At 72.6% G+C, this 55,760-nt stretch carries 53 protein-coding genes, 2 pseudogenes and 1 riboswitch (2 of these 56 cut by a window edge); of the genes and pseudogenes, 30 read left to right on the plus strand and 25 right to left on the minus strand.

What is annotated here, in order from left to right:
• The 6 genes and pseudogenes from cobO to IG02_RS0126675 form a co-directional block, all read right to left on the minus strand.
• A protein-coding gene (cobO, locus tag IG02_RS0126650) for a cob(I)yrinic acid a,c-diamide adenosyltransferase (RefSeq protein WP_030753275.1) crosses the window boundary here: on the minus strand, positions 1–29 show its beginning. Its footprint begins 571 nt before the window's first position; 29 of the gene's 600 nt are visible here — the first part of the coding sequence; it begins with the start codon at positions 27–29; its stop codon lies beyond the left edge, outside the window.
• A gap of 226 nt (positions 30–255) precedes the next feature.
• Positions 256–2,395 (minus strand): annotated as a pseudogene (locus IG02_RS0126655) (putative cobaltochelatase); the annotation flags it as partial.
• A gap of 112 nt (positions 2,396–2,507) precedes the next feature.
• Positions 2,508–4,061, minus strand: coding sequence for a cobyric acid synthase (locus tag IG02_RS0126660; RefSeq protein WP_030753281.1), 1,554 nt, complete (start codon positions 4,059–4,061; stop codon positions 2,508–2,510).
• Positions 4,058–5,254 carry a cobalamin biosynthesis protein gene (locus IG02_RS39855; RefSeq protein WP_037804308.1) on the minus strand — a complete coding sequence of 399 codons (1,197 nt, stop codon included), beginning with the start codon at positions 5,252–5,254 and terminating at the stop codon, positions 4,058–4,060. Before IG02_RS39855 ends, IG02_RS0126660 begins: the two co-directional genes overlap by 4 nt.
• Positions 5,255–5,309: 55 nt before the next feature.
• A riboswitch (cobalamin riboswitch) is annotated at positions 5,310–5,400 on the minus strand.
• Positions 5,401–5,663: 263 nt separating this feature from the next.
• The gene (locus IG02_RS0126670) at positions 5,664–5,891 is read right to left on the minus strand and encodes a hypothetical protein (RefSeq protein WP_030753287.1); all 228 of its coding nucleotides are present in this window, start codon (positions 5,889–5,891) and stop codon (positions 5,664–5,666) included.
• Between the two features lie 91 nt (positions 5,892–5,982).
• Positions 5,983–7,263: an inorganic phosphate transporter gene (locus IG02_RS0126675; protein WP_030753290.1), complete on the minus strand. Its 1,281-nt coding sequence runs from the start codon at positions 7,261–7,263 to the stop codon at positions 5,983–5,985.
• 180 nt (positions 7,264–7,443) lie between these two features.
• Here IG02_RS0126675 and IG02_RS0126680 point away from each other — a divergent pair, with 180 nt between their 5' ends.
• The 6 genes from IG02_RS0126680 to IG02_RS0126705 all read left to right on the plus strand — a co-directional run bounded on the left by IG02_RS0126680 (position 7,444) and on the right by IG02_RS0126705 (position 14,539).
• The gene (locus IG02_RS0126680; protein ID WP_078854853.1) at positions 7,444–8,184 is read left to right on the plus strand and encodes a class II aldolase/adducin family protein; all 741 of its coding nucleotides are present in this window, start codon (positions 7,444–7,446) and stop codon (positions 8,182–8,184) included.
• Between the two features lie 137 nt (positions 8,185–8,321).
• Positions 8,322–9,449: an alpha/beta hydrolase gene (locus tag IG02_RS0126685; protein ID WP_030753296.1), complete on the plus strand. Its 1,128-nt coding sequence runs from the start codon at positions 8,322–8,324 to the stop codon at positions 9,447–9,449.
• 155 nt (positions 9,450–9,604) lie between these two features.
• A complete protein-coding gene (locus IG02_RS0126690; protein WP_078854854.1) occupies positions 9,605–11,005 on the plus strand; it encodes a hypothetical protein in 1,401 nt (466 codons plus the stop codon).
• A gap of 350 nt (positions 11,006–11,355) precedes the next feature.
• Positions 11,356–12,954, plus strand: coding sequence for a ribosomal protection-like ABC-F family protein (gene abc-f, locus IG02_RS0126695; protein WP_030753301.1), 1,599 nt, complete (start codon positions 11,356–11,358; stop codon positions 12,952–12,954).
• 322 nt (positions 12,955–13,276) lie between these two features.
• Positions 13,277–13,498: a helix-turn-helix domain-containing protein gene (locus IG02_RS0126700; RefSeq protein WP_030753304.1), complete on the plus strand. Its 222-nt coding sequence runs from the start codon at positions 13,277–13,279 to the stop codon at positions 13,496–13,498.
• A gap of 249 nt (positions 13,499–13,747) precedes the next feature.
• The gene (locus tag IG02_RS0126705) at positions 13,748–14,539 is read left to right on the plus strand and encodes an enoyl-CoA hydratase/isomerase family protein (RefSeq protein ID WP_030753307.1); all 792 of its coding nucleotides are present in this window, start codon (positions 13,748–13,750) and stop codon (positions 14,537–14,539) included.
• Positions 14,540–14,674: 135 nt separating this feature from the next.
• On the opposite strand, the gene IG02_RS0126710 is transcribed toward IG02_RS0126705, so the two are convergent.
• A complete protein-coding gene (locus IG02_RS0126710; RefSeq protein WP_030753311.1) occupies positions 14,675–15,466 on the minus strand; it encodes a hypothetical protein in 792 nt (263 codons plus the stop codon).
• Between the two features lie 105 nt (positions 15,467–15,571).
• On the opposite strand from IG02_RS0126710, the gene IG02_RS0126715 reads away from it, so the two are divergent.
• The 5 genes from IG02_RS0126715 (at position 15,572) to amaP (ending at position 18,195) form a co-directional block, all read left to right on the plus strand.
• Positions 15,572–16,063: an Asp23/Gls24 family envelope stress response protein gene (locus IG02_RS0126715; RefSeq protein WP_030753315.1), complete on the plus strand. Its 492-nt coding sequence runs from the start codon at positions 15,572–15,574 to the stop codon at positions 16,061–16,063.
• Positions 16,064–16,170: 107 nt separating this feature from the next.
• A complete protein-coding gene (locus IG02_RS0126720; RefSeq protein ID WP_030753318.1) occupies positions 16,171–16,362 on the plus strand; it encodes a hypothetical protein in 192 nt (63 codons plus the stop codon).
• 84 nt (positions 16,363–16,446) lie between these two features.
• Entirely contained in the window at positions 16,447–16,791 is a 345-nt protein-coding gene (locus tag IG02_RS0126725; protein WP_030753321.1) for a hypothetical protein, read from the plus strand.
• Positions 16,788–17,609, plus strand: a complete 822-nt coding sequence (locus tag IG02_RS0126730) for a DUF6286 domain-containing protein (protein WP_324604753.1) — start codon at positions 16,788–16,790, stop codon at positions 17,607–17,609. Before IG02_RS0126725 ends, IG02_RS0126730 begins: the two co-directional genes overlap by 4 nt.
• A gap of 4 nt (positions 17,610–17,613) precedes the next feature.
• A complete protein-coding gene (gene amaP, locus IG02_RS0126735) occupies positions 17,614–18,195 on the plus strand; it encodes an alkaline shock response membrane anchor protein AmaP (RefSeq protein WP_030753325.1) in 582 nt (193 codons plus the stop codon).
• A gap of 109 nt (positions 18,196–18,304) precedes the next feature.
• Here amaP and IG02_RS0126740 read toward each other — a convergent pair whose 3' ends face one another.
• From IG02_RS0126740 to IG02_RS0126750, 3 genes are all read right to left on the minus strand, one after another.
• Positions 18,305–19,060, minus strand: coding sequence for an SDR family oxidoreductase (locus tag IG02_RS0126740; protein ID WP_030753327.1), 756 nt, complete (start codon positions 19,058–19,060; stop codon positions 18,305–18,307).
• A 5-nt stretch (positions 19,061–19,065) separates the two neighbouring features.
• Positions 19,066–20,850, minus strand: a complete 1,785-nt coding sequence (locus IG02_RS0126745; protein WP_030753329.1) for a glycoside hydrolase family 15 protein — start codon at positions 20,848–20,850, stop codon at positions 19,066–19,068.
• A 92-nt stretch (positions 20,851–20,942) separates the two neighbouring features.
• Positions 20,943–21,806 (minus strand): SURF1 family protein, encoded by an 864-nt coding sequence (locus tag IG02_RS0126750; RefSeq protein ID WP_078854855.1) that lies wholly within the window; start codon positions 21,804–21,806, stop codon positions 20,943–20,945.
• Positions 21,807–22,033: 227 nt separating this feature from the next.
• On the opposite strand from IG02_RS0126750, the gene IG02_RS0126755 reads away from it, so the two are divergent.
• On the plus strand, positions 22,034–22,282 hold the full coding sequence (locus tag IG02_RS0126755) for a hypothetical protein (protein WP_030753333.1): 249 nt from the start codon (positions 22,034–22,036) through the stop codon (positions 22,280–22,282).
• 11 nt (positions 22,283–22,293) lie between these two features.
• Here IG02_RS0126755 and IG02_RS0126760 read toward each other — a convergent pair whose 3' ends face one another.
• Positions 22,294–23,286, minus strand: a complete 993-nt coding sequence (locus tag IG02_RS0126760) for a DEDDh family exonuclease (protein WP_030753335.1) — start codon at positions 23,284–23,286, stop codon at positions 22,294–22,296.
• A 180-nt stretch (positions 23,287–23,466) separates the two neighbouring features.
• Between IG02_RS0126760 and IG02_RS0126765 the strand changes: the two genes are divergently transcribed.
• Positions 23,467–24,198 carry a VIT1/CCC1 transporter family protein gene (locus tag IG02_RS0126765; protein WP_030753337.1) on the plus strand — a complete coding sequence of 244 codons (732 nt, stop codon included), beginning with the start codon at positions 23,467–23,469 and terminating at the stop codon, positions 24,196–24,198.
• Between the two features lie 194 nt (positions 24,199–24,392).
• Here the strand turns inward: IG02_RS0126765 and IG02_RS0126770 are convergent, their stop codons facing one another.
• Entirely contained in the window at positions 24,393–25,961 is a 1,569-nt protein-coding gene (locus IG02_RS0126770; protein ID WP_030753340.1) for a S8 family peptidase, read from the minus strand.
• A 248-nt stretch (positions 25,962–26,209) separates the two neighbouring features.
• Here IG02_RS0126770 and IG02_RS0126775 point away from each other — a divergent pair, with 248 nt between their 5' ends.
• The 3 genes from IG02_RS0126775 to moaA all read left to right on the plus strand — a co-directional run bounded on the left by IG02_RS0126775 (position 26,210) and on the right by moaA (position 29,466).
• The gene (locus IG02_RS0126775) at positions 26,210–26,626 is read left to right on the plus strand and encodes a DUF485 domain-containing protein (protein WP_030753342.1); all 417 of its coding nucleotides are present in this window, start codon (positions 26,210–26,212) and stop codon (positions 26,624–26,626) included.
• Positions 26,623–28,302, plus strand: a complete 1,680-nt coding sequence (locus IG02_RS0126780; protein WP_234314921.1) for a cation acetate symporter — start codon at positions 26,623–26,625, stop codon at positions 28,300–28,302. The genes IG02_RS0126775 and IG02_RS0126780 overlap by 4 nt, the downstream gene beginning before the upstream one ends.
• A 174-nt stretch (positions 28,303–28,476) precedes the next feature.
• Complete coding sequence (gene moaA, locus IG02_RS0126785) at positions 28,477–29,466, plus strand: GTP 3',8-cyclase MoaA (protein WP_030753348.1); 990 nt, start codon at positions 28,477–28,479, stop codon at positions 29,464–29,466.
• Between the two features lie 50 nt (positions 29,467–29,516).
• On the opposite strand, the gene IG02_RS0126790 is transcribed toward moaA, so the two are convergent.
• Positions 29,517–29,795: a hypothetical protein gene (locus IG02_RS0126790; RefSeq protein ID WP_030753351.1), complete on the minus strand. Its 279-nt coding sequence runs from the start codon at positions 29,793–29,795 to the stop codon at positions 29,517–29,519.
• A 270-nt stretch (positions 29,796–30,065) separates the two neighbouring features.
• The gene (locus tag IG02_RS0126795; RefSeq protein WP_030753354.1) at positions 30,066–30,443 is read right to left on the minus strand and encodes a DUF3099 domain-containing protein; all 378 of its coding nucleotides are present in this window, start codon (positions 30,441–30,443) and stop codon (positions 30,066–30,068) included.
• Positions 30,444–30,680: 237 nt separating this feature from the next.
• Between IG02_RS0126795 and IG02_RS0126800 the strand changes: the two genes are divergently transcribed.
• Entirely contained in the window at positions 30,681–30,962 is a 282-nt protein-coding gene (locus IG02_RS0126800; RefSeq protein ID WP_030753357.1) for a GlsB/YeaQ/YmgE family stress response membrane protein, read from the plus strand.
• An 86-nt stretch (positions 30,963–31,048) separates the two neighbouring features.
• Here IG02_RS0126800 and tyrS read toward each other — a convergent pair whose 3' ends face one another.
• The 5 genes from tyrS to IG02_RS0126825 form a co-directional block, all read right to left on the minus strand.
• The gene (tyrS, locus tag IG02_RS0126805; protein WP_030753360.1) at positions 31,049–32,320 is read right to left on the minus strand and encodes a tyrosine--tRNA ligase; all 1,272 of its coding nucleotides are present in this window, start codon (positions 32,318–32,320) and stop codon (positions 31,049–31,051) included.
• Between the two features lie 103 nt (positions 32,321–32,423).
• Positions 32,424–33,821 carry a metallopeptidase TldD-related protein gene (locus IG02_RS0126810; protein WP_030753363.1) on the minus strand — a complete coding sequence of 466 codons (1,398 nt, stop codon included), beginning with the start codon at positions 33,819–33,821 and terminating at the stop codon, positions 32,424–32,426.
• A 319-nt stretch (positions 33,822–34,140) separates the two neighbouring features.
• Positions 34,141–35,094, minus strand: a complete 954-nt coding sequence (gene hemC / locus IG02_RS0126815) for a hydroxymethylbilane synthase (protein WP_030753366.1) — start codon at positions 35,092–35,094, stop codon at positions 34,141–34,143.
• A gap of 140 nt (positions 35,095–35,234) precedes the next feature.
• Positions 35,235–35,744, minus strand: a complete 510-nt coding sequence (locus IG02_RS0126820) for a DinB family protein (RefSeq protein ID WP_107055710.1) — start codon at positions 35,742–35,744, stop codon at positions 35,235–35,237.
• 115 nt (positions 35,745–35,859) lie between these two features.
• Positions 35,860–37,386 carry a TldD/PmbA family protein gene (locus IG02_RS0126825; protein WP_030753372.1) on the minus strand — a complete coding sequence of 509 codons (1,527 nt, stop codon included), beginning with the start codon at positions 37,384–37,386 and terminating at the stop codon, positions 35,860–35,862.
• A gap of 361 nt (positions 37,387–37,747) precedes the next feature.
• Here IG02_RS0126825 and fabG point away from each other — a divergent pair, with 361 nt between their 5' ends.
• From fabG to IG02_RS0126840, 3 genes are all read left to right on the plus strand, one after another.
• Complete coding sequence (gene fabG, locus IG02_RS0126830) at positions 37,748–38,467, plus strand: 3-oxoacyl-[acyl-carrier-protein] reductase (RefSeq protein WP_030753375.1); 720 nt, start codon at positions 37,748–37,750, stop codon at positions 38,465–38,467.
• Between the two features lie 4 nt (positions 38,468–38,471).
• Positions 38,472–39,242 (plus strand): enoyl-ACP reductase FabI, encoded by a 771-nt coding sequence (gene fabI, locus IG02_RS0126835; RefSeq protein ID WP_030753378.1) that lies wholly within the window; start codon positions 38,472–38,474, stop codon positions 39,240–39,242.
• 146 nt (positions 39,243–39,388) lie between these two features.
• A complete protein-coding gene (locus IG02_RS0126840; protein ID WP_030753381.1) occupies positions 39,389–39,790 on the plus strand; it encodes a hypothetical protein in 402 nt (133 codons plus the stop codon).
• Between the two features lie 107 nt (positions 39,791–39,897).
• Here the strand turns inward: IG02_RS0126840 and IG02_RS0126845 are convergent, their stop codons facing one another.
• Positions 39,898–40,575, minus strand: a complete 678-nt coding sequence (locus tag IG02_RS0126845) for a FadR/GntR family transcriptional regulator (protein ID WP_030753383.1) — start codon at positions 40,573–40,575, stop codon at positions 39,898–39,900.
• A gap of 220 nt (positions 40,576–40,795) precedes the next feature.
• On the opposite strand from IG02_RS0126845, the gene IG02_RS0126850 reads away from it, so the two are divergent.
• The 4 genes from IG02_RS0126850 (at position 40,796) to IG02_RS0126865 (ending at position 43,403) form a co-directional block, all read left to right on the plus strand.
• On the plus strand, positions 40,796–42,217 hold the full coding sequence (locus tag IG02_RS0126850; RefSeq protein WP_030753385.1) for a CynX/NimT family MFS transporter: 1,422 nt from the start codon (positions 40,796–40,798) through the stop codon (positions 42,215–42,217).
• A gap of 4 nt (positions 42,218–42,221) precedes the next feature.
• Positions 42,222–42,338 (plus strand): SGM_5486 family transporter-associated protein, encoded by a 117-nt coding sequence (locus tag IG02_RS43525; protein WP_267958538.1) that lies wholly within the window; start codon positions 42,222–42,224, stop codon positions 42,336–42,338.
• 166 nt (positions 42,339–42,504) lie between these two features.
• Positions 42,505–42,693 carry a hypothetical protein gene (locus IG02_RS0126860; protein WP_030753387.1) on the plus strand — a complete coding sequence of 63 codons (189 nt, stop codon included), beginning with the start codon at positions 42,505–42,507 and terminating at the stop codon, positions 42,691–42,693.
• A 188-nt stretch (positions 42,694–42,881) separates the two neighbouring features.
• Positions 42,882–43,403, plus strand: coding sequence for a SixA phosphatase family protein (locus tag IG02_RS0126865; protein ID WP_030753390.1), 522 nt, complete (start codon positions 42,882–42,884; stop codon positions 43,401–43,403).
• A 109-nt stretch (positions 43,404–43,512) separates the two neighbouring features.
• Here IG02_RS0126865 and serB read toward each other — a convergent pair whose 3' ends face one another.
• Positions 43,513–44,889, minus strand: a complete 1,377-nt coding sequence (gene serB, locus IG02_RS0126870) for a phosphoserine phosphatase SerB (RefSeq protein WP_234314922.1) — start codon at positions 44,887–44,889, stop codon at positions 43,513–43,515.
• A 607-nt stretch (positions 44,890–45,496) separates the two neighbouring features.
• On the opposite strand from serB, the gene IG02_RS0126875 reads away from it, so the two are divergent.
• Positions 45,497–48,118, plus strand: a complete 2,622-nt coding sequence (locus IG02_RS0126875) for an FHA domain-containing protein (protein WP_078854858.1) — start codon at positions 45,497–45,499, stop codon at positions 48,116–48,118.
• 140 nt (positions 48,119–48,258) lie between these two features.
• On the opposite strand, the gene IG02_RS0126880 is transcribed toward IG02_RS0126875, so the two are convergent.
• The 3 genes and pseudogenes from IG02_RS0126880 to IG02_RS0126890 all read right to left on the minus strand — a co-directional run.
• Positions 48,259–48,957, minus strand: a complete 699-nt coding sequence (locus IG02_RS0126880; RefSeq protein WP_030753399.1) for a transglycosylase SLT domain-containing protein — start codon at positions 48,955–48,957, stop codon at positions 48,259–48,261.
• Positions 48,958–49,311: 354 nt separating this feature from the next.
• The gene (locus tag IG02_RS0126885) at positions 49,312–50,445 is read right to left on the minus strand and encodes an S-adenosylmethionine:tRNA ribosyltransferase-isomerase (RefSeq protein ID WP_030753402.1); all 1,134 of its coding nucleotides are present in this window, start codon (positions 50,443–50,445) and stop codon (positions 49,312–49,314) included.
• Positions 50,446–50,558: 113 nt separating this feature from the next.
• Positions 50,559–51,263: pseudogene (locus tag IG02_RS0126890) on the minus strand (SDR family NAD(P)-dependent oxidoreductase); the annotation flags it as partial.
• A gap of 240 nt (positions 51,264–51,503) precedes the next feature.
• Here IG02_RS0126890 and IG02_RS0126895 point away from each other — a divergent pair.
• The 3 genes from IG02_RS0126895 to IG02_RS0126905 all read left to right on the plus strand — a co-directional run bounded on the left by IG02_RS0126895 (position 51,504) and on the right by IG02_RS0126905 (position 53,679).
• Positions 51,504–52,649 (plus strand): GAF domain-containing sensor histidine kinase, encoded by a 1,146-nt coding sequence (locus tag IG02_RS0126895; protein WP_030753408.1) that lies wholly within the window; start codon positions 51,504–51,506, stop codon positions 52,647–52,649.
• Entirely contained in the window at positions 52,642–53,280 is a 639-nt protein-coding gene (locus tag IG02_RS0126900) for a response regulator (RefSeq protein ID WP_030753411.1), read from the plus strand. The genes IG02_RS0126895 and IG02_RS0126900 overlap by 8 nt, the downstream gene beginning before the upstream one ends.
• Before the next feature lie 150 nt (positions 53,281–53,430).
• Positions 53,431–53,679, plus strand: a complete 249-nt coding sequence (locus IG02_RS0126905) for a chaplin (protein WP_030753414.1) — start codon at positions 53,431–53,433, stop codon at positions 53,677–53,679.
• A gap of 77 nt (positions 53,680–53,756) precedes the next feature.
• Here the strand turns inward: IG02_RS0126905 and IG02_RS0126910 are convergent, their stop codons facing one another.
• Positions 53,757–54,536: a hypothetical protein gene (locus tag IG02_RS0126910; protein ID WP_078854860.1), complete on the minus strand. Its 780-nt coding sequence runs from the start codon at positions 54,534–54,536 to the stop codon at positions 53,757–53,759.
• A gap of 127 nt (positions 54,537–54,663) precedes the next feature.
• On the opposite strand from IG02_RS0126910, the gene IG02_RS0126915 reads away from it, so the two are divergent.
• On the plus strand, positions 54,664–55,455 hold the full coding sequence (locus IG02_RS0126915; protein WP_030753418.1) for an ABC transporter ATP-binding protein: 792 nt from the start codon (positions 54,664–54,666) through the stop codon (positions 55,453–55,455).
• A 50-nt stretch (positions 55,456–55,505) separates the two neighbouring features.
• Positions 55,506–55,760 carry the 5' portion of an NfeD family protein gene (locus IG02_RS0126920; protein ID WP_030753421.1) on the plus strand. It continues 174 nt past the right edge of the window, so 255 of the gene's 429 nt are visible here — the first part of the coding sequence; the start codon lies at positions 55,506–55,508; its stop codon lies beyond the right edge, outside the window.

Genomic DNA, 55,760 nt, shown 5'->3' on the forward strand with positions numbered 1-55,760 from the left:
GGGACGGTCTCCGGTTGTCCTTTCGGCATTACGCGGCCCTCCTGTTCGTGTTCTTGACGGCCTTACCGGTCCCACCGGTCCTGCCGGTCTTCTCGGTCCGGTCGGTTGTCCTGGTCCCGCCCGTCGCGGCGGCGGTGGACACGGAAGCCGCCCCGGGCGCCCGTACGCCGGCCCTCTGGCCGTCGGCTCCCCGGCGCCCGGCACCCTGGGCTCCGGCCCCTCGCGTTCCGCCGGCCCCTCGCTTTCCGAATTCGCCCTGGACGTCCCTGACCAGCCCGGCGATGCTGTCGGCCCGCAGTTCGTCCAGGGTGACGGCCGTACCGCCCAGCGCGCCCGCGAGTGTTCCGGCCAGCCCGAGCCGTACCGGCCCCGACTCGCAGTCCACGACCACCGCCGCCGTCCCCTCCGCCGCGTGCAGCCGCGCCGCTCGCGTCGCCAGCCCCAGCGGGTCCCCGCCGCCCGTCGCCCGCCCGTCCGTCACGACCACCAGCAGCGGGCGCCGCACGGGATCCCGCAGCCGCTCCACCCGCAGGACGTCATGGGCCTTCAGCAACCCGGCGGCGAGCGGTGTCCGCCCGCCCGTCGGCAGCGTGTCCAGCCGGGCCGCCGCCGCGTCGACCGACGACGTCGGCGGCAGCGCGAGCGCCGCTTCCTTCCCGCGGAAGGTGACCAGGCCGACCTTGTCGCGCCGCTGGTAGGCGTCCAGCAGCAGTGAGAGCACCGCCCCCTTCACCGCGCTCATGCGCTGCCGGGCCGCCATCGACCCGGACGCGTCGACCAGGAACAGCACCAGGTTCCCCTCGCGGCCCTCCCGGGTCGCCTGCCGCAGGTCGTCCCGGCGGACCACCAGCCCGGGGCCGGAGCGCCCGCGCGCCCGCTGGTGCGGCGCCGCCGCCCTGACCGTGGCCGACAGGTGAAGCTTGGTCAGGACGCTCCGGGGGCGCCGGGAGCCCGTCGTCCTGCCGTGCTCCGTACGGGCCCGGGAGCGGCGTCCTGCCGCGCCCTCGCCGAGCCCCGGCACGCTGAGCGTCTTCGTACGGAACGGTTCCCCGGCCCGTACGGCGGACCGTTCCCCGGCTCCGGGCCCGGCCGCCGGGCCCGAGCCGTCCGGGGCCCGGGGCCGTTCCTGACCGGGCCGCTGCTCCGCGGCGTCGGGCGCGGTACCGTCCTCGCCGGGTGCCTCGTCCCGTCCGGGCGCGGCCGGCTCTCGCGGACCGGCCTGCGGCGGCGGGCCGTCCTCGTCCGCGGGACCGCCGTTCCCGTTCCCGCCCCCGCCCCCGTCCCCGGGGCCGTCCGGGCCGGGGCCGTCCGGGCCGGAGCCGTCGCCGGCCGGACCGCCGTCCGGACCGCCGTCCGGATCCTCCGGGCCCGGGTCGTCGTCCCCGGCGAACTCCTCCAGCGTCTCGTCCAGCTTGTCCTCGTCCAGCCCCGGCGCGTCGAAGGGCGAGCGCCGCCGCCGGTGGGGGAGCGCCAGCAGCGCGGCCTGCCGTACGTCCGCGGCCGTGACGTCCGTACGCCCCGCCCACGCGGCCAGCGCCACGGCGGTCCGCGCCATCACGATGTCCGCCCGCATCCCGTCCACCTCGAACGCGGCGCAGGTCGCGGCTATCTGCCGGAGCGCGGTGTCCCCCAGCCGTACCTCCGGCAGCAACGCGCGCGCGGCGACGATCCGCGTCCGCAGCGCGTCCTCCTCGTCGGCCCAGCGCGCGGCGAACCCGGCCGGATCGTCGTCGTACGCGAGCCGCCGCCGTACGACCTCCACCCGCTCGTCCGGCTCGCGCGAGGCCGCGACCTCCACCGTCAGCCCGAAGCGGTCGAGCAGCTGCGGCCGCAGCTCGCCCTCCTCCGGATTCATCGTCCCGACGAGCAGGAAACGGGCGGCGTGCCGTACGGAGACGCCCTCGCGCTCGACGTACGACGACCCCATGGCCGCCGCGTCCAGCAACGAGTCGATCAGGTGGTCGTGCAGCAGGTTGACCTCGTCGACGTACAGCACCCCGCGGTGCGCCTCGGCGAGCAGCCCCGGCTCGAACGCCTTCACGCCCTCCGCCAGGGCGCGTTCGATGTCCAGCGCGCCGACGAGCCGGTCCTCCGACGCGCCCACCGGCAGCTCGACCATCCGGGCGGCCCGGGCCGCACCGGGGCGCCCGGGCTCGTGCGGTCCGTCCGGGCAGCGCGGATCGGGCGCGGCGGGATCACAGCTGAACCGGCACCCGCCGACCACCGACACCTCGGGCAGCAGCGTGGCCAGGGCGCGCACGGCCGTGGACTTCGCCGTGCCCTTCTCGCCCCGGACCAGGACTCCGCCGACCGCCGGGCTGACCGCGTTCAGCAGCAGGCCGAGCCGCAGATCGTCCATCCCCACCACGGCGGTGAACGGGAAAGGGGTGCTCATATGCTGATCGCTCCTTCGAGAGGTTCGCGTACGGCAGCTTGGGTGCGGGGGGCAGGGGGGACGGAGCGGACAGAGCGGGCGGGCCGGCCGGGCCGGGTCGGACGTCGAGAGGTCACGACGGCGCCCCCGGCGGGACGAACGGCAGTGCCCCGGGCGCCCCCTCCTCGATCAGCCGCCACAGCGCGTCCGTGTCCGCGTGCTCCTCGACCAGATCGCCGAGAAGGTCGAGCTGTGCCTCGCGCAGCACGCCGAAGCTCGTGTCGGGCGCCGGTACGAAACGCCGGCCCGCGGCCCGCGCCGCCTCCGTCAGGAACGCCCGCCGGAACGCGTCGCTCTCCAGCGCCCCGTGCCAGTGCGTTCCCTGCACGGACCCCACCCGGCAGCCGTCCAGCGCGCGCCCCGCCTCGTCGGAGGCGAACGCCTCGCCGCCGAGCACCCGGGCGACGCCATGGTGGATCTCGTACCCCTCGACAGGTTCGCCGAGCGCCACACCGGCCGGCCGGGCCAGCGTCTTCTCGCGCGCGAACCGGACCCGTACGGGCAGCAGTCCCAGCCCGGCCACCGTGCCGGCCCGCGACTCCACCTCGTCGTCGATGCGCTCGCCCAGGATCTGGTAGCCCCCGCAGATCCCCAGCACCGGGCGCCCCTCGGCGGCCCGCCGGGCGAGCGCGTCGGCGAGGCCGCGCTCCCGCAGCCACTCCAGGGCCCGCACCGTGCCGCGCGTGCCCGGCACCACGGCGAGGTCCGCGTCCGCCAGTTCCTCCGGCCGGTCCACGAAGCGGACCACGACCCCCGGTTCGGCGGCCAGCGCGTCCACGTCCGTGAAGTTGGACATGAGCGGTACGGCGCAGACCGCGACCCGCAGCACGTCCTCGCCGTACGGGGCCGCCGGCCGCGACTCGCGCACCGCCCCGCGCAGCGACACCCGCAGGCCGTCCTCCTCGTCGATGCCCAGGCCGTGCCGCCACGGCAGGACGCCCACCGTGGGCCGCCCCGTCAGCGCGCGCAGCATGTCGAGCCCCGGCTCCAGCAGGGACACGTCCCCCCGGAACTTGTTGACCAGATAACCCGCCACCAGCGCCTGGTCCTCGGGGCTCAGCAGCGCGGTCGTCCCGAAGAAGGAGGCGAAGACCCCGCCGCGGTCGATGTCCCCGACCACGACCACCGGCAGCCGCGCGGCCCGCGCGATGCCCATGTTCACGATGTCGGTACGGCGCAGATTGATCTCCGCCGGGCTGCCCGCTCCCTCGCAGATCACCGCGTCGTAGCCGCTCCGCAGCTCCTCCAGGCACTCCAGGACCGGCCCGAGCAGCGCCTCCTGCCGCCCGCCGTGGTAACCGCGGGCACTGAGCTCGCCCACCGGACGGCCCATCAGCACCACCTGGCTGCTGCGGTCGCTGCCCGGTTTCAGCAGGACGGGATTCATCAGCGCGGTCGGTTCCACCCGTGCCGCCTGCGCCTGCATCGCCTGTGCCCGGCCGATCTCCGCGCCCTCACGGGTCACGAACGAGTTCAGCGACATGTTCTGTCCCTTGAAGGGCGCCACCTTCACGCCCCGGCGCACGAGCCAGCGGCAGATTCCCGCCGTCACCACGCTCTTGCCCGCGTCGGAGGTGGTCCCGGCGATCAGCAGCCCGCCCCCGCGCCCCCGCCCGTTCCGGCTCATGCCCCGCGCCCCTTCCCCGCTGACGTCGTACGCCGTTCCGCGGCGTGCCGCAGCGCGCCGTACGCGAACCGCCCCGCGACACAGGTCATCAGGGCGAGCGCGGACACCCGGCCGGACAGCCGCACGGCCCGCTCGATGTCCGGGACCTCGACGGGCCGCCCCTCGCCGTTCAGGACGGGCCGGTGCTCCACGCGCCCGGCGTACGCCAGGGTGCCCCCGAGCCGTACGCCCAGCGCGCCGGCGAACGCCGCCTCCACCGGCCCCGCGTTCGGGCTCGGATGACGGTGCGCGTCCGCGCGCAGCGCCCGGAGCGCGCCGCGCGGATCGCCGCCCGCCACCACGGCCAGGGCGGCCGTCAGCCGGGCGCCCGGCCATCCGGCGAGGTCGTCGAGGCGGGCCGAGGCCCAGCCGAACCGGCGGTGGCGCGGTGACAGGTGACCCACCATCGCGTCCAGCGTGTTCACCGCCCGGAAGCCCACCAGCCCCGGCACCCCCGCGACGGCGCCCCAGACGAGCGCCCCCACGACGGCGTCGGAGGTGTTCTCCGCGACGGACTCCACCACCGCGCGCGCGATCTGCCCGCCGTCCAGGGCCTGCGGGTCGCGCCCGCACAGGTGTGGCAGCCGCTGCCGGGCGAGGCCGAGGTCCCCCGCGGCGAGTGCCTCGCCGATGGCGCGGGCCTCCCGCCCCAGTGAGGTACCGCCGACGACGGCCCAGGTGGCGGCGGCGGTCAGGGCGACGGGTGCGAGCGCGCCGGGGGAGGCCGGGGGAGCGGGGGCGGCGGCGGTGTCACCACGCGCGACGCGTACGTCTCGCACGCCCCACAGGTCCCGCGCGCCACCTACTTCGCGTACGCCGCGCACTCCGCGTATGCCGCGTATGCCGCGTACGCCGCGCACTCCGCGTATGCCGCGTACGCCGCGCACTCCGCGTACGCCGCGCGCGGCGAGTGCCGCGACCGTGACGGCTCCACCGGCGCACACCGCCGTGTGCAGTGCGCCCCAGCCCCGGTGATCGCGCCACAGGACTCGTTCCACGGCCCCCGCGGCCCTGCCGAACGCCGCGACGGGATGCCCCCGGCGCGGATCACCGAGCAGCCGGTCGGCCACGAGGCCGGCGGCGGCACCGTACGCGAAAACCCGCTCGGCGGCCGGACCACGGCCGCCCGCGGCGGCTGAACCGCAGCCAGGCATGGCGAATCGTCCTCACTCAGGGTCCGCGCCCCGGCTCGACGTGACGCGGCGGCGAGAGTTCCTGGCTCCTGCGAGCGGCGCCCGGGGTGGGACGGCGCTCACAGTGACAGTGGCGGGACCGCGCCGGATTCGCACCGGCTTCCTCTCCATGCCGCCGTGTATGGCCCCGGAAGTCCACCACGCTCGAGAACACCCGTCAACTCGTCCTTGACCTGCGACGGAACAGTGTGCCGAGCCCCACACGAGGCCGTGTCGTCCCTATATGGGCCCTCTTGCGGCACGAGTGGCACAGGGGCGGCACGAGAGGCAGGAGTCGGCCCCGGCACACACCTGGTGCGCCGGGGCCGACTCCTCTGTGTAATCCCGCGGGCTCGTGGGCGCGGCCGGCGCCGCCGCCCGCCGCGCCGGGTCAGGCGACGATCAGATAGATCCCGTACGCCACCGCCGCCGCGCACAGCGCGAAGCAGGCGTAGGCCAGCACCTGCCCCGTGCGGGCGGCGCCGCCCGCGCTCCGGGCCCCGGCGGACTCCTGCCTGGCCAGGCTCACCACGCCCAGGGCGAACAGGCCCACGAGGGCGACCGTGGCCGCGAGGCTCACGCCGAAGACGGCTCCCAGGGCCGCCCAGTCGATGTTCATCGTCTTCTCCGCTCCTCTGATCCTCTGGTCACGCGCGCTTGCGATGGTGCGATCCCGCGGCTCCGCCCTCCCGCGGAGCCGCGGGGACCCCTCAGACCGAGGCGGTACGCGCCGGCTCGCCGGCGGGGCCCGCCGGGGCCTGGATGGTGGCCGACAGGTCCTGGGCGGTGCCCGCCACCGGCGGCGGGGCGACGGCCGCGACGGCGGTGGTCACGACCCCCGCGGGCTCGGGAACACCGGTGGTCCCGGCGTCCGTGCCCGCCGTGCCGGCGCCGGTCTCCGTGACGTTGGTGTGGTCGACCGGCTTGCGGCGCGAGGCGTACCAGATCGCACCGGAGGACGCGACCAGCAGCACGGCGACGACCGTGACGCCCCAGGTGCCCTGGCCCGTCAGGAACTCGGCGCCCGCGGCCACCAGGCCCGCCGCCGGCAGGGTCAGGCCCCAGGCGACGAACATCCGGGTGGCGGTGGACCAGCGGACCACACCGCCCTTGCGGCCGAGGCCCGCGCCCATCACGGCACCGGAGCAGGACTGCGTCGTGGAGAGCGAGAAACCCAGGTGGGAGGAGGCCAGGATGACGGTCGCCGCGCTGGTCTGGGCGGCGAATCCCTGCTGGGGCCGGAGGTCGGTCAGGCCCGTGCCCATGGTGCGGATGATGCGCCAGCCGCCGAGGTACGTGCCGAGCGCGATCGCGACACCGGCGGAGACGATGACCCACAGCGGGGGGTTGGCGCCGGGCGCGAGCACGCCGCCGGTGACCAGCGCGAGCGTGATGACGCCCATCGTCTTCTGCGCGTCGTTCGTGCCGTGCGCGAGGGAGACGAGCCCCGCCGAGGCGATCTGGCCCGCGCGGTAGCCCTTGGCCGTGGCCTTGTCGTCGGCGTGCCGTCCCAGGCGGAACGTGAGCCGGGTGGCCAGCAGCGCGGCGACCCCGGCGACCAGGGGCGCGGCGAGCGCGGGGATGAGGATCTTGGTGACGACCACACCGCCGTTGACGCCGGAGGCGCCGACGGACATCAGCGTGGCGCCGATCAGGCCGCCGAAGAGCGCGTGCGAGGAACTGGACGGCAGCCCGAGCAGCCAGGTGAGCAGGTTCCAGAGGATGGCGCCGACGAGCGCCGCGAAGATCACCTCTGTCCGGATGCCCTCTTCGTTGATGAGTCCGCCGGAGATCGTCTTGGCGACCTCGACGGACAGGAAAGCGCCGACGAGATTCAGCACGGCCGACATGGCCACCGCTGTCTTGGGCTTGAGCGCGCCGGTCGAGATGGTCGTCGCCATCGCGTTGGCGGTGTCGTGGAAACCGTTCGTGAAATCGAACACGAGGGCTGTCGCGATCACGATCGCGAGCAGCAGCGTGATGTGTTCCATTTACCCAGGCAATCGTTCGACGTCAGTGGCCAAGGTGAACGTAAGGAGTCAGGGTGAACGAGAGATGAACTGAAGAGGACTTCGCGGTGACCCTAGGGGAGGGGCGTCGCCCGGTCCCGGCCGGCTCCCAAGACGCGCCCGCGCCACCTTCGTTCGGCCCAGCCTGACAAGATCTGCCCCATGACTGACCCCACTGACTCAACCGGTCCCGTCACCCCGGCCCGTCCCGGGTCGGGCGAGCCCTTGTCGGCCGGGCCCGCGACGGGCGAGCCGCGGGACGCGCGGCTGGCGGACGCCTGGCGGGAGCTCGTGGCCACGGCACGCAGGACGGCGGACGAGGGGCTCGTCGTGGGCACCTCGGGCAATGTCTCGGTCCGGGTCGGTGACCTGGTCCTCGTCACGCCGAGCGGGGTGCCGTACGAGCGGCTGGGCCCCGACGACCTCATAGCGGTCGGTCTGGACGGCCGGCAGGTCCTCGGCGGGCTGACGCCGACCAGCGAGCTGCCGATGCACCTGGCGGTCTACCGCGCCACCACCGCCACCGCCGTGGTGCACACCCACGCGGTGCACGCCACCGCCGTCTCCACCCTCGTTCCGGAACTCCCCCTCGTCCACTACATGGCCGCGGCCCTCGGCGGCCCCGTCCGGGTCGCCCCGTACGCGCTCTACGGCTCGGAGGAGCTGGCCGCCCACATGATGGACGCCCTGCGCGACCGCACCGCGTGCCTCCTGCGCAACCACGGCACGGTCGCCTATGGGGCGAGCCTGGCCCAGGCGTACGACCGCACGGCCCAGCTGGAGTGGATGTGCCGCCTCTGGCTCACCGCGAGCGCGCTGCCCGGCCGCACGCCCACCCTGCTGTCCGAGGAGCAGGTCGGCGAGGTGGCGGCGAAGCTCAGGGGGTACGGCCAACGCGGCTGAGCGCCCGCCGCTCGCCCGCCGTCGGCCGTCCGCCCCGGCGTACCCGAGGCCCGGTGCTCCCCGTTCACCCGCCCGCCCGTACCTCTTCGGGACCCGCCCGCTGGCCGGGTGGGCCCCCGAGCGGTGACACTGGGACGGTGCGCCCGGCGACAGCGACGGCAGCGGCCGTCTCCACAGTGCTCGGGGTCGGCGCGGCCGCGGTCGCCGCCGGCCGGTACGCCGGCGATGCCGCCCTGAAGCCGCCGCCGGACGGCGCCCTGCCGGGCGACCCCCGCCTCACCGTGCACGCCACTGCCGCCGGACAGGTCACCCTGACCCGCTGCCTGGCGTCCCTGCGCCCCGGTACGTACGGCATCCAGGGGCCCGACGTCCACGCGGTCGTCGGACCCGTACTGGACGGGGTGGAGCACGCCGCCGACACGGTGGTGCGCCGGCTGGTGAGGGTCGGCCGCGGCAGCCTGGCGCCCGGCTCACGGGTCCGCGTCACCCCGCAGCTGTACAGCGGCGATCCCACCACCGCCCTCGGCATCGACCACAAGGAGGTGTGGATCCCGGGCCCCCTCGGGGCCGTGCCCGCCTGGTACGTGCCCGGCTCGCGCGACACCTGGGTGATCACCGTGCACGGGCTCGGCACCACCCGTGAACATCCCATGAACCTGCTGGGGTTCCTGACCTCCCTGCGGATTCCCGTGCTCGGCGTCGCCTACCGGGGCGACCCCGGCGCGCCCCGGTCCCCGGACGGCATCGGCCACCTCGGCGAGTCCGAGTGGTACGACCTGGACGCGGCGATCCGCTACGCCGTCCGCTACGGCGCCGAGCGTGTGATCGTGCACGGCTGGTCGACCGGCGCCGCCATGGCCCTGCTCGCCGCCACCGGATCCGCGCTCGCCGACCGGGTCTCCGGGCTGGTGCTCGACTCGCCGGTGCTGGACTGGGAGGCCACCCTGCGCGCGCTGGCCACCGCCCGCAAGGTGCCCGCGGCGCTGCTGCCCCTCGCGGTGCGGGCGGCCCAGGGGCGGGCCGGGCTCGGCGTCGACCGGCTCCTGCGGGCCACCGAGCCGCCCGGGCTGCGCGCCCCCACGTTGATCGTCCACGGCCCCGGCGACACCATCGCCCCCTGGCGGCCGTCCCGGGAACTGGCCGGACTCCGGCCGGGACTCGTCACTCTCCACACCGTCCAGCACGCTCCGCATGCGGCGATGTGGAACGCCGATCCCGCCGGTTACGAGGAGACCGTCCGCCGCTTCATCACCCCCCTGCTGTAGCCACGCCCCACCCGCCCAACAGGCACCTTCCGTCCCGTTCCGGTGACGACGGGACCGTCGGGGAGGCCCGGCCGGACGGGCTTCTGGCACGGCCCGCCTGCCGACGAGACGGGTTCCGTTTGGGCTTTCGGCCGGTCACCGGGAAGACTGCCCCCGTGACGTCCCGAAAGCCTGATGAGCAATTGGCGCGCAACTCCAGACTCCGACTCGTCCGCGGGCGACCGTTGACCACGGCGCGACGGGCTGTGACCAGCGGACGCAGTCGGCCCGCCCCCCGGCCGCCCGAGGGGACCCCTCCCCAGGCGGAGCTGGCCCGGCAGGCGAGGGAGGTGCTCGCCGACGCCGTACGGATCGCCCGCTGGGCCGCGACCGACCGGGACGCCGACGCGGGCCCGCTGGCCGGGGCCGGGCTGGAACGCGCCGCGGCCGAACTGGACCTGACACCGGACCAGGTGCGCGCGGGCTGGGACCGCGCCCGGCTGGCCGGGCTGGTCGAGCTGCACGCCGGCACCGTACGACCGGGCTGGCGGCTCCAGGCGTGGGACCGGGACGACAGCGCCGTCCAGCGCGGCTGGGTCGCGCTGTTCGACGCGTGGTCGCTCGTCCACCCGGCCCCGGCCGACGTTGCCGCGGCCACGGTCGCCGAGGTCGTCGAAGCCGTCCCCCAGGTGCTGTCGCTGCTCCAGCTCTCGGCCGGACCGGTGCTCGTACCGGCCCTGCTCGACCTGCTCCAGCAGCGCGTCGCCGAACTGCACGAGGAACGCTGCGAGGTGCCCTACGGGCCACAGCGGGACCCCGCCGGGCCCCCGGCCCCCGAGCCCCCGGTGGACGACGCGCTGCTGCCGCCGCTGCTCGACTGGGCCTTGGAGGGCATGGCCGCCGTGGGCGCGCTGACGCTGGGGGAGGGACAGGCGACCCTCACCCCGCTCGGCAACTGGGCGGTCTGGGTCAAGCTGGAGCAGATCTGCGTCGCCGCGCAGAGCCCCGCCGGCAACATCGAACAGTCCGCGGAGCACATGCTGCGCGGCTGCGCCGCGCTCACCCCCGGCCCCGCCCGCGCCGAGTACCGGGCCTGGCTCGCCGCCCGTACTGTCGGCAGCGCCGTCACGGAACTGCTCTCCGTCGCCCGCGGCGAGGACGCGCTCCTGCGCGGACTCGCCTTCGAGGCCCTGCGCGTCGTCGGTGCTCCGGCGGAGGCGGAGGTCCGCGCGGCGGTCGACGACCCGAGCCTGCGCCCGTACGCCCTGATCTGGCTGGCGGAGTACGAGGGCGCCGACCCGGAGGAGGCGTCCGAGGTCCTCACCCGCGAGGAGCAGACCTGGCTCTGGGTGGACACCGCGGCGGCCGTCGCCGACCACGGCGAGAGCGAGCTGCTGGTCCGCCACCTGGACTCCGCGGTGCAGGGCAACGTGCCCGCGCTGCTGGACGAGGTCCGCGCCGTGGGCCACCCCCGTACGGTGCAGGTCCTGGTGGCCCTGGCCGCCGCCCACCCGGACCCGGCACTGGCCAAGGCCGTACGCCGGGCGGCCTTCCAGGTCCACACCGGAGGCGCCTGACACCGCCCCGGCGACGCCCGCGCCACCGTCCGGCCGGGTGACACGGACGACCGCCCGCGGGGCGTGTGCACGACGGCCCAGCCGTCCCGGCCGCGACGGGGCCCGGCGACAGGGACGGCACGCCGGGCCGGGCCCGGTGCGCCCGGTCGCGGGACCGCGCGCACCGGCGCACAACCGCGTGCACACCGGTGCGTACCGGCGCACGACCGCGCCGGGGCCGACGCGGAAAAAGCATTTGCCCGTCACCGTTAGACTGACCCGCATGGCATTTCTCCTTGTGCATTAGCCGGCGTCGAAGAATCTCCTCCGCCTGCTTTCTTCCGCCGTCCATACCGCCCTGGAGTCTTTCCGTGATCACCGCCACCGGTGTAGAGCTGCGCGCCGGCGCCCGCGTCCTCATCGAATCCGCCTCGTTCCGTATCGCCAAGGGCGACCGCATCGGCCTCGTCGGCCGCAACGGAGCGGGCAAGACCACGCTCACCAAGTGCCTCGCGGGCGAGGGACAGCCCGCCGGCGGCACCATCACCCGCTCCGGAGAAGTCGGATACCTGCCGCAGGACCCCCGCACCGGCGACCTCGACACCCTCGCCCGCGACCGCGTCCTCTCCGCCCGTGGCCTCGACTCCGTCCTGCGGAAAATGCGCGAGAACGAGGACCGGATGGCCAACGGCAAGGGCGCCACCCGCGAGAAGGCGATGAAGAAGTACGAGCGCCTGGAGACGGAGTTCCTCACCAAGGGCGGGTACGCCGCCGAGGCCGAGGCCGCCACCATCGCCGCCGCGCTCGGACTGCCCGACCGGGTGCTCGGCCAGCCCCTCCACACGCTCTCCGGCGGTCAGCGCCGCCGCGTCGAGCTGGCCCGCATCCTCTTCTCGGACGCGGACACCCTGCTCCTCGACGAGCCCACCAACCACCTCGACGCGGACTCGATCATCTGGCTGCGCGAGTACCTGAAGACCTACCGCGGCGGCTTCATCGTCATCTCCCACGACGTCGACCTGGTCGAAACCGTCGTCAACAAGGTCTTCTACCTGGACGCGAACCGCTCGGCGATCGACATCTACAACATGGGCTGGCGCCTCTACCAGCAGCAGCGCGAGGCCGACGAGAAGCGCCGCAAGCGTGAGCGCGCCAACGCCGAGAAGAAGGCCGCCGCGCTGAACTCCCAGGCCGACAAGATGCGCGCCAAGGCCACCAAGACGGTCGCCGCGCAGAACATGGCCCGCCGCGCCGAGCGGCTGCTCGCCGGGCTGGAGGAAGTGCGCCAGTCGGACAAGGTCGCCAAGCTGCGCTTCCCCGAGCCCGCGCCCTGCGGCAGGACGCCGCTGACCGCCGAGAGCCTGTCGAAGTCGTACGGTTCCCTGGAGATCTTCACGGACGTCGACCTCGCCGTCGACAAGGGCTCCCGCGTGGTCATCCTCGGACTCAACGGCGCGGGCAAGACCACACTGCTGCGCCTGCTGGCCGGGGTCGAGAAGCCGGACACCGGCCAGGTGATCCCCGGCCACGGCCTCAAGCTCGGCTACTACGCCCAGGAGCACGAGACCCTCGACCCGGACCGCACCGTCCTGGAGAACATGCGCTCCTCGGCCCCCGACCTCGACCTGGTCGACGTCCGCAAGACGCTCGGGTCGTTCCTGTTCTCCGGTGACGACGTCGACAAGCCGGCCGGGGTGCTCTCCGGTGGCGAGAAGACCCGGCTGGCACTGGCCACCCTGGTCGTCTCCTCGGCCAATGTGCTGCTGCTGGACGAGCCCACGAACAACCTGGACCCCGCCAGCCGCGAGGAGATCCTCGGGGCGCTGCGCACGTACAAGGGCGCCGTCATCCTCGTCACGCACGACGAGGGCGCCGTCCAGGCGCTGGAGCCGGAGCGGATCATCCTGCTGCCCGACGGCGTCGAGGACCTCTGGGGAGCGGAGTACGCGGATCTCGTCGCCCTCGCGTGATCCACTGCGTATGGATCATTCGGCCTAGCCTTGATCCATCATCTGTGTGAGGACGTCTCGTACCGTCGGCGTGCCGCGTGACGGTACGAGACCTTCCCGCGATCATCCGCCCGCTCGTCTTCCGCCCACTCTGACCTGGCACTTCGCTGGAGCACCCGGTCGGCCTGCGCCCCGGGCACCGTTGGAACCGGAGATTCCGATCGTGCTGAAAGCTTGAAGTCCGCCAAAGCTTGTCGTACGGACCTTGCCGAATGGGTGGCCAGGAAGGCGGTAAGGGGTGATCATGAGAAGACCAGAGCGCACTTCCCATGAGGAGGCACGGGTGGCCGAGACTCTGAAGAAGGGCAGCCGGGTGACCGGCGCCGCGCGTGACAAGCTCGCGGCAGACCTGAAGAAGAAGTACGACAACGGTGCGAGCATCCGGGCGCTGGCCGAGGAAACCGGCCGCTCCTACGGATTCGTTCATCGGATGCTCAGTGAGTCGGGAGTCACGCTGCGGGGACGCGGCGGAGCGACGCGGGGCAAGAAGGCCGCATCGGCCTGATCGCGGAGCGGGACTCCACCGCGCAGGACGGCGTCGACGGGGGCTTCCCGCACGGCGATGCCGGCCGACTGTTCGGCGGTACAGTCGCACCGGTCCATGACTGTGCGGATGTACGGCCACCGGCCCGGACGGTGGCCACCCGGGTGGGGACACACACCACCCAGGTGGTTACTGTGCAGTCACTTAGCTTGTACGACCAAGTCCGGAAGAGGACTTGGTGCGGCTGACTGCCCGGACCGGAGGCGCCAGATGACTTCGCTCGATCCCGTGCTCGACAAGGACGGCGTACGGCTCACCGTCGAGGACGCGGTTGCCACGGTGACCCTGACCAACCCGGCCAAGCGCAACGCCCAGTCTCCCGCTCTGTGGCGGGCGTTGGCGGAAGCCGGCAGGGCACTGCCGGGCAGCGTGCGGGTGGTGGTGCTGCGCGGCGAGGGCAGGTCCTTCTCCGCGGGGCTCGACCGGCAGGCGTTCACCCCCGAGGGCCTCGACGGTGAGCCGTCCTTCTTTGATCTGGCGCGCGAAACGGACGCGGAACTCGACGCGGCCATCGCCGCGTGCCAGGAGGGGTTCGTCTGGCTGCGCCGCAATGACCTCGTGTCGATAGCGGCCGTTCAAGGGCACGCGATCGGGGCCGGATTCCAGCTGGCCCTGGCGTGCGACCTGCGGGTCGTCGCGGCGGACGCGCAGTTCGCCATGCGGGAGACGAGCCTCGGCCTGGTCCCCGACCTCACCGGCACCCACCCCCTGGTGGGGCTGGTCGGATACGCCCGGGCGCTGGAGATCTGTGCCACGGGCCGCTTCGTACAGGCCGACGAGGCGGAGCGCACCGGACTCGCCAACCTGGTGGTGCCGGCGGAGGACCTGGACGCCGCCGTCCGGGACCTGGCGGGCGCGCTGCTGGCCGCGCCGAGGGACGCGCTGATCGAGACGAAGGCGCTGCTGCGGGACGCGCCGGGCCGCTCCTACGAGGCCCAGCGCTCGGCGGAACGCGCGGCCCAGGCGCGCCGTTTGCGGGACCTCGCGGGTCTGTCGGACTGAGGGGGGCTGTGGCCGCCCGGTGCCGCGGCGCTCCGCGTCATCGGGAACCGTGAGTCGGAAACCGCGAGTCGGGGGCGGCAAGGGCCCGCCCCCTCGCCGCGTCGGCGCCGTGACCGGGTCCTCTCTCGTACCTGGTCACGACGCCACCTCCACCGCCATGACCAGCACGGTCACCGGCAGTCCGCCGGTCACGTCGGTCCCGGGCGCCGTCAGCCGTTCCCGTACCGCCCGGACCACGTCCAGCGGGCGGTGGCCGGCCGCCGTCGCCAGTTCCACCCGGACCTGGTCCGGTGTGGTCACCACCGGGCCGCCCAGCGTCCGCGTCAGATGAGCCACCCCGGCGACCGCGGCGGCCAGCCGTGCCGCCTCCGCCGCCGGGGCGGTGGTGTGCACCTCGGCCGGCCCGTCCGCGGCCCGCCGGACCTTCGCCTCCGAGCCCGCCGCCTCCCGCGCGGCGGCCTCCGCCTCCTCGGGCGTGTCCAGCAGGGCGGTCACCCGCAGGTCCGTCCGCCGCACCCGCAGCCCCAGCCGGTCCACGGCGTGGGGGACCAGCACGTCACGCAGCCGCTCGGCGAGGACCGGCAGCGGTTCGTCCGGCACCGCCGCGAACTCGCCGTCGATCCGCAGCGGACCGTACGGGAGCGCGCCGGGCGGCACCCGTACGGCGAGCCCCGCGCCGCCCGTGTCCGCCCCCGGAGCCGTTTCCCCGTCCGTGCCCTCGTCGTCCGTCGCCTCGTCAGGGCCGATCCGCAGCCGGCCCAGCACCGCTCGCGCCACCGGCGCCGCGGCCCGCCGCAGCTCCGCCGTCGCCGCCCGCTCCGCCAGCCAGGCGCCGTCGGCCGGGCCGCCCAGCGGAAGCAGCCGGCCCGGGCCGAGCCGCTCGCGTACCGAGACCGCCCATCCTTCGGCGTTGTGCGCAGTCGTCATTGCTCCAGCCTGCCCCATTCGCGGAGCGAAATAGGTCATATGCGCATTAATGTAGGCAAAGGGGTCATCGGTGTCCGGAGAGAACCCGGAGAGGGATGAGTGGCGATGTCAGATACCGCACCTCGTAATCAGTCGGTGTCGTCCGGCAGGGACCTGCTGAGCGACGACGGGCGCCGGTCGTCCGTCTCCAAGCGCGGCACGGGCGCCCCCGGCTCCCGCGGCCGCACCACCATCGCCGACGGCGTGGTGGAGAAGATCGCCGGGGTCGCGGCCCGCGACGTGGTCGGCGTCCACGCCATGGGCAGCGGGCTCGCCCGTACGTTCGGCGCGGTGCGCGAGCGCGTCCCCGGCAGCGCCAAGTCCGTCACCCGTGGCGTGAAGGCCGAGGTGGGCGAGGTCCAGACGGCGCTCGACCTGGAGATCGTCGTGGACTACGGCGTCTCGATCACGGGTGTCGCGGCGGCGGTGCGCGAGAACGTGATCTCCGCGGTCGAGCGGATGACCAGTCTCGAGGTCGTCGAGGTCAATATCGCGGTCAGCGATGTGAAGCTCCCCGACGAGGAGGACGAGGAAGAGCCGCAGCCACGGATCCAGTGACCCGTCGCGCGCCGTCGGCCGGGCGGATGCGGATTCATGTCCGCCTCGGGCCATGAGCGGCAAGCCCTGCGGCGGCGAAGCGGCGGAGAGCGGAAGAGGAGCGCACGATGCAGATGGCGGTGGTCGGCCTCTTGGCCGGCATGGTGCTCGGGTTCGCCGGCTACTTCGGCGGCTTCGGAGCCTTCGTGGTGGTGGCCGTGCTGGGGGCGGTCGGCTTTGTGGCCGGGAAGTTCGTCGACGGCGATCTGGAACCCGGGGACTTCTTCCGCAGTCGCGAACGCGACGGCCGACGGCGGTGACGGCGCGTGTCAGGTGACCGGATGCTGCCCGCCGAACGGCCGGCGGGGCACGCGCGGAACGGGACGCCGGAGGTGCGGGAGCTGATGGCGGAGCCCGTGGCGCCGGGCTCCCGTGGTGCGACCGTGATCACCGACCGGGTCGTCGCGAAGATCGCCGCGCGCGCGGCGCGGGAAGCGCTCGGGGGCGTGCCGGAGGGCGGAGCCCCGCCGCACGCCACCGTCACGCTGCACCAGGACCACGCGCGCGTGCGCGTCGGCGTCGAACTCGGCCACCCCTGTGACATCGGGGAACGGTGCGCCGCCGTGCGCCGCCGGGTCGTCCATCGGGTGAAGTCGCTCGCGGACATGGAGGCCCGCGAGGTGGTGGTGCAGGTGGAACGGCTGCACTCCGCGCGGGCACGCGTGGCGGCACGGGGGAGACTCCGATGAGCGACCGACTCTCCGAGCGGGGGCCGACGGGACAGGGACCGAGGGGACAGGGACCGACGGAACGCGCACAGCCGGGACACGGGCAGACGGAACGTGAACGGGCGGAAGGCGGGCCGACGGCAGCCGAGGAAGCGGTACGCGAGGAGGGGGCACGTGAGGAGGCGGCGAACGGGCCGGCGGACCACGGACCGGCGCCGGGAGCGGACGCGCCCCTGCCGCCGTACGGTCCGGGCTCCGCCACCCGCCACGACCCGGCGCCGGGCACGGGCCGCGGCCGGCCGCCCCGCTTCTGGTCCGCCCGCAGGATCCCCGCCGCCCTGGTCGCGCTGGTCGTGCTCGGCGCGGCGGGACTGCTGCTGTACGACGTCGCCGCGGTACGGGCCGGGCGGCCCGCGATGTACTGGCGCCGCGAACTCGCCACCCAGTTGGCCCAGCAGCGGCTCGACGGCGCCTGGCTGCTGACGGCCGCGGCCGTCGCGATGGCTCTGGGCCTGTGGCTGCTGGTCCTCGCCCTCACCCCCGGACTGCGTGGCCTGCTGCCCATGCGGCGCGAGGCCGCGCACGTACGGGCCGGGCTGGACCGGGACGCCGCCGCCCTGATCCTCCGTGACCGGGCCATGGAGGTCTCCGGCGTCCGCTCCGCGCGGGTCCGGGTGCGCCGCCGCCGGGTCACGGTGCGCGCGGACGCCCACTTCCGCGAACTGGGCGCGGTACGGGCCGACCTGGCCGAGGCGCTGGACATCGGCCTGGACGAGCTGGGCCTCGCCCGGACGCCCGCGGTGAGGCTGCGCGTCCGCAGACCCCCGAAGAAGGGATGACGCGATGGCCCTCCGGGTGGTCAACCGCGTACTGCTCGCACTGATCGGCCTGGCGCTGATCTGCGCCGGAGGCATCGTGCTCGCGCGCGGGCTGGACTGGCCGGTGCCGTCGTGGTGGCCGTATCACGGCCCGGGGGACGTCCTGCTGAGCCGCGCGAACCGGCTCCGGTGGCGGGGCGAGGGCTGGTGGTGGCCGGCGGTGATCGCCGCCCTGGCGGTCCTGGTGGTGCTGGCCCTGTGGTGGCTGCTGGCGCAGCCGCGCCGGGCGCGGGTGCCGGACGTACTGGTCGACACCCGCGACGGCGAGGGCGCGCTGGTGCGCGGCCGGGCGCTGGAGGACGCGCTGATGGACGACGCGGAGACCCTCGACGGGGTCGCCCGCGCCCGGGCCCGCCTCACCGGCCGTCGTACGGACCCGGTGGCGCGCGTCCGCCTCCTCCTGGAACCGCACGCGGTGCCCACGGTGACGCTGCGCAGGCTGACGGACGAGGCGGTGGCGGACGCTCGGGACGCGGCGGGACTGAGGTCGCTGCCGACGGAGATCCGCCTGCGTGCGGCCCGGCACAAGCCGGAACGCGTGCTGTGACGCCCCGGTGCTCCCCGGCGCCCGATGCGCCCTCCCACCGCGTCAGGGAGCCCCACCGCGCCCGACGGCGCCTCGGAGCGCCCGGCCGACGCCGTGACCGTCCGCCCTCCTAGAAGCCGTGCCGCGACCCGCCGTCCACCGGCAGCATCACGCCCGTCAGGTACGACGCCGCGGGCGACAGCATGAACGCCGCCGTCCTGCCGAACTCCTCCGGCGTCCCGTACCGCCGCAGCGGAATGCGGGACTCGTGCGCCGCCCGCGCCGCGTCCGCGTCCCCCGACAGCGCGTCCAGCTCCCGCACCCGGTCCGTGTCGATACGGGCCGGGAGGAGGCCCAGCACCCGGATCCCGCGCGGACCCACCTCGTTCGCCAGGGACTTCGCGAAGCCCGCCAGCCCCGGCCGCAGGCCGTTGGAGATCGTCAGGCCCGGGATCGGCTCGTGCACCGAGCCCGACAGGACGAAGCCGATGACCCCGCCCTCGCCCAGCTCCGCCGCGGCCTCGCGCGCCAGCCGTACCGCGCCCAGGAACACGGACTCGAAAGCCCCCTGCCACTGCTCGTCGGTGTTGTCCGCCGCGGACCCGGGCGGCGGGCCGCCCACGCTGATCAGGATGCCGTCGAAACGCCCGAACCGCTCCCGGGCCGCGCCGATCAGCCGCCGCGCCGCCGCCGGGTCGGCGTTGTCGGCGGCCACGCCGTGCGCACCGGGGCCGATCGCCGCCGCGGCCTCCTCGACGCCCTTCGTGTCCCGCCCGCTCAGCACCACCTTCGCGCCGTCCGCCGCCAGTTCCCGAGCCGCCGCGCGGCCCAGCCCGCGTGAGGCCCCGGTGACGAGGTAGACACGGTCCTTCAGTCCAAGATCCATGGTTTCTATAGTGCCGTGTGTGCCCCGGCCAGCGTCAGGGCGGTCCCCACCAGACCGATGTGGCTGAACGCCTGCGGAAAATTGCCCAGCTGCCGCCGCCCCGCCGCGTCGTACTCCTCCGAGAGCAGCCCGACGTCGTTGCGCAGGTCCAGCAGCTGTTCGAACAGGTCCCTGGCCTCCCGCGTACGTCCCGTCATGTGGAGCGCGTCGGCCAGCCAGAAGGAACACACGAGAAACGCTCCCTCGGTCCCGGGCAGCCCGTCCAGGCCGCGCCCCGCCGCCCCGTAACGCCGCAGGAGCCCGTCGGACCCCAGCTCCCGCCGTACCGCGTCGACCGTGCCGACCACCCGGGGGTCGTCCGGCGGCAGGAAGCCGACGCGCGGGATGAGCAGCGTCGCGGCGTCCAGTTCCCTCGAGCCGTACGACTGCGTGAAGGTGTTGCGCTCCGGGTCGTACCCCTTCTGGCACACCTCCCTGTGCACCTCGTCCCGCATCGCCCGCCACCGCTTCGCGTCGCCGCTGAGCGACGGGTCGCTCTCCAGCGTCCGCACGGCGCGGTCGGCGGCCACCCACGCCATCACCTTGGAGTGCACGAAGTGCCGGCGCGGGCCGCGCACCTCCCACAGGCCCTCGTCCGGCTCCCGCCACTTCGACTCCAGGAAGCCCAGCAGGCTCTGCTGGATGCTCCAGGCGTGCGGCTTCGGGGGCAGCCCCGACGCGCGGGCGAGATGGAGGGAGTCCATGACCTCTCCGTACACGTCGAGCTGGAGCTGGTCGACCGCGCCGTTGCCGGTGCGGACCGGCCGGGACCCCGCGTATCCGCTCAGCCACGGCAGCTCCGTCTCCGGCAGCCGGCGCTCACCGCCCAGGCCGTACATGATCTGGAGATCGGCCGGGTCCCCGGCCACCGCGCGCAGCAGCCAGTCCCGCCAGGCCGCCGCCTCGTCCAGATAACCGGCGGACAGCAGAGCCCCGAGGGCCAGCGTCGAGTCGCGCAGCCAGCAGTAGCGGTAGTCCCAGTTGCGCACACCCCCGATCTCCTCCGGGAGGGAGGTGGTGGGGGCGGCGACGATCCCGCCGGTCGGCCGGTACGTGAGCGCCTTGAGCGTGATGAGGGAGCGCATCACGGCATCGCGGTACGGCCCCTCGTACCGGCAGCGCGCCGCCCAGCGGTCCCAGCCCTCCAGGCTGTCCCGGAGCGAGTCGTGCGGATCCGCCAGCGGCGGGCGCGGCTCGTGCGAGGGGTGCCAGGTGAGGACGAACGCCACTTCCTCGCCCGCACCGACCGTGAACGACGACCGGGTGCTGTAGTGCTGCCCCCAGGTCTTCACCCGTGGCTCACTGCGCAGCCAGACCGAGTCCGGCCCCGCCACCGCCAGCCGATGGCCCTCGGAGCGCCGCACCCAGGGGACGACTGAGCCGAAGTCGAAGCGCAGCCGCAGCGTCGAGCTCATCTCCACCGATCCGCTGACGCCCACCACGATCCGTACGACATCGGGGGCCACGTCGCGCTGCGGCATGAAGTCGATGACCTTGACCGTGCCGGTACGGGTCTCCCACACGGACTCCAGCACCAGCGAATCACCCAGATAGCCGCGCCGGGTGCAGTCGCCGGCGCCCCGGGGAGCGATGGTCCAGTGGCCGTTCTCCTCGTCGCCGAGGAGCGCGGCGAAGCAGGCCGCCGAGTCGAAGCGGGGGAGGCACAGCCAGTCGATGGAGCCGTTCCTGCCGACCAGGCCGGCGGTCTGGAGATCGCCGATGAGGGCGTAGTCCTCGATGCGTCGCGTCACGCCAGGGCGTGTTCCCGGAGGGCAGGGGGTTATACCAGCGCCCGGAGGAGTGCGAAGGGGGCATGGCCGCACGTCATGCGGGTGGCGGGGGGCTACTGGACGGACGCGGCGGCCGGCTCCGGGTCGGACCCCGGTCCCCGGCCGGGAGCCGTACCGGGACCCGGGCCTCCGCCCGGTCCGTCCCCCGTCCCCTCGGCCCCCTTCTCCGCGGCGGCAGCCCGGTCCCGCTTCTCGCGGCGGACGAGTATCACCCACCCGACCGGCACACCGGCGGCGAACAGCCACCACTGCACGGCGTACGCCATGTGCGATCCGATCGAGCCGTGGTCGGGGTCCGCGATCGGCTCCGGCGAGCCGTCGGCCGGCGCGGGGGAGACGAGTTCGACGTAGCCGCCCAGGACCGTGCGCCCCAGCAGCTCCTGCTGCTGCTCGCTGTTGATCAGCATCACCTGGCGCGGCGGCAGTCCCTCCAGGTCCTTGATGCCGCTGGCCGCCGTCGTCTCGTCGGCCTTGAGCCGGCCGGTGACGGTGACCTCGCCCCGGGCCGGCGCCGGGATGTCCGGGAACGCCTCCTGATCGCCGGGTGCGGGGATCCAGCCGCGGTTGACGATGACCGCCCGGCCGTCCGTCAGCAGGAGCGGGGTGAGGACGTGGTAGCCGACCCGGTCGTCGGTGGAGGTCCTTCGGCGGACGACGACCTCGTGCGTGGTGTCGAACCGGCCGGTGACCGTCACCCTGCGCCAGTAGTCGTCGCGGGGGACGGTGTGCCCGGGCGCGGTCAGTTCCGTGACGGGCACGGGCTTCGCCTCGAGGTTGTCCGCGATCAGCTCGTTCTGGGCGACCCTGTGTTCGTGCCGGTGAAGCTGCCAGAAGCCCAGCTCGATCATCACGGGGATGAGGGCGAGGCCGAGAAGGGTGAGGATCACCCACTGCCGGGACAACAGGAAGCGGTACACGCCTTTGACGTTACCCGGCGGGGGAGGGGCCGGGGACGGAGGGGTACGGGACGTCGGGGTGGCGCGCCGCGGAAGCGGTGCCCGTCGCCCGCACGCCCTGCCCGACGAGCCGTCCCGCGTCACACCGATGGACGTGAAGTGACCCGCTGGGCCGAGCCGACAGCACGTACGGCCGGCAGGGTGCTGTCCGCTTGCGAGCCTCCGCCCTGCCGCTGACGATATGACCTATGACTCACTGCGAAGTGTGCGGGAACGACTATGAGCTGGCGTTCACGGTCGAGACCCGGGACGGGTCACGTCACGTCTTCGATTCGTTCGCCTGTGCGATCCACCGCATGGCCCCCATCTGTGAGCACTGTCGCGTCCAGATCATCGGTCAGGGCGTCGAGGTGGAGGGCCACTGGTACTGCGGCGCCCATTGCTCGCGGGCGGAGGGCAGGGTCGGCATCGTGGACAAGATCGGTTCTTCCGTCTGACCAGGAGCCCCTCACGTCGTGCGTCCGCCACCCGGTGCCGGGGCCACATCGCGCAACAGCTGGGTGAACGCCGCCTCGTCGATGACCGGCGTACCGTACGACGCGGCCTTGACCGTCTTGGACGTGGCCGAGTCCGGGTCGTTGGTCACCAGCAGGCTGGTCAGCCGGGACAGGCTCGTCGCCACGTGCAGCCCCGCCTCGACCGCCCGGTCCTCCAGCAGCTCGCGCTCGACCGAGGTGTCGCCCGAGAACGCCACCCGCATGCCCTGGACGAGCGGCCCGCCCGGCTCGTACCGGCCGGGGTTCGGATACGGGCAGGCCGGCCGCTTCCGCGAGGGCCGCCAGCTCGTCGGCCGGTACGACGCCTGAGGACCGACCCGGGACGCCAGGGGCCGCGCCGGGGCGTCGGACCACTCGGTGAGCGGCCGGCACTCGAGCAGCGGGAGCCGCACACCGCCGCGCGCCGCCGCGTGCAGGCTGGGCCGGAACGCCTCCGCCAGGACCCGTGCGTCGTCCAGCGCGTGGTGCGCGCGCTGCTGCACCACCCCGAAGTGCGCGGCCAGCGACTCCAGTTTGTGGTTCGGCAGGGGCAGCCCCAGCTCCTTGGAGAGCGCGATGGTGCACAGTCGCTGCCGGGTGGGCGCCGTCCGCTCCGAACGGGCGTACTCACGGGCGATCATCGTCCAGTCGAACATCGCGTTGTGCGCCACCAGCACCCGCCCCTCCAGCCGCTCGGCCAACTCCCCCGCCACCTCGGAGAAACGGGGCGCGTCCGCCAGGACCTCGCTCGTCAGCCCGTGGATCCACACGGGGCCGGGGTCGCGCTCCGGATTGACGAGCGTGTACCAGTGGTCCTCGACATCGCCCCGCGCGTCCAGTCGGTAGACGCCAGCGGACACTATCCGGTCATCGCGGGCGAGGCCGGTGGTCTCCACGTCGACGACCGCGTACCCCTGGGGGTAGGCGGCCGGCCACGTCGCTGAAGTCGTCTGGTCGTCGAGCATGGTCACAGAGAATACGGGCCACGACTGACATCGCGGTCGCCCGGTCGGCGCGGCACCCCCGTACCGGGCCGACCGTCCGTCTCCGCGTCAAGGCCCGTACGCCACCGCCGAACAGCGCCTTCGTGGACGGGTGTCGCGCGCTGCCGCCGTACGGCGATCCGGGCGTGAGACCTTTCCCGGGTGAGCGACGACACCCGGGACAATCCGCAGGAACCGCACCAGGAGCCGCACGACGACGCTCTCGGAACCCGCCTCAACTGGCTGCGCGCCGCCGTCCTCGGCGCCAACGACGGCATCGTCTCGACCGCCGGCATCGTCGTCGGTGTCGCCGGGGCCACCCCGTCACGTGCCGTCCTGCTCACAGCGGGCCTCGCGGGACTGCTGGCCGGTTCGATGTCCATGGCCGCGGGCGAGTACGTGTCGGTGTCGACGCAGCGCGACTCGGAGAGGGCTGCGCTGGAGACGGAGCGGCGCGAGCTGCGTGAGCGGCCGAAGGCCGAACTCGACGAGCTGACGGGCATGCTGACGGAGCGCGGCCTCACGCGCGAGGTCGCCCGCGAGGCGGCCGAGCAACTCACGCGCCGCGACGCCCTGGGCGCCCACGCGCGGGTGGAACTGGGCATCGACCCGAACGCCCTCACCAACCCCTGGCACGCGGCGGGCGCCAGCTTCCTGTCCTTCACGGTGGGCGCGCTGCTGCCCCTGCTGGCGATGGTCCTGCCCCCGGCGGCGCACCGGCTCTGGATCACGGTGCTGTCGGTGCTGGTGGCGCTGGCCCTGACGGGCTGGGGCAGCGCCCGCCTGGGCGCCGCCGCACGGGGCCCGGCGATGCTGCGGAACGTGGGCGGGGGCGCGGTGGCGATGGGCGTGACCTACGCGGCGGGAGCACTGCTGGGCGCGGCGGGCGTCTGACGCGCGGTGCGGGCGTGGCCCGGCGCGGGGCGTGCCGTCGCGCCGGCCCGGGACCGTACCGGTTCGCCTTCCCGGTCCCCGAGGACCCGTTCGGCCCCCGCCGGGCTCAGGCGCCAGGTGCCTCGGCGAGTTGACTGCGCGGGCCGCCCTCTCGAGGCCGGCCCGCGCCCGGGTCTTCCGGTGGTTCCGTCGCGTTACTTGGTCACGGCCTTGAGGGCGTTCACGATGCCCGCCCCGTAGAAGCCGTTGTACTTCTTGCCGCCCTCGCAGACCGCGTCTGCCTGGCCGTCACCGTCGATGTCGTACGGCACCGGGCAGGCGGTGGCGTCGGCCTGGGCCGCCAGCAGCGTCTTGACCAGTTTCGGAGACGCCTTCGGGTGCGTGGACTTGATCAGTGCGGCGACACCCGCGGCGTGCGGGGAGGCCATCGACGTACCCGCCATGTAGCCCCACTTGCCACCCGGCAGCGGGCCGAGGATCAGGCCGCTGGTCGCGGGCGGGGCCGGGGTCTGGTAGGCGGTGGAGTCACCGCCGGGGGCCGCGACGTCGATGACGCCGAGACCGTGGTTGGAGAACGAGGACTTCAGGCCCTTCGCGCCGGTGGAGGCGACGGTCACCACGCCCGGCAGCTGGGTCGGGATGTCCAGGCACTCGGACGGGTCGATCACCCGGTCACCGGGGGTCGTGTCGTTCGGGCTGCTCGGGTCGGTGATCGAGTCGGACGAGAGGTCGTAGTTCTCGTTGCCCGCCGCGGCCACATTGACCGTGCCCTTGCGCTCGGCGTACCGAGTCGCCCGGGTCAGCGCCTCGACCAGGGCCTTCTGGTCCGGGTCGGTGGTGCAGTTGAAGTACCAGGGGTCGGTGTAATAGCTGTTGTTGGTCACGTCGACGCCGTGCTCGGCGGCCCAGACGAAGCCGCAGACGACGGCCTCCGTGTAGAAGAACCCGGCCGGCGTGGACACCTTGATGCCGGAGACCTTCACGCCCGGCGCCACACCCGTGATGCCGACGCCGTTCTTGGCGCCCGCTATCTCGCCCGCGACATGCGTGCCGTGCGGGCTCTCCTCGGCGGTCGGCCGCCAGGCGCCGTCCGTTGTGTCCGGCTTGCCGCCCACGCAGTTGACGGACGCCTTACGGTCGAAGTTGGGCGCGATGTCCGGGTGGGTGTCGTCCACACCCGTGTCGATGACGGCGACCGTGACGTTCTTGCTGCCGAGCGTCTTCTCGTGCGCCTTGTCCGCCTTGATGGCGGGCAGGTCCCACTGCAAGGACTCCAGCGGGTCCTGACCGGCGGCCTTGGCCGACCTGGCGGTCGCGGCGGCGACCTCGTCGGCGCCGAGTATCCGGGGCGTACCGATGTCGGTCGTGGACTGCGCCGGCAGGGGAGCGGTGCGGGTGGCGCCGGCGGAGCCAACTCCTGGCACCTTGCGAACGGTCTTGGCGAAATCGGGGTTCTTGGAGGTGGCGACTATGACACCTATCTGGTCATAGCTGGTCACTATCGCGCCGCCGGCACGCTCTATCGCCTTCTTGACCACCTTGGCGGTCACATGACCGCCCCGGGTGTTCACGACGTACGTGAGCTTCGGGCCCTCCTCGGCGGCGGAGGCGGCCGGGGAGGAGACGGTCGCACCGTCGACGGCGGCGCCGCCCCCCGGGGCCGCCGAGGCCGTGGCCGCGGGCAGGAAGCCCAACGAAGCGGTGAGCGCCAGACCTACGGGCAGGGCGAGTACACGCCGCCGTCTGGATCCCAGATGAGCCATGGGTTCTCCACATCATCCGTGACGACCGTCCTCCACGCACGCTGCGCAGGACGGGTACATGACCAGCGAAGCTATCGCGATCATCCCTGCTCATCAATGATTTTCAGAAGAAACTACAAGAAAAAGACCAGTGTTGAACCGCTTCGTGGCGCCCCCCGTGCCGTTGTCAGGGAGACGTGCACCAACCCACCCCCCGCGAGGTCCCCCTAATGACCCACGCCAACGCACCCGCGTCACGAGGAGATTCCGTGGCTACCGACGCACCGCCGCCCGAGGGCGGTACGGACACCAACCCAGCGCCCACCACGGCGCCCGATCCGGCCACCACGGCACCCGGCCCCGCCACGCCGGGCCAGGCCCGGTTCCTGGACGTGCAGGAGAGCGCGGAATTCGGGGAACTGCGCCGTACCTACCGCAACTTCGCCTTCCCGCTGACCGTCGCCTTCATCGCCTGGTACCTGCTGTACGTCCTGCTGTCCAACTACGCGGGCGCCTTCATGGGCACCAAGCTCTTCGGCAACATCAACGTCGCGCTCGTCCTCGGCCTCGCCCAGTTCGCCAGCACCTTCCTCATCGCCTGGTACTACGCGCGGCACGCCGCGACCAAGCTCGACCCGAAGGCGGAGGCCATCAAGTCCCGCATGGAGACGGAGACGGACGCATGAGCCACTCGCCCAGCACCCAGTCGGCCGGCCTGGTGACCACGGAGCTGACCCACGAACTCCCCACCCGGCTCGCCGCGGCCTCCGACGCCAGTGAGCACCGGCCGCTGATCATCACCCTCTTCGCGCTGTTCGTCGTGGCGACCCTCGTCATCACGGTCTGGGCGGGCCGGCAGACCAAGAACGCCTCCGACTTCTACGCGGGCGGACGCCAGTTCACCGGATTCCAGAACGGGCTCGCGGTCTCCGGCGACTACATGTCCGCCGCCTCCTTCCTCGGCATCGCCGGCGCCATCGCCCTCTTCGGGTACGACGGCTTCCTCTACTCGATCGGCTTCCTGGTCGCCTGGCTGGTCGCGCTGCTCCTGGTCGCGGAGCCGCTGCGCAACTCCGGCCGCTACACGATGGGCGACGTCCTCGCCTACCGCATGCGCCAGCGCCCGGTCCGTACCGCCGCCGGCGCCTCCACCATCGTCGTCTCGATCTTCTACCTGCTGGCCCAGATGGCGGGCGCGGGCGTGCTGGTCTCGCTGCTGCTCGGCATCACCAGCGACGCCGGCAAGATCGCCATCGTCGCGCTGGTCGGCCTGCTGATGATCGTGTACGTGACGATCGGCGGGATGAAGGGCACCACCTGGGTGCAGATGGTCAAGGCCGTCCTGCTCATCGCGGGCACCCTCCTGATCACCTTCCTCATCCTCTGGAAGTTCAACTTCAACCTCTCCGACCTGCTGGGCACGGCGGCGAGCAACAGCGGCAAGGGCGCGGCCTTCCTGGAGCCCGGACTCAAGTACGGCGTCACGGAGACCTCGAAGCTCGACTTCCTCTCGCTGGGGATCGCGCTGGTCCTCGGCACGGCCGGGCTGCCGCACATCCTGATCCGCTTCTACACCGTGCCGACCGCCAAGGCCGCCCGTAAGTCGGTCATCTGGGCCATCGGCATCATCGGTGCCTTCTACCTGATGACCATCGTGCTCGGCTTCGGTGCCGCCGCGCTGCTGAAGCCGGCGGACATCATCGCCTCCAACAAGGCGGGCAACACGGCGGCACCACTGGCCGCCCTGGAGATCGGCGGCGGCGCCGACTCGACCGGGGGCGCCATCCTGCTCGCCGTGATCTCGGCCGTCGCCTTCGCTACGATCCTCGCGGTGGTCGCGGGCCTCACGCTGGCGTCCTCGTCCTCGTTCGCGCACGACATCTACGCCAACGTGATCCGCAAGGGCGAGGCGACTGAGCAGGAGGAGGTCCGCGCGGCCCGCTGGGCGACCGTCGCCATCGGTGTCGTCTCCATCGCGCTCGGCGCGCTCGCCCGCGACCTGAACGTGGCCGGTCTGGTGGCGCTCGCCTTCGCCGTCGCCGCCTCGGCCAACCTGCCGACGCTCCTCTACAGCCTCTTCTGGAAGCGGTTCACCACCCAGGGCGCCCTGTGGTCGATCTACGGCGGTCTGGCCTCGTCGGTGCTGCTGGTGCTGTTCTCGCCGGTCGTGTCGGGCAAGCCGACCTCGATGTTCCCCGGCGTCGACTTCCACTTCTTCCCGCTGGAGAACCCGGGGCTGATCTCGATCCCGCTGGGCTTCCTGCTCGGCTGGCTGGGCACCGTCCTGTCGAAGGAGGCACCCGACCGGGGCAAGTACGCGGAGCTGGAGGTCAAGTCCCTCACCGGCACCGGCGCGCACTGAGCACGCCGCCGCGCGTCCCGTACCGAGCACACCGCGTGCGCGAAGCACGGCAGCGTGCTCGGTGCGGGACGCGCGGTTTCGTCCACCGCCCGTCCCGGCCTCCGACATTGTCGGCGCTCTGACGTAGGCTCGGTGGAACGGAACCGATCACGGGGAGCGGGGAGGGGGCCGACAGTGCTCATCGACACCTACGGCCGGGTGGCCACCGATCTGCGGGTCTCGCTCACGGACCGGTGCAACCTGCGGTGTACGTACTGCATGCCGGAGGAGGGCCTCCAGTGGCTCACCAAGACCGAGGTGCTGACCGATGACGAGATCGTCCGGCTGATCGACATCGCGGTGACCCGCCTCGGGATCACCGAGGTCCGTTTCACCGGTGGAGAGCCGCTGATCAGGCCCGGCCTCGTCGCCATCGTGGAGCGCTGCGCGGCGCTGGAGCCGCGCCCCAAGCTGTCCCTGACCACCAACGGGATAGGGCTGAAGCGCACGGCCGCCGCGCTGAAGGCCGCGGGGCTCGACCGCGTCAACGTCTCCCTGGACACCCTGCGCCCCGATGTCTTCAAGACCCTCACCCGCCGCGACCGGCACGCCGACGTGCTCGACGGGCTGCACGCGGCCCGCGCCGAGGGACTGGCCCCCGTGAAGGTCAACAGCGTCCTGATGCCCGGGCTCAACGACGACGAGGCACCCGACCTGCTCGCCTGGGCCGTCGAGCACGACTACGAGCTCCGCTTCATCGAACAGATGCCGCTCGACGCCCAGCACGGCTGGAAGCGCGACGGGATGATCACCGCCGGTGACATCCTGCAGTCGCTCCGTACGCGCTTCACCCTGGTCCCCGAGGGCGAGGACCGGCGCGGTTCCGCGCCCGCCGAGCGCTGGATCGTGGACGGCGGTCCGCACCGCGTCGGGGTGATCGCCTCCGTCACCCGCCCGTTCTGCCGCGCCTGCGACCGCACGCGGCTGACCGCCGACGGACAGGTGCGCACCTGCCTGTTCGCCCGGGAGGAGTCGGACCTGCGCGGCGCGCTCCGCGACGGCGCCACGGACGAGGAGCTGGCGGAGCGCTGGAAGCTCGCGATGTGGGGCAAGAAGGCCGGCTCCGGCCTGGACGACCCGGCCTTCCTCCAGCCCGACCGGCCGATGTCGGCCATCGGCGGCTGAAAGGACCCCTGAGCCACGCCGACGCCGGCCACAGGCGGCGCGTCGGCCCTCTACCGGCCGTCGTCGGCGGAGTGCCGTTCCTCCCACTCCTCCAGCGACACCACGTCCTTGAGGAAGCCGCGCACCCCCAGGAACGAGGAGAGATGCTCCCGGTGCTCGTCACAGGCGAGCCAGGTCTTCCGGCGTTCCGGTGTGTGCAGCTTGGGGTTGTTCCAGGCGAGCACCCAGACAGCGGGCGTACGGCAGCCCTTCGCCGAGCAGATCGGGGCGGTTCCGGCTTCGGCGGAGTCGGTCGCACCGGGAAAACGGGGTGTTCCGGGGATGTTCACCGGACCACCCTAAAGCCCTCCCCGACGGGCCTTCCTTCCCGCGCCCGACCGGCGTGGCCGTGTCCAAACGTGATCGAACGCGGCGACGCCGGGCAGCCACGGGGGGAGCTGCCCGGCGTCGGTCCGTCGCTCCGACGGGGGATGCGGAGCGCTTATAAAGTATGTCACGAGCAAGGGGGTGCCGTGCACCGGAACTTCACGATTGATCTGAGCTTTTCCTGAGCTTCGCGTCCGGCCGGCGGCGTCGGGCAGCCGTGCGAGTGTGTTCGATCATGTTTTTTCCTGTGCGGGCGACGGTCGTTCCCGCCTGTCGGCGCCGGTCATGGGCTCGGCCGCGGCGGTTGCCGAAGGCGCCTCGATCATCGGCCGCAGCGGGGCCGTGACATAGGTGGACGGCAGCGAAGGCGCGCTCTCCCGGCCCGCGTTGGCGATCACCACGGCCACGTACGGCAGCAGCGCCCCCAGCACCAGCGTCACGATCGCGATCGGTCGTTGCACGTTCCACAGCGCGACGGTCGCGATCACCGAGACCGTCCGTACGCTCATGGAGATCACGTAACGGCGCTGCCGGCCACGTACGTCCTCCGCCAGTCCGCGCCGCGCTCCCGTGATCCGGAAGACCTCCGGGCCGCTCCGCTTCCGAGCCACGTTCCACCACCCGTTTTTCCCGTGCCGGCCGCTCCGCGGGCCGGACCGGATCCACGGTACGCCCGGGAACCCGCGCCTTTGTGAGCGGGTCGCTCCCATCGTGACCGATAGGCCTCGTCCCGACACCTACAGCCCTGTCCGGCATGCGGCGTATGGCCCATCCCGTCAGACTGGGCGCACATGCGGCTACGGCACGCGCGCACCGGCGGAGCGTGTACCGCGCACCGGGAGGCGACGATGAGCTGGGTATGGGCGATCATTGTGGGACTGGTGCTCGGTGTGCTCGCCAGGGCGATCATCCCGGGCAGGCAGCGGATCCCGCTCTGGCTGACCATTCTGTGCGGCATCCTGGGCAGCTTCCTCGGCAACGCCGTCGCGGGCTGGATCGGCGTACGCCACACCAGCGGCATCGACTGGATCCGGCATGTGCTCCAGCTGGCCGGAGCGATCCTCGTGGTCCTCGCGGTGGACGGACTCTGGAGCACGCGGCGCGCCGCGCGGAGCCGGAGCACCAGATAGCCCGCCGCGCCGCGTGGACCGGACCGCCCGGACGAGACGGTCCCGCCCTTACGGGGCTGTCTCGCACGTACGAGACGGTCACACCGTTACCGGGCCGGAGTCACCTCGATCGCCGCCAGGTTCTTCTTGCCCCTGCGCAGCAACAGCCAGCGTCCGTGCAGCAGTTCCCCGGCCTCCGGGACCGCCTCCGCGTCGGCGACCTTCACGTTGTTCACGTACGCGCCGCCCTCCTTCACCGTGCGCCGCGCCGCTGACTTGCTCGGCGCCAGACCGGCCTCGGTGAACAGGTCCGCCACCGGCCCGAGCTCGGCCACCCGCGCGTGCGGCACCTCGGAGAGCGCCGCGCTCAGCGTCGCCTCGTCCAGGCCCGTCAGCTCGCCCTGGCCGAAGAGCGCCTTGGACGCGGCGACGACCGCCGCGCACTGGTCCGCGCCGTGCACGAGCGTCGTCAGCTCCTCGGCCAGCGCCCGCTGTGCGGCCCGCGCCTGCGGACGCTCCGCGGTGAGCCGCTCCAGCTCCTCCAGCTCCGTCCGGCTCTTGAAGCTGAGGATGCGGCTGTAGGCGGAGACGTCCCGGTCGTCCACGTTCAGCCAGAACTGGTAGAAGGCGTACGGCGTGGTCATCTCGGGGTCGAGCCAGACCGCGCCGCTCTCCGTCTTGCCGAACTTGGTCCCGTCCGCCTTCGTCATCAGCGGCGTGGCCAGCGCGTGCACCGTGGCGTCCGGCTCCAGCCGGTGGATCAGGTCCAGGCCGGCCGTGAGGTTGCCCCACTGGTCGCTGCCGCCCTGCTGGAGCACACAGCCGTAGCGCCGGTACAGCTCCAGGAAGTCCATGCTCTGGAGCAGCTGGTAGCTGAACTCCGTGTAGCTGATGCCCTCGTCGGACTCCAGCCGACGGGCGATGGAGTCCTTGGTGAGCATCTTGTTCACCCGGAAGTGCTTGCCGATGTCCCGCAGGAACTCGATCGCGGACATGCCCGCGGTCCAGTCCAGGTTGTTGACCATCGTCGCGGCGTTGGGGCCCTCGAAGTCCAGGAACGGCTCGATCTGCGAGCGCAGCCGCCGGACCCAGCCCGCGACCGTCTCCGGATCGTTCAGCGTCCGCTCGGCCGTCGGCCGGGGATCCCCGATCTGGCCCGTGGCGCCGCCCACCAGCGCCAGCGGCCGGTGGCCGGCCTGCTGGAGCCTGCGTACGGTCAGCACCTGCACCAGATGACCCACGTGCAGGCTGGCCGCGGTCGGGTCGAAGCCGCAATAGAACGTGACGGGACCGTCCGCGAGCGCCTTGCGCAATGCGTCCTCGTCAGTGGACTGGGCGAACAGCCCGCGCCACTTCAGCTCGTCGACGATGTCCGTCACGGTCGTGTCTCTCCTTGTGCGGTCAGCTTGTGCGGTCAGCGCCGGACCGGCGCGGGTCAGTGCCGGCCGGCGCGTTTTTGACGTGCCCCCCAGTCTATGGGGGTCACACGCCGGGGCTGACCGAGCTCATGTTGAAGTCCGGGATCCGCAGCGCGGGCATCGCCGCCCGGGTGAACCAGTCGCCCCACTCGCGCGGCAGCGTCCGCTCCGTGCGCCCGGCCTCCACGGCCCGGGACAGCAGGTCGACGGGGGACTCGTTGAACCGGAAGTTGTTCACCTCGCCGACGACCTCGCCGTTCTCCACCAGATACACACCGTCCCTGGTCAGCCCGGTGAGCAGCAGAGTGGCGGGGTCCACCTCGCGGATGTACCACAGGCAGGTCAGCAGCAGCCCACGCTCCGTGGCGGCCACCATCTCCTCCAGAGAGCGTCCGCCGCCGCCCTCCAGCACCAGATTGTCGATGCCGGGCGCGACGGGCAGTCCGGTCAGGGCCGCGCTGTGCCGGGTGGTGACGAGACGGTTCAGCTCGCCGTCGCGCACCCAGTCCGTCGCCGTCAGCGGCAGACCGTTGTCGAAGACGGACGCGTCGTCCCCGGAGGAGTGGGCGATCACGAACGGCGCGGACTGGAGCCCCGGCTCGGCGGGGTCGCTGCGCAGCGTCAGCGGCAGCTCGGACAGCTTCTCGCCGACGCGGGTGCCGCCGCCCGGGCGGGAGAAGACCGTACGGCCCTCCGCCGCGTCCCGGGCGCTCGAGGACCACAGCTGGTAGACGAGCAGGTCCGCCACGGCGGTGGGCGGCAGCAGCGTCTCGTACCGCCCGGCGGGCAGCTCGATCCGGCGCTCCGCCCAGGCCAGCCGCCGCGCCAGCTCCGTGTCCAGAGCGCCGGGGTCCACGTCGGTGAAGTCGCGCGTCGACCGTCCGGCCCAGGCCGAACGGGTGCGGTCGGGCGACTTCGCGTTGAGCTCCAGCGTCCCGGTGGGCTGGTCGTGGCGCAGCCGCAGCCCCGTCGACGTGCCGAGGTAGGTGGAGGTCAGCTGGTGGTGGGCGAACCCGTACAGCTCGCGCCCGCCGGAGCGGGCGCGGGCGAAGGACTCGCCGAGCGCTGGCGCGAAGTCCGAGAAGACCGCCGAGGACGTCTCGGCGGGGGCGTCGGTGAAGCCGTCGGCCGCCGGCACGCCGGAGACCAGCGGCTGCGCGTCCTCGGCCGGGCCCGCGGCCCGAGCGGCCTCCTCGGCGGCCCGGACCAGGGGCTCCAGGTCGTCGGCAGTGACGGCGGCACGGGAGACGACACCCGAGGCGGTTCCCCGGGCGCCGTCCACGGTCGCGACGACGGTCAGCGTCCGGCCACGGGTGACCCCGTTGGTGGTCAGCGCGTTGCCCGCCCAGCGCAGATTGGCGGACGACTGCTCGTCGGCGACGACCACGCAGCCGTCGGCGGTGGACAGGGAGAGGGCACGCTCGATGATCTCGTGCGGCTTGCTGATACGGCTCGTGGCCATCGTCCGTCCCGCCTTCTGCCTTCTGCGTATGCGTGATGTGGGAGCCGGTCGCGCCGATCCGGCCGTACGCCGAGCGCCCACGGCCCCGGACCGGCGCGGGGCCGCCCGCGTCGGCGGGGTGTTCACCGGGTGGCGGGCGCTCACCGCGTGGCTCCCGTGACCGGCGAGCGCCGCCGACGCGTGGCGCGGTGTTCACCGTCCGGCGCGGCGCCCGGTCGGCGCCGCCGGGCCGGGTGCGCCACGCCGGACCCGGTGCGGCGCCCGGCGCCCGGTGTCCGGGGGCTCGGTGCGCTCAGTGCGCTCAGTGCGCTCAGTGCGCTCAGTGCGCGATGCCGTCGATCAGCTCACGCGCGCCCTGGCGCAGCAGGGCCACCGCGACGGACGTGCCGAGCGTGGCGGGGTCGAGCCGGCCGGCCCACTCGTGCGCGTTCAGCACGGTCTTGCCGTCCGGCGTGAAGACGCATGCCCGCAGGGACAGGTCCCCGCCGCGCTCGGCCTTCGCGTACCCGGCGATCGGCGAGTTGCAGTGCCCCTGGAGCACGTGCAGGAACATGCGCTCCGCCGTGACCTCGCGGTAGGTGGCGGGGTCGCCCAGATCGCTGATCAGGTCGATCAGCGCGGTGTCGCCCTCGCGGCACTGGAGCGCCAGGATCCCCGCGCCGATCGGCGGGCACATCGTGTCGGTGGACAGCACCTCGGTGATCACGTCCGTACGCCCGATGCGCTCCAGACCGGAGACGGCGAGCAGCAGCGCGTCCGCGTCGCCTGCCGCCAGCTTCTCCAGCCTGCGGTTGGCGTTGCCGCGCATCGGCACGCACTCCAGGTGCGGGTGGGACGCGGCGAGCTGCGCGACGCGCCGTACGGAGGAGGTGCCGATCCGGGTGCCGGGCGGCAGCTCGTCGAGGGTCAGTCCGCCCGGGTGGATCAGGGCGTCGCGTACGTCGTCCCGCTTGAGGAAGGCGGCGAACACGGTGCCGGCGGGAAGGGGCCGGTCGGCGGGCACGTCCTTGACGCAGTGCACCGCGAGGTCCGCCTCCCCGGCGAGGAGCGCGGCGTCGACCTCCTTGGTGAACGCGCCCTTCCCCTCGACCTGGGACAGGTCGCCCATCCACTTGTCGCCGGTGGTCTTGACCGGGACGACCTCGGTGGTGATGTGCGGGTGCAGCGCACCCAGTTCGGCGCGGACCCGCTCCACCTGGGCCAGGGCCATCGGCGAGTCGCGCGAGACGATACGGATGCGTTCGGGAGCGGCTGCTGGTTCAGGGGCGGACATGGGGCCACGATAGTCCGTCCGGCCCGGGCGCCCGTACCGACCCGGAGGATCCGGGCGCCCGCGCCCACACCCGCGCCCGCGCCCGCGTCTGTGCCCGCGCCCGCGTCCGCGCCGGACCCGGGGAGCCAGGGCCCGCCGGCTCAGGCGCCCACGGTCCCGTCGATGCCCTCGCGCAGGAAGTCCGCGTGGCCGTTGTGGCGCCCGTACTCCAGAAGCACGTGCGTCATGACCATCCGCAGCGACACCTCCTTGCCCCACCTGGGCTGGTACCCGGCCAGGTCCAGGGACGCGGCCTCCCGCTCGACGCGGCGCGAGTTCGCCACCTCGGCCTCCCAGGCCGCGAACGCCTCGGCCCTCGTCGAAGCGCTCGCGTCGTACGCCGCCTGGAAGTCGATGGTGTCGCTCCAGACCATGGGAGCGTCGTTGTCCTCGAACGCGCGACGGAACCAGGCACGCTCCACCTCCGCCATGTGCCGCACGAGACCGAGCAGCGAAAGCGTCGACGGCGGCATGGACCGCTGCCGCAGCTCCTCGTCGGTGAGCCCCTCGCACTTCATGGCGAGGGTCGCCCGGTGGTAGTCGAGGAAGGCCCGCAATGTGTCGCGTTCGCCACCCATGACGGGCGGTCCTACGCGGTCGTCACCGACCACTGTCCGTACTCCTCGTTCGTGCCCGCGCGCGGCAGGCGTCGTGCCCGCGAGCAGCGGGCGGTCTTCACCCGTGGAAGTCGTTCCCTGTACGGCCGTTCCCCGCACGACCGTCTCGTCAGTCGCGGCCGGACTCGTTCGCCGTGTTCAGGATGTTCACGCCGCGGAACAGCGCGGACGGGCAGCCGTGGGACACGGCGGCGACCTGGCCGGGCTGGGCCTTCCCGCAGTTGAACGCGCCTCCCAGGACATAGGTCCGAGGCCCTCCGACCGCCGTCATGGAGCCCCAGAAGTCCGGGGTGACCCCCTGGTACGCGAAGTCCCGGACCTGCCCGGCGAGGCGGCCGTCGCGGATCGCGTACCCCCGCTGCGCCGTGAACTGGAAGTTGTAGCGCTGCATGTCGATCGACCACGACCGGTCCCCGACCACGTAGATCCCGCGCTCGACCCCGCCGATCAGGTCCTCCGTCGTGAGCCCGGCCGGGTCCGGCCGCAGCGACACGTTCGCCATGCGCTGGACGGGCACGTGCCCGGGTGAGTCGGCGTACGCGCAGCCGTTGGAGCGGCCGAGGCCGGTGAGGCGCGCGATTCGCCGGTCCGTCTGGTAACCGACGAGCGTGCCGTCCTTGACCAGGTCCCACGACTGCGCCGCGACGCCCTCGTCGTCGTAGCCGATCGTGGCCAGACCGTGCTCGGCGGTCCGGTCGCCGGTCACGTTCATCACCGGGGAGCCGTACTCCAGCGTGCCCAGCCGGTCGAAGGTCGCGAACGACGTCCCCGCGTACGCCGCCTCGTACCCCAGCGCGCGGTCCAGCTCGGTGGCGTGGCCGATCGACTCGTGGATCGTCAGCCACAGGTTGGACGGGTCCACCACCAGGTCGTACGTCCCGGCCTCGACGCTCGGCGCGCGCATCTTCTCCGCCAGCAGCCCGGGGATGCGCTCCAGCTCGTCGTCCCAGTCCCAGCCGGTGCCGGTCAGATACTCCCAGCCCCGGCCGACGGGCGGCGCGAGGGTCCGCATCGAGTCGAACTCGCCGCTCCCGGAGTCCACGGCGACGGCCGTGAGCTGCGGGTGCAGCCGAACCCGCTGCTGGGTGGTGACGGTGCCGGCGGTGTCCGCGTAGAACTTGTTCTCGTGGACGGTGAGCAGCGACGCGTCCACGTGGGACACGCCCTCGGCCCGCAGCAGCCGCGCGCTCCACTCGGCCAGCAGACCGCTCTTGTCCTCGTCCGGTACGGAGAACGGGTCGATCTCGTACGACGACACCCACGTCTTCTCGGCGTGCACGGGTTCCTCGGCCAGTTCGACGCGCTCGTCGGAACCGGCGGCGGCGATCACCCGCGCGGAGAGCCTGGCCATCTCGACGGCCTGCCCCGCCACCCGGGCCGCCGCGTCCATGGACAGATCGACCCCGGACGCGAACCCCCAGGCCCCACCGTGTACCACGCGGACGGCGTACCCGAGGTCGGTGGTGTCCGACGACCCGGCCGGCTTCCCGTCACGCAACCGCCACGACGCGCCGCGCACCCGCTCGAACCGGAAGTCCGCGTGCGCGGCCCCGAGCGCCCGCGCCCGCGCGAGCGCCGCGTCGGCGAGCGCCCGCATCGGCAGCGCCAGGAATGACTGATCCACCTCGTGGCCCACGTGCGGCCTCTCCTTCTCGCGCCGGAGTGCTGGTGATAGGGAGTGAACCATGCCGTGCGGGGCCCCGGACCGTTGGTGTGGTCAGAACCGTTGGTGTGGTCAGAGCTCGCCGACGATCACGCCGGCACGGAAAGCGGCCCACTCCGAGGCCCTGAAGCGCAGCGGTTCGAGATATGGGGATCCTTGGAGTCCCGTATGGCCCGTGCGGCGGTGTCCGGGGGCCGTTTCCGTATGGCGGCTGTTTCTGTAGGGACCCGACAGGGACCGTACCGAGGCGCTGTCAGGGGTCGATTCCCCGGGGCAGCGGTGGGCCCTATAGGTTTCCTAGTGCTACTCGACCGCTGAAGGAAAGGCTGATCCGTTGAGCCGCTCGGTTCTCGTCACCGGAGGAAACCGGGGCATCGGCCTCGCCATTGCCCGTGCTTTCGCCGACAACGGCGACAAGGTCGCCATCACGTACCGCTCCGGGGAGCCGCCCCAGGCTCTGACCGAGCTCGGCTGCCTGGCGGTCCGCTGCGACATCACCGACGCCGAACAGGTGGAGCAGGCATACAAAGAGGTCGAGGAGAAGCACGGTCCCGTGGAGGTGCTGGTGGCCAACGCCGGCGTCACCAAGGACCAGTTGCTGATGCGGATGTCCGAGGAGGACTTCACCTCCGTTCTCGACACCAACCTCACCGGCACCTTCCGTGTCGTCAAGCGCGCCAACCGTGGGATGCTGCGGGCCAAGAAGGGCCGGGTCGTCCTGATCTCCTCGGTGGTCGGTCTGCTCGGCCAGGCCGGGCAGGCGAACTACGCCGCGTCCAAGGCCGGCCTGGTGGGCTTCGCCCGCTCCCTCGCCCGCGAGCTGGGTTCGCGGAACATCACCTTCAACGTCGTCTCGCCCGGCTTCGTCGACACCGACATGACGAAGGTCCTCACCGACGAGCAGCGCGCGGGCATCGTCGCGCAGGTGCCGCTCGGCCGGTACGCGTCGCCGGAGGAGATCGCCGCGACGGTGCGGTTCCTCGCCTCGGACGACGCCTCGTACATCACTGGAGCCGTCATTCCCGTTGACGGCGGATTGGGCATGGGTCACTGATCACATGAGCGGAATCCTCGCCGGCAAGCGCATCCTCGTCACCGGGGTCCTCACCGAGGGCTCCATCGCCTTCCACGCCGCCAAGGTGGCGCAGGAGGAGGGCGCGGAGGTCATCCTCACCGGCTTCGGCCGGCTCAGCCTCGTCGAGCGCATCGCCAAGCGGCTGCCCAAGCCCGCCCCGGTCATCGAGCTGGACGTGACCAACCAGGAGCACCTGGACGGGCTGGCCGACCGGATCAGGGAGCACCAGGGCGAGGGCGCGGGGCTCGACGGTGTCGTGCACTCGATCGCCTTCGGTCCGCAGGGTGCCTTCAACTTCCTCGAAGGCAGCTGGGAGGACGTCTCGACGGCGGTGCACGTCTCCGCGTACTCCCTGAAGGCGCTGACCATGGCCTGCCTGCCGCTGATGCCGCGCGGCGGCTCGATCGTCGGCCTCACCTTCGACGCGCAGGTCGCCTGGCCGAAGTACGACTGGATGGGCGTCGCCAAGGCGGCGCTGGAGTCCACCAGCCGTTACCTGGCCCGCGACCTCGGCGCCCGGAACGTCCGCTGCAACCTGGTCTCCGCCGGCCCGATCAAGTCGATGGCCGCGAAGTCCATCCCCGGCTTCGAGGAGCTCGCGGACGTCTGGAACCACCGCGCGCCGATCGGCTGGGACCTCAGCGACCCGGAGCCGGCCGGGCGGGGTGTCGTCGGTCTGCTCTCGGACTTCTTCCCGAAGACGACCGGCGAGATCGTGCACGTGGACGGCGGCGTGCACATGATGGGCGCCTGAGCCTCGGTTCCGCGGCCGGACCCGGTCCGGCCGGACCCGGCGCGGCCGCGTACCGCTCCCTGGTGGGGCGGTACGCGGCCGCCGTGCGTCACGGGCCGTGTCCGTACGAGTCGAAAAGAGCGACGAACCGCCGCACACTGGGACACATGCGCCCGCCTCGTCGCCCTGCCGCGGCCGCCACGGCAGCCGTGCTGATCGTGACGGGACTCGCCGTCTCCGCGGAGATACGAGCCATGACCGGGTCCGCCGCCCCCGCCGAGGGCCGGGAAGCCGCCCTCGACGACCGGGAGGCAGGCCATGTGCGGGACGACCGCTTCCGGGCGACCTGCCGTACGCGTGTACAGGGTTCACAGGCCGGGGTCTCGTGCCACAACCCGTATCCGTCGACCGATCGGATACGGCTGCACATCGAGTGCGCGCGCTGGTGGGACATCGATGTCGACAGCGCCCCCGCGGAGGTCCGCCCCGCGGGCTACGCGGAACTCACCGGCCGGTGCTGGAAGGAGATACGCGCGGTGTGGGTGACCCACGAAGGGGCGGAATCCTGACGTGACGGTGACTGACATGACGGTGACTGACCTGGTCTGACCTGCCCCCGACCCGGCGCGGCCTGAAAGCGCCGAGCCGCCGAGCGCCGCGCCGGGCGCCGTCCGGCTCAGGCTCGCTCGGCCAGGCAGTCGAGGGCGTGACTCGCGGCCTCGGTGCCCGCCGCCTCCGCGTCGCCCGCCCGGATCGCCGCGACGAGCCGCGCGTGGTCCATGTGGTTCTCCGGGCGGATCCCGCTCTCGACGTCGTCGCGGAGCGTGTCGCGCACCAGATCGCCGAGGTCGGCGTAGAGAGCGGTCAGCACGTCGTTGTGCGAGGCCGAGACAACGGCCAGGTGCAGGGCGACGTCGGCCGAGACGAACCGTTCCGCGTCGCGCGCGGTCCAGGCCGCCTCGCGCCGCGCGAGAAGCGTCTCCAGCTGCCGCAGATCCCGTTCCGTACGCCGCTCGGCCGCCATGCGGGCCGCCGACGACTCCAGGGTCGAGCGCAGCTCGGCGATGTGGCGCGGGTCGGCTCCGGCGAACCTGCGGTGCATCACCCCGGCCAGTTCGCTGGTCGCGATCACATACGTGCCCGAGCCCTGGCGGATGTCCAGCAGCCCGTTGTGGGCGAGGGCGCGGACCGCCTCGCGGACGGTGTTACGAGCCACGCCCAACTGCTCGACCAGCTCGGGCTCGGTGGGAATGCGGGAGCCCACCGGCCATTCGCCCGACGTGATCTGGTTCCGCAGCTCGGAGATCACCTGATCGGAGAGCGCGGAACGCCGGGGAGAGCTCAGGGCAGCCATGGTGCTCCTCGTCTTGAGTCATGGGGGCGTGCGACGGCCGCGGGGCGGCACACATGACGGTAACCCCTGGTGTACGGACGGTTGGCCGTGCGACTGAACGGGCGGTGGGGCGGTGGGGCGGAGGGCGGAACGGTCGGGCGGGCGGACGGGGGGCGGACGCGTCGAAGGCGAGTCGAAAGCGAGTTGAAAGTAAATCGTCCCATGATTCTATGATGGCCCCATGCATGACGAGCCGCAGACGCGCATGCGGACCCGGGCCGGGTCCCCCTCACCCTCTTCCTCCTCACTCACCTCTCCCTCTTCCTCGTCTCCCGCCGCGGGGCGGGCCGCGGCGTGGTTCCCCGGACTCCTCGCCGTGGGACTCGTCCTCGCCGCACTGAACCTGCGTCCCGCGATCACCAGCCTCGGCGCGCTGCTGGAAGAGGTGCGGGACGGCCTCCAGATGAGCGGCAGCGTCGCCGGTGTCCTCACCTCCGTACCGCCGCTGTGCTTCGCGGTCTTCGGCTTCGCCGCGCCCCGTCTGGCCCGGCGGTTCGGGCCGGGGGCCGTCGTCTTCGCCGGTCTCGTCGCCATTACGGCGGGCCTGCTCGTGCGGCCCTTCGCGGGCGGTACGGCCGGCTTCCTCGCGGCGAGCGCGTTCGCCCTCATGGGCATCGCGGTCAGCAATGTGCTGATGCCGGTGATCGTCAAGCGTTACTTCCCGGACCGGGTCGGCACGATGACCGGCCTGTACTCGATGGCCATGGCGCTCGGCACGGCCGTGGCCGCCGCCGCGACCGTGCCCCTGACGGACGCGCTGGGCGGCGGCTGGCGCCTGGGGCTGGGGATCTGGGCGCTGCTGGCGGCGGTCGCCCTGGTGCCGTGGGCGGGACTGATACGTGACCGGGGCGAGGCGGCGGCGCCGTCAGGTGCCATGGCGGGGACGGATGCGACGGCGTCGAGCGCGCGGAAGGGGACGGGGACGGCCTCTGCGGCCGGTACCGCGCCCGCGCCAGGATCCGCACCCGCGTCCGTGCCCGCGTCCGTGTCCGGGGCGGCCTCCGTGTCCGGGGGCGGCCTGTGGCGCAGCCGTACCGCCTGGGCGCTCGCCTGCTTCTTCGGCCTCCAGGCCACCGGCGCCTACATCACCATGGGCTGGATGCCGCAGGTCTTCCGGGACGCCGGGGTCCCCGCGGGGACGGCGGGCCTGCTGCTCGCCCTCACCATGGTGATGGGGGTGCCGCTCGCCTTCGTGATCCCCAGGGCGGCCGCGCGGCTGCGGAACCAGGGCCCGATCGTCCTCGTCCTGGGTGCCTGCGGGCTGACCGCGTACGCGGGGCTGTATCTCGCACCGGCCGCGGGCGCCTGGGTCTGGGCCCTGCTGCTGGGCGTGTCGAACTGCTCCTTCCCGCTGGCCCTGACCATGATCGGCATGCGGTCGAGCACGGGGGCCGGCGTCGTACGGCTGTCGGCCTTCGCCCAGAGCACCGGTTACCTGCTCTCCATTCCGGGCCCGCTGCTGGTGGGCGTCCTGTACCAGCGGACGGGCGGCTGGGGGCTGCCGATCGCGCTGATGGCGGCGCTCCTGGTGCCGCAGATGGTGGCGGGAGTCGTCGCGGGCCGGGACCGGACGATCGAGGGCGAGACGGGGATGCGAGACTGAGGGCATGCCAGTCCTCGACCCGAATCCGCAGAACGGCCAGCGGAATCTGCTGCTCGTCTTCGCCACGATCATCGGCATCATGGTGGTGATCGGCATCATCGCCTCGCTGGCGTCACCGTGACCGTGCGGCCCGCCCCGCACCCGGTGGGACGCCGCATCCCCTAGGGGGCGCGTCTCAGGGTCGAGGGGGCCGGTTTCAGGGTCGACTGGGTGGATCACCGGATGGGACGCCGGTGTCCCGGACCGTACGTTGGACGCATCGCGCACCCACGACCCCGGAGGCGGCCATGCAGGCCCGAACACCCGCCCGGTCCCACCCCGCGGCCCTGCCATGGTGGTCCTTCGCCCTGCCCGCCCTCGCCTTCGTGGCCCTGCTCACGCTGATGACCGCCACGGGCGGGCCCGGCGGTTCCACGGGCGACGATCCCGCGGTCGGGCGGGTCCTGGAGCGGATACAGCTGACCCTGGCCGGGTGAGGGCGACACGCGTGACGGGCACACGGTGACGGGCGGCAGGTGACGCGAGCCAGGAGACGAGCACCGGGTGCCGGGCGCCGCGTGGTGACAGGGGGCGAGAACCGGAAGCGGAGCAGATCGTTCACCCGTGCCGGGGAGCCCGCCAACTCTCGGCGCCCCCTGCCCCATTTCATGCGAAGCTGGGACGCATGAGCGTCGATACACCGCGCAGGATCGTCCTACTCCGGCACGCAAAGGCCGACTGGCCCGACGTGCCGGACCATGAGCGACCGCTCGCCGACCGGGGCCGCTCGGACGCCCCCGTGGCCGGCCGGCGACTCGCCGACACCGGTATCGCCTTCGACCTGGCTCTCTGCTCCACCGCGGTCAGGACGCGCGAGACCTGGAAGCTCGCCGTGCAGGAGTTGCCGCAACGTCCCAGGACCGTTTATGAGGACCGGCTCTACGATGCCACCCCCGGCGATCTTTTCGCGCTGCTCAACGAAGTCTCCGACGATGTGAACGATCTCCTGCTCATCGGCCACAATCCCGGAACCCACGCGCTCGCGGACGCGCTTTCCGGCGAGTCGCAGGGCGATGCCATCGCCCGGATGACCAGGTCGGGATTCCCCACCGCGGCTTTTGCCGTGATTTCTTTCGACGGCTCCTGGAAGTCCGTGGAACACGGTGTGGGCAGGCTGGTCGAATTCTGGACACCGCACGCCGTCTGACGGCCTCACCGAGGCGGGGGAGGCGGAACGAACAGGGCGACGGAAGGGGAAAGCCCCGGCTCAGTGCGGTGCCGGGGCTTTCCCCTTCCGTCGTGGGACGCGCGTCGTCTCAGGCGTCCTGGTACCGGCTTCCGCCGCTCTCCCGGCTTCTGCCGCCCTCCGGGGCCCCCAGGGCCTCCGGGGTCCCACCGCTCGTCGGGCTCTCCGGCATCTCCGCGCTCTCCGGGCTCTCCCCGCCCCCGGACGGATCGCCGCTCTCCCCGCTCTCCCCGCCCTCGCCGTCCGCGGCCTCGACCTCCTCGCGGGTGATGCCCAGCAGGTACAGGACGGTGTCGAGGAACGGCACGTTCACCGCCGTGTGCGCGGCCTCGCGGACCACCGGCTTGGCGTTGAAGGCCACACCCAGCCCCGCCGCGTTGAGCATGTCCAGATCATTGGCGCCGTCGCCGATCGCCACGGTCTGCGCCAGCGGCACCCCCGCCTCGGCGGCGAACCGGCGCAGCAGCCGCGCCTTGCCGGCCCGGTCCACGATCTCGCCGACCACACGTCCGGTGAGCCTGCCGTCCACGATCTCCAGCGTGTTGGCGGAGGCGAAGTCCAGCCCGAGCCGTTCCTGGAGGGCGTCCGTGACCTGCGTGAATCCGCCGGAGACCACACCCACCTGATATCCGAGCCGCTTGAGCGTACGGATCAGCGTGCGGGCGCCGGGCGTGAGCCGGACGTCGGCCCGTACCTTGTCGACCACCGACGCGTCGAGCCCGGCGAGCAGCGCGACCCGGGCGTGCAGGGACTCCTCGAAGTCCAGCTCCCCGCGCATGGCCCGCGCGGTCACCTCGGCGACCTCCGCCTCGCACCCGGCGTGCGCGGCGAAGAGCTCGATGACCTCGTCCTGGATCAGCGTCGAGTCCACGTCCATGACCACCAGCCGCTGCGCCCGCCGGTGCAGCCCGGCCGACACGACGGCGACGTCCACTCCGAGCGAGGCGCCGGTCGGCGCCAGCGTGGTGCGCAGCGCCTCCGTGCCGACGCCCGAGACCGCGAACTCCACCGCGGTCACCGGGTACTTCGCCAGCCGGAAGATACGGTCGATGTTGCCGCCCGACGCCGTGATGCCGGCGGCTATGGCCGAGGTCGACTTGGCGGTCAGCGGGTTGCCGAGCACGGTGACATGCGAACGGCCGCTGCCCCGCGGCCGGTTGTCGCCGGTGCCGGAGATGATCTCGGCCTGGAGCCGTACGGAGTCGGCCCAGCTGTGCACGGTCGCGCGCAGGTCGCCCTCGGCGGCGGCGCCCCCGGGAGGGGCCGCGACCAGGGCGCACAGGACGATGCGGCCACGGGTGACGACCTGCTCGATGTCGATGACGTCGACGGAGTAGGCGGCGAGGGTGTCGAAGAGCCCGGCGGTGATTCCGGGGCGGTCCTTCCCGAAGATCTTGACGAGAAGGGTGGGTACGTCGGCGGTCCGACGGGGTTCCGATACGTCCATGGTGATTCCACCGTATAGGGCTCATCCGGACCCGTCGCCGCCTGTCCCGCGGAGCGGACGGGGGCCGGAAAGAGCGGTCGCGGTACGTCGCCGACCGTTCGCCCTACGTGTTCCCGGGATACGCCCGCGCTTCACCCGGACGTAAACCTCGCGGCCCTCGACTGCGCCATACGTGGCCGAAAAGCGACGGCTCCGGCATGGTGGTCCCGGTCCTCCGTGAGGCGTGTGGGCGTGTGCGGGGCGTGGGGGCGCGTGGTCCCGCGGAGGGGAGCCGTCACCGGGAGGGGGTGGCGAGGGGGGAACGGCCGCCACGGTCACTCCACCCTCGCGTCCTCGGGTTTCCCGCTGTCCGCGTGGTACGCGACGGGTGATGTCCTTCTTGTGTTCGTTCTCCGTATTCGCTCCCCTTACGTGGCAGTCATGCGCGGTTGCCGCTCTCCGCGTGCCTTTCTCCCGTCCCAACAGCCCCTCGTCGCGGGCTGTTACACGGTTGTGCCGCGATGGGAAGAGGCCCGGCTTTCGAAGAGGGGGGTGGTCCTGAAATAGTTCCCACGATGTTCGCCATCCCTAGACTCCCCGTGACGGGGGGTACGTCGGGGGACAATTAGTGGGGCATGGAGTGCCTGAACTCGTACTGGAATTGAACGGAAGTACCTGGACACTCGATCCGTCCAGGTCGTACACCCTCGGCCGCGATCCGCAGGGTGATGTGGTGATCGACGACGCCCGGGTCTCGTGGCGGCACGCCACCATCCGCTGGGGCGGCCGGGGTTGGCTCATAGAGGACCACGGAAGCACCAACGGCACCTACGCGCAGGGGCAGCGCATCCAGCAGCTGGAGATCGCCGCCGGGTCCGCGATCCATCTGGGGAACGCCACCGACGGCCCCCGGATCAGCCTCAGCGGCTCGGGCGCGGGGGGCGACGCGTACGGCGGGCAGGGGGCGGCGCAGCAGTCGGCCCATCAGGTGCCGCAGCAGCAACAGGCGCAGCAACAGGCCTGGCAGCAGCAGGCGCAGGCGCCCCAGCAGCAGATGCAGGCACCCGGTGCCCAGCAGCAGGGCTGGTCGCAGCCCCAGGCTCAGCAGGCTCCGCACCAGGCCGCCCCCCAGCATCAAGCGCCTCAGCAGCACCAGGGACAGGCGCCGCACCAGCAGGCCGGTGCCGCCTTCCCCGCCCAGGGCGCGGGCGGCGCCGCGGCGGCCCCCTCGTTCCGCGGCGACCGCAGCCCGACCACGTTCCACCAGTTCGCGCTCGGCCGCGTCATGCGTATCGGTCGTGCGCTGGAGAACGAGCTGGTCGTCTCCGACCTCCAGGTCTCGCGCCACCACGCCGAGTTCACGGCGACTCCCGACGGCCGTTTCGAGATCCGCGACCTCGGCTCCCACAACGGCACGTACGTCAACGGTCAGCCGATCGCCAAGTCCGGCACCGTGCTGCTGGGCCCCAACGACATCGTCGGCGTCGGTCACTCGACCTTCCGCATCGTGGACGACCGCCTCGAGGAGTTCGTCGACACCGGTGACGTCTCCTTCTCCGCCCGCCACCTCACGGTGACGGTGGACGGCGGCAAGCAGATCCTCAAGGACGTCTCCTTCGGCGTCCCGGAGAAGTCGCTGATCGCGGTCATCGGCCCGTCCGGCTCCGGAAAGTCCACCCTGCTCAAGGCGCTCACCGGCTACCGCCCCGCCGACCAGGGTGACGTCCTCTACGACAACCGGAACCTGTACAAGCAGTTCGCCGAGCTCCGCCAGCGCATCGGCCTGGTGCCGCAGGACGACATCCTCCACAAGGAGCTGAACGTCCGGAAGGCCCTCAAGTACGCGGCCAGACTCCGCTTCCCCGGTGACACCGCCGAGGCCGAGCGCGAGGCCCGCATCGACGAGGTGCTGCGCGAGCTGAAGCTCGACATCCACAAGGACAAGAAGATCACCTCGCTCTCCGGCGGCCAGCGCAAGCGCGTGTCCGTGGCCCTGGAGCTGCTCACCAAGCCGTCGCTGATCTTCCTGGACGAGCCGACCTCCGGCCTCGACCCGGGCATGGACCGCGATGTGATGCAGTTGCTGCGCGGCCTGGCCGACGACGGCCGCACCGTCCTGGTCGTCACCCACTCCGTGGCCGAGCTCGCGATATGCGACAAGCTGCTGGTCATGGCCCCCGGTGGTTCGGTGGCGTACTTCGGACCGCCGGAGGAGGCCCTGAACTTCTTCGGCTACAGCACCTGGGCCGATGTCTTCTCCGCGTTCGAGAACTACCGCGACTACGACTGGGCGGGCCGCTGGCGCGGCTCCCAGCACTACCAGATGTACGCGGCCGACATCGACGCCGTCGCCCCGCAGTCCGTCCACATGCCCCCGCCGCAGCAGATGCGCCCGCCCAAGCCGCAGAGCTGGGGGTCACAGCTCTACACGCTCATCCGCCGCTATTCCTCGGTGATCGCCTCCGACAGGGGCTTCATGGGGCTGATGCTGATCCTGCCCGCGGTCCTCGGTGTGGTCAGCGTCGTCATCCCCGCCGACTTCGGTCTGGCGGCGCCCGAGCCGCCCGCGAGGTTCAACGGCAAGGCCGGCACGATCATGATGATCATCGCGGTCGGCATGTGCTTCTCGGGCGCGGCCAACTCCGTCCGTGAACTGATCAAGGAGCGCGTGATCTACGAACGGGAACGGGCCACCGGCCTGTCCCGCTCCGCGTACCTGATGTCCAAGGTCATCGTGCTCGGGCTGATCACCGCCCTCCAGGGCGGCATCATCTGCGGCATCGGCTTCGCCACCCGCGAGATGCCGGAAGAGGGCCTGCTCATGCCCCCCGCCGTCGAGATCTGCCTCGTCGTGATCGCCCTCGGGTTCACCTCGATGATGTTCGGCCTCGTCATCTCCTCGCTCGTGAAGACCTCCGAGAAGACGATGCCGCTGCTGGTCATGTTCGCGATCATCCAGATCGTCTTCACCGGCATCCTCTTCCAGGTGTACGGCTCGCCGGGGCTGGAGCAGTTCGCCTGGCTGATGCCGGCCCGCTGGGCCATCGCGGGCGCGGGCACCACGCTGGACCTCGCCCACCTGATGCCGCCGTGGGATCCGAAGAACCCCACCGACCTGGACCCCCTGTGGGAGCACACGGCCGGCCAGTGGGGCATCAACATCGGCATCCTGTTGCTGATGGGCGTCGTCTGCGGATTCGCGGTCTCGCGCCTGCTGCGCCGCCACGAGCCGGAGGTCATGCGCAAGTAGCGGCCGCGCCGCACGCGGGGAGGCCCCGCACATGCCGAGGCCGCGCACGCGTCGGCCATTCGGCGCACGCCGGAGGGCGGCACCCCGCACGGGGTGCCGCCCTCCGGCATATCGGTCGCGCGACGGTGTGCGCGTCAGCGTCAGTAGGCGCTGTTGACGTTGTCCATCGAGCCGTAACGGTCGGCGGCGTAGTTGGCCGCGGCCGTGATGTTGGCGACCGGGTCGTAGATGTTCGTCGACGTGCCCGGGACGTGGTACGCCTTGAACGTCGGCGGGATGACCTGGAGCAGGCCCTTGGACGGGATGCCGTTCTGGGCGTTGATGTCCCAGAGGTTGATCGCGTTCGGGTTACCGCTCGACTCGCGCATGATGTTGCGGTGCAGGCCCTCGTACGAGCCCGGGATGCCGTGCTTCTTCATGATGTCGAGCGACTCACGGATCCAGCCGTCCAGGTTGTTCGCGTAGACCGGCTTGCGGTCGTCGGAACGGCTGGCGGTGTTCACCTGGGTGCGCTCGGTCTTGGCCTGAGAGGTGACCTTGGCGGCCTTCTCGGCCTTCGCCTTGGTGGCGGCCTGCTGGATCTTGGCCGCGTTCTCGGCGGTGACCTGCTGCTTGGCGATGATCGCGTGCACGGCCGACGCCTGGTCGCTGCCCGCGGTCGCCTTCAGGGCGGCGGGGGCGGCGGCGGCAGGCTTGGCCTCAGCGGCGTTCGCGGGGGTGCTGCCACCCGGAACCAGGGAGAAGGTGATGGCCGCGATACCGGCGGCGGCGACTCCAGCGATGGAAGCGCGCTGGGTCTTGTTCAGACTGCTGAGACCAGGGGTGCGTGACGAGAACATAGAGACGTACCTCTTCGAATAGCGGAAGTCGCGGAGGCCGGACGGCCAGCCAGCTCGGCGGCGACGAACGCAATTCTTAGCGGCGGCAAAATGCCGTGGCAATCATGTGACGTACGACCCTGGATAGTGGAAACGGGCCTTGAAAAATGGCCTCAACTTGGGCTTAAGCCAAGCTCACACACGTTTCTTATATCGACTAGCCAGGTTCGTAAGTGATCCACGTCCTATGCGCGGGCTCACATCCCGGAGGTAACGTATTGACCAAACGTTGCCAATGCAATGCGCTATGTAATTGATTTTCGGGGATGCTGGGCTCTGGTTCGCCTTTTCGATCACGGGAGCCGCGCGGTTCGGTCACGAGGGGCGGGACGGCGGGAGAAGGAGATGGACATCCCCGAATTCATGCCAGAGATAGCGCTCGCGCAGCGCCTCCCGGTAGCCCGCCACCAGGGCCTCCCGCCCCGCGACCGCCTCCAGCATCAGCAGGTGGGAAGCCGCCGGCTCGTGCAGCCCGGTCAGCAGCCCGTCCACGGTGCGTACCCCGCGCCGCGGTGTGATCACCAGGTCCGTCCACCCCGAGGCCGCCCGTACCACTCCGTCCGGGCCCGTCGCCGACTCCAGGGCCCGGACCGCCGTCGTACCGACCGCGACGACGAGCCCGCGGTCCCCGCTCCCGTCCCGGCCCCCGCTCCCGTCCCGGACCGCGCCCACGCCCACGCCCGCGCGCACCGCGTTCACCAGCCGCGCCGTCGACTCCGGAACCTCGAAGCGCTCCGGGTACGGCGGTTCGTGCGCCTCCGCCGACGCCACCCCCGTATGCAGCGACAACGGCGCGATGCGCACCCCCCGCCGTACCAGCTCCGCCACCAGGTCCGGGGTGAAGGGCCGCCCGGCGCTCGGCATCTCCGCGGAGCCCGAGCCGTCGGCGGAGGGGCGGGCGAAGACCGTCCGGTACGCCGCGAGCGGCTGGTCCCGCTCCGTGTACCCGTACCGGATGGGCCGGCCGTGACGGTGCAGAAGCCCCGGCACGTCGGCACACGACACCCACGCCCACCACAGCCGGGCGGCCCCCGGGTCCAGCGGCTCCACCAGGGACAGCCGCTCGCCGCCCGGCAGCCGTACGACCGCGCCGGCCGGCCCGCCGGCCCGGGGCACCGTCGTCCCGGATCCGGACCGCCCGTCGGGCGTCCGCAGCTCGACCGCCCACCGGCCGTCGTCACCCCGGGTGGAGAAGTGGACGACGACCCGTACGCCGCCCGGCTCACCGCCCAGCCACCCGTCGACCGCCGCGGGCAGCGTCGGGGACGTGTTGACCACCAGCACGTCCCCGGCCCGCAGCTGCCCCGCGAGTTCGGGGAAGGAGTGGTGCGTCACCCGCGTCCCCCGCGACACCAGCAGTCGTACGTCGTCCCGGCCGCGCCCGCGCTGCTCCGCAGGCACCCGGGCCGACAGTTCCTCCGGCACCCGCAGCGCCTCCAGGACGGTCATCGCGAACCCACCCCCGAGCCCTCCTCCATGTCCCCCGCCGCCCCCGTTCCGGATGCCGTGCCTTCCTCCGCGCTGGTCTCCGAGGCCGTCCCCGCGCCCGTCTCCGCATACGTGCGGGCGCCGACCAGGGCGGGCGCCGCGTACCGGCCGCTCACCGGTCGCCGCTCCAGCAGCCGCAGGAAGCCCGGCACCACCGCCTCGGGGGCGGGCCGCGGATCCGCGTCGTCCGGCACGGCCGCCGCGTACAGATCCGTCCCCATGTCGCCCGGGTCCACCGCCCACACCCGTACGTCCGGCTCCTCCACCGCGAGGACCGCCGCGAGCTGGTCCAGCGCCGCCTTGGACGCCCCGTACCCGCCCCACGTCCCGTACGCCTCGGCCGCCGCGTCCGAACTGACCGCGATCACCGCGCCCGACCCGCTCGACCGCAGCAGCGGCAGCGCCTCCTGCACCAGCCCGAGCGCGGCCACCACATTGGTCTCCAGCGCCGCCCGCAGTCCGTCGAGCGGCAGCGCGTCCAGCCGCGCCAGCGGCTCCACGCCCAGCGCGGAGGCATTGCTCACCACCAGATCGAGCGCCCCCAGCCCGGCCGCGGCGCGCACCAGCTCCGCGCGGTGCGCGTCGTCCGTCACGTCCCCGGCGAGCGCCGCGACCCGGGCGCCGTGCGCCGCCCCGGCGGCCCTGACCTCCCGCGCCGTCCCCTCCAGTACGTCCGAGGTCCTGGCGTCCAGCACCAGATCCCAGCCGCGCCCGGCCAGCGCGACGGCCAGGGCGCGCCCCAGCCCCTTCGAGCCACCGGTGATGATCGCTACAGGCATGACGTCCGCTCCTTCGCGTCCGGCATCGGCACGTCCGCACGCGGCACGCGCCGACATCGATGGATACGTACGGTTCGGATCCGTACGTCTCGACGCGGCCCAACCTAGGAAGCGCCAGCCCTCCGCCACCTCGTGCGCGGGGCCGGTCCTCGGAGGCACTTCGGCCTAGGCCGCAGGGCCCGTGTCCGGACGGTCCCCGGTCCGATACGACCCGCACGGACCCGCCGGTACGGTGAAGCCATGAGCCACCGACCGAGCTCCGGCCTCGCCGCCGTGAGCACCGCGCTCCTCGCGATGAGCAGGCACCTGGAGGTACGGGACGTCCTCAAGACGATCGTCGTCTCGGCCCGCGAACTGCTCGACGCCGAGTACGCGGCGCTCGGTGTGCCGGACGACCACGGCGGCTTCGCCCAGTTCGTGGTGGACGGCGTCAGCGACGAGCAGTGGAAGGCCATCGGCCCGCTGCCGCGGCAGCACGGCATCCTGGCCGCGATGCTCCACGAGGAGCGGACCGAGCGCCTCGCCGACGTGCGCGAGGACCCCCGCTTCGAGGGCTGGCCCAGCGCGCACCCGGAGATGTCCGACTTCCTGGGGCTGCCGGTCAGGGACGGCGACGAGACGCTCGCCGCGCTCTTCCTCGCGAACAAGCGCTGCCCCAAGCCGGCCGGCGGCTGCGGATTCACCGAGGAGGACGAGGAACTCCTCTCGATCCTCGCCCAGCACGCGGCGATCGCCCTCACCAACGCCCGGCTCTACGAACGCAGCCGCGAACTGACCATCGCCGAGGAGCGTTCCCGCCTCGCCCACGAGCTCCATGACGCCGTCAGCCAGAAACTCTTCTCGCTCCGGCTGACCGCCCAGGCGGCCGCCGCCCTGGTGGACCGCGACCCGGTCCGCGCCAAGGGCGAACTCCAGCAGGTAGCGACGCTCGCCGCCGAGGCCACCGACGAACTGGGCGCCGCCGTGGTGGAGCTGCGCCCGGCCGCCCTGGACGAGGACGGCCTGGTCAACACGCTCCGCACCCAGATCCGGGTGCTCGACCGGGCCCACTCCGCGCGGGTCACCTTCGAGAGCCACGCCGTACGGGCCCTGCCCGCGGCCCAGGAGGAGGCGGTCCTGCGCGTGGCCCAAGAGGCCCTGCACAACGCCCTGCGCCACTCCGGAGCCGACCGCGTCGACGTCGTCCTCGCCCGGCGCGCCCAGGGCGCGGTGCTCAGCGTCACCGACAACGGCAAGGGCTTCGAACCCCGCGCGGTCCGCCGGGCCGGCCGCCACCTGGGACTGGTCTCGATGCGGGACCGCGCGAGCGGGGTGGGCGGCCGGCTGAGGGTCCGGTCGGCCCCGGGACAGGGCACGACGATCGAGATGGAGGTGCCCGGTGGCTGAGATCCGTGTGCTGCTGGTCGACGACCACCAGGTGGTGCGGCGCGGACTGCGGACGTTCCTCGAGGTGCAGGAGGACATCGAGGTCGTGGGCGAGGCGTCGGACGGCGACGAGGGCGTGGCCCGCGCGGAGGAACTGCGCCCGGACGTCGTCCTGATGGACATCAAGATGCCCGGCACGGACGGCATCGAGGCGCTGCGCAAGCTCCGCGCCCTCGCCAACCCGGCCAAGGTGCTGATCGTCACCAGCTTCACCGAGCAGCGCACGGTGGTACCCGCGCTGCGCGCCGGAGCCTCCGGTTACGTGTACAAGGACGTCGATCCGGACGCCCTGGCCGGCGCCATCCGCTCCGTCCACGCGGGCCACGTCCTGCTCCAGCCGGAGGTCGCGGGCGCGCTGCTGGCCCAGGACGACCACGGCGGCGGCCAGGGCAGGGGCACCACGCTCACCGAACGGGAACGGGAGGTGCTCGGCCTGATCGCCGACGGCCGCTCGAACCGGGAGATCGCCCGCGCGCTGGTGCTCTCCGAGAAGACGGTGAAGACCCACGTTTCGAACATTCTGATGAAACTGGACCTCGCGGACCGGACGCAGGCGGCGCTGTGGGCCGTCCGACATGGGATGACGGACTGAGAAGCGTTCGGTTCCCGTCCGGTGTGAGATTCATACCGTCGGGTGTATGTCCCCCACACGGCGCATCCCCCGTGGGGGAGCGGCGTTCTTCATCGCGGACGGCGGCGATCCGCCGCGGTCCTGATGGACAACGCGACAAGGAATACCTCGATGAAGATTGCCAAGAAGGCCGCCCTGGTCATGGTCACCGCGGGCCTCGCGGCGGGCGTCTCCGCCGGCGCCGCCTCCGCCACGGAGGGCGGCGCGCACGCGAACGGCGCGGCGACCCACTCGCCGGGTGTGGGCTCGGGCAACACGGTGCAGGTGCCGGTGCACGTCCCGGTGAACGTGACGGGGAACACGGTGAACGTGGTCGGCCTGCTGAACCCGGCGTTCGGCAACCACTCGGTCAACCACTGACGGTTCGCCTTCCGGCCGGGGGGCGTGGGTGCGGTGCCCACCGGCCCGCACCGCACGCTCCCGAACCGGGCCGGAGGCTACCGCGCCCGCTCCTCCACATACGCGTTGTACGACGCGACCTGCGCCCTCCGCGCGAACCTCTCCACCGGCCGCAGCGCCTCCACCCGCGCCGCCATCTCCGCCGCGCTCACCGCGCCCCCGTGCCCGTTCTCGTACGCCAGCGAGATCATCAGCGCCACTCGCCGCGCCTGCTCCAGCACCCGCGCCGCCCGCGCCGGATACCCGGGTGCCAGCACCTCTCCCTCGCCCTTCGCGCGGGCGCGGTACGTGTCCAGCAGCGCCTCCGCCACCGGGCCCGACGCCGCCACGTCCAGCCGCGACAGCACCTCCGTCGCCTCCCGCAGCGCGTCCGTCAGCTCGCGCTCCGCCTCGCCCAGTGAGGGCACGTCCGCCGGCGGCGCCTCCCGTACCGGCAGGCAGTGCCAGCGGACCTCGACATGCCGGTCGCCCTCCGGGCCCACCGCCGTCACCTCCGGCACCAGCCCCCACGGCGCGCCCACCGCGATCACCGCCTCCTCCGCCTCCAGCGCCCGCGCGTTGAACTCCGGCGGACCGCTCAGCCCCAGCGGGTGCCCCGGCGCGGGCAGCGCGACCCGGAACCCGGTCACCCCGAGCGCCCGCAGCCGTCCCAGGGCCAGGGTCAGCCCGACGGGACCGGACTCGTCGGGCAGGCCCTCCACCCGGTGCACCGCGTCCTCGCCGACCACGGCGAGCACCGCGTCGTCCGGCGAGACAAACCCGGCCAACAGGGCATTTCCCCAAGCGGCCAGCAATCCTGAGCGTGGTTGCGAAAGCATGGACCCAGCCTAGGGAACGGACCTCTCGGCCGGGCTGTCCGAGAGGTGGCGTAGGTTTTCCCCTGGGGGCCGCGCCCGCAGGCGCATCCGAAACCTCAAGACGATTGCATGGGGAGACAACGCGCTCATGAGCGATGTACTGGAGCTGGTGGACGTATCCGTGGTCCGCGACGGACGCGCTCTGGTGGACGACGTCTCCTGGTCGGTCAAGGAAGGGGAGCGCTGGGCCATCCTCGGTCCCAACGGCGCGGGCAAGACCACTCTGCTCAACCTCGCCTCCAGCTATCTCTTCCCCACCACCGGCAGCGTCTCCATCCTCGGTGAGCGCCTCGGCAAGGTCGACGTCTTCGACCTGCGTCCCCGCATCGGCGTGGCCGGCATCGCCATGGCCGAGAAGCTGCCCAAGCGGCAGACTGTCCTGCAGACCGTGCTCACGGCCGCGTACGGCATGACCGCGACCTGGCACGAGGACTACGACGAGGTCGACGAAATGCGCGCCCGCGCCTTCCTCGACCGGCTCGGCATGACCGAGTACCTGGACCGCCGGTTCGGCACGCTCTCTGAGGGCGAGCGCAAGCGCACCCTGATCGCCCGCGCCATGATGACCGACCCCGAGCTGCTGCTCCTGGACGAGCCCGCCGCCGGCCTCGACCTCGGCGGCCGGGAGGACCTGGTGCGCCGTCTCGGCCGCCTCGCCCGCGACCCGTACGCCCCCTCCATGATCATGGTCACCCACCATGTCGAGGAGATCGCCCCGGGCTTCACCCACGTCCTCATGATCCGCCAGGGCAAGGTCCTCGCCGCCGGCCCGATGGAGACGGAGCTGTCCTCCCGCAACCTCTCGCTCTGCTTCGGACTCCCGCTCGTCGTCGAGCGGAACGGGGACCGCTGGACCGCGCAGGGCCTGCCGCTCGCCTGACCGGATATCACCCCTGTCGGGGGAGGCGCCCCCGCCCCTACCATGGCCACGTGGATATCGACGCATGGGTGTGGTGGCTGATCGGCGCCGTCGGGCTGGGAATTCCGCTCGTCCTCACCGCGATGCCCGAGTTCGGCATGTTCGCGGCCGGAGCGGTCGCGGGAGCCGTCGTCGCCGCGCTGGGCGGCGGAGTGGTGGCCCAAGTCCTCGTGTTCGTCGTGGTGTCCGTGGCGCTCATCGCCGTCGTACGGCCGTACGCGGCCCGTCAGCGCGCCGCGAGCCCCGGAGCGGCCACCGGCATCGAC

This window comes from Streptomyces sp. NRRL F-5135, assembly GCF_000719775.1.
Lineage (GTDB): Bacteria > Actinomycetota > Actinomycetes > Streptomycetales > Streptomycetaceae > Streptomyces > Streptomyces hebeiensis.

Coding starts and splice junctions, on each gene's coding strand:
- IG02_RS0126660 (WP_030753281.1), bottom strand. CDS start 4,061: ATGAGCCGGAACGGGCGGGGGCGCGGGGGCGGGCTGCTGATCGCCGGG.
- IG02_RS39855 (WP_037804308.1), bottom strand. CDS start 5,254: ATGCCTGGCTGCGGTTCAGCCGCCGCGGGCGGCCGTGGTCCGGCCGCC.
- IG02_RS0126670 (WP_030753287.1), bottom strand. CDS start 5,891: ATGAACATCGACTGGGCGGCCCTGGGAGCCGTCTTCGGCGTGAGCCTC.
- IG02_RS0126675 (WP_030753290.1), bottom strand. CDS start 7,263: ATGGAACACATCACGCTGCTGCTCGCGATCGTGATCGCGACAGCCCTC.
- IG02_RS0126680 (WP_078854853.1), top strand. CDS start 7,444: ATGACTGACCCCACTGACTCAACCGGTCCCGTCACCCCGGCCCGTCCC.
- IG02_RS0126705 (WP_030753307.1), top strand. CDS start 13,748: ATGACTTCGCTCGATCCCGTGCTCGACAAGGACGGCGTACGGCTCACC.
- IG02_RS0126710 (WP_030753311.1), bottom strand. CDS start 15,466: ATGACGACTGCGCACAACGCCGAAGGATGGGCGGTCTCGGTACGCGAG.
- IG02_RS0126715 (WP_030753315.1), top strand. CDS start 15,572: ATGTCAGATACCGCACCTCGTAATCAGTCGGTGTCGTCCGGCAGGGAC.
- IG02_RS0126720 (WP_030753318.1), top strand. CDS start 16,171: ATGCAGATGGCGGTGGTCGGCCTCTTGGCCGGCATGGTGCTCGGGTTC.
- IG02_RS0126725 (WP_030753321.1), top strand. CDS start 16,447: ATGGCGGAGCCCGTGGCGCCGGGCTCCCGTGGTGCGACCGTGATCACC.
- IG02_RS0126730 (WP_324604753.1), top strand. CDS start 16,788: ATGAGCGACCGACTCTCCGAGCGGGGGCCGACGGGACAGGGACCGAGG.
- amaP (WP_030753325.1), top strand. CDS start 17,614: ATGGCCCTCCGGGTGGTCAACCGCGTACTGCTCGCACTGATCGGCCTG.
- IG02_RS0126740 (WP_030753327.1), bottom strand. CDS start 19,060: ATGGATCTTGGACTGAAGGACCGTGTCTACCTCGTCACCGGGGCCTCA.
- IG02_RS0126755 (WP_030753333.1), top strand. CDS start 22,034: ATGACTCACTGCGAAGTGTGCGGGAACGACTATGAGCTGGCGTTCACG.
- IG02_RS0126760 (WP_030753335.1), bottom strand. CDS start 23,286: ATGCTCGACGACCAGACGACTTCAGCGACGTGGCCGGCCGCCTACCCC.
- IG02_RS0126770 (WP_030753340.1), bottom strand. CDS start 25,961: ATGGCTCATCTGGGATCCAGACGGCGGCGTGTACTCGCCCTGCCCGTA.
- IG02_RS0126780 (WP_234314921.1), top strand. CDS start 26,623: ATGAGCCACTCGCCCAGCACCCAGTCGGCCGGCCTGGTGACCACGGAG.
- IG02_RS0126800 (WP_030753357.1), top strand. CDS start 30,681: ATGAGCTGGGTATGGGCGATCATTGTGGGACTGGTGCTCGGTGTGCTC.
- IG02_RS0126810 (WP_030753363.1), bottom strand. CDS start 33,821: ATGGCCACGAGCCGTATCAGCAAGCCGCACGAGATCATCGAGCGTGCC.
- hemC (WP_030753366.1), bottom strand. CDS start 35,094: ATGTCCGCCCCTGAACCAGCAGCCGCTCCCGAACGCATCCGTATCGTC.
- fabI (WP_030753378.1), top strand. CDS start 38,472: ATGAGCGGAATCCTCGCCGGCAAGCGCATCCTCGTCACCGGGGTCCTC.
- IG02_RS0126840 (WP_030753381.1), top strand. CDS start 39,389: ATGCGCCCGCCTCGTCGCCCTGCCGCGGCCGCCACGGCAGCCGTGCTG.
- IG02_RS0126845 (WP_030753383.1), bottom strand. CDS start 40,575: ATGGCTGCCCTGAGCTCTCCCCGGCGTTCCGCGCTCTCCGATCAGGTG.
- IG02_RS0126850 (WP_030753385.1), top strand. CDS start 40,796: ATGCATGACGAGCCGCAGACGCGCATGCGGACCCGGGCCGGGTCCCCC.
- IG02_RS43525 (WP_267958538.1), top strand. CDS start 42,222: ATGCCAGTCCTCGACCCGAATCCGCAGAACGGCCAGCGGAATCTGCTG.
- IG02_RS0126860 (WP_030753387.1), top strand. CDS start 42,505: ATGCAGGCCCGAACACCCGCCCGGTCCCACCCCGCGGCCCTGCCATGG.
- IG02_RS0126865 (WP_030753390.1), top strand. CDS start 42,882: ATGAGCGTCGATACACCGCGCAGGATCGTCCTACTCCGGCACGCAAAG.
- serB (WP_234314922.1), bottom strand. CDS start 44,889: ATGGACGTATCGGAACCCCGTCGGACCGCCGACGTACCCACCCTTCTC.
- IG02_RS0126880 (WP_030753399.1), bottom strand. CDS start 48,957: ATGTTCTCGTCACGCACCCCTGGTCTCAGCAGTCTGAACAAGACCCAG.
- IG02_RS0126885 (WP_030753402.1), bottom strand. CDS start 50,445: ATGACCGTCCTGGAGGCGCTGCGGGTGCCGGAGGAACTGTCGGCCCGG.
- IG02_RS0126895 (WP_030753408.1), top strand. CDS start 51,504: ATGAGCCACCGACCGAGCTCCGGCCTCGCCGCCGTGAGCACCGCGCTC.
- IG02_RS0126905 (WP_030753414.1), top strand. CDS start 53,431: ATGAAGATTGCCAAGAAGGCCGCCCTGGTCATGGTCACCGCGGGCCTC.
- IG02_RS0126910 (WP_078854860.1), bottom strand. CDS start 54,536: ATGCTTTCGCAACCACGCTCAGGATTGCTGGCCGCTTGGGGAAATGCC.
- IG02_RS0126915 (WP_030753418.1), top strand. CDS start 54,664: ATGAGCGATGTACTGGAGCTGGTGGACGTATCCGTGGTCCGCGACGGA.